This window comes from Sphingomonas sp. (assembly GCF_036402235.1).
GTDB lineage: Bacteria > Pseudomonadota > Alphaproteobacteria > Sphingomonadales > Sphingomonadaceae > Sphingomonas.
Genome location: NZ_DASWTG010000060.1, coordinates 1 through 57,671, shown reverse-complemented (window position 1 = coordinate 57,671; position 57,671 = coordinate 1). Strand labels below are relative to the sequence as shown.

Sequence of the window (57,671 nt, the reverse complement as noted above, 5' to 3'; positions counted from 1 at the left end):
GTCGAAGCCATCTGAGCGGTGGGCAGCCAGATTCCGGTGGCTCTCAGGCGCGCCTCGGTCCCGGTGGTGATGTCGATCCGTATCGCGCCGAGCAGTCTGCCGTCAGTGGGCAGCGGCTCGCCGAGCTGAGTCGCGTCCCACCCGAATTCCAGTATCTGCCGCAGCCATGGGAGTTCGGCGACGCCGGTATAAGTGCGGATTCCATTCGCCAGCGCGAACTCCACCAGCGCGGTCACGAGCCGGTTGCGCACCTCGCGGCGGCGCGGCGCGGCAAGGCTGCGGTCAAGGCAGAATCGGGTGATCTCGTACGTGGCCGGGCCGCGCGGAACAGGACCTGCGCACAGTTCGGGGAACAGGTGGTCGAGAAGGTGCGGGCGTGTCGTTGGAAGAAGACGCGCAGAGCCCAAATGGGCATGGCTGCTGTCGGCCAGGATTAGGTAGCGGGCGTGCTCATTGTCCAGGTGATCGAGCTCGAAGCGGCCGTCGAGCACCGGCACGTCCCAGCCGAGCAGATCGACGAACACCTCCTTGCGAGCTGCGAACATGTTCCGCATCGCGGCGTCGCACGCCGCTTGCTTGGTCGTATCGATCAGGGAGATCATCGTTCCTCATCCCATCTGGTTGAGGGACGAGCATCCGCAGTCCGCCGTCAGCGCGATATACCAAGAAATGGGGGTAGCGGCGGGGTCCCTAGTGGATGAAGATGTCCGAGAAGCAGATAGTGCCGTCGAACAATGCCATCACCGCCAGGTGCGCGCGCTTCTGCACGCCATAGCGTTCGCGTGCATGCTTGAGATGCTGGATCACAGTCTCATGGCTGACGCCGAGGATGCGCGATATCTCCCAGTCGGTCTTGCCGCGTGCCGCCCAAAGCACGCAATCGCGCTGCCGATCGGTCATCGGCATTGTCGGCTGTGGTGCGCGCCGCGGCTGGGCAATGCGCCTGGCGGCCTCAAAGGCGAGTCCGCCTACCAGCTGCGCGACCAGCATGTGCTCGTGCGGAAGCGGTCCGTCGTCGGCGACGGCAAAAGAACAGGACCCGTTATACTCACCGGGAACATGGGCGGGGACAGTGAATCCATCGCCGATCCCGAAACGCCGGGCCTGGCGCAGGACTTCCTGGTCGCCGTGGGTGAGCTGAATCATCTGCGGCACGTTGGACCAGGTGAAGCCGATATTGGCGACATGGCTGGCGCGATGAATCGGGTCGAAGCGGCCCAACGCTCTTTCGTCGAACCACTCTTCCCAGTGTCCCGGATAGTTGTGAAGGCGGATACCAAGATCGGGGGCAGTGGCGAAATCGACATGGTGGGTTAGCGCGAAATAGCGGAAGCCCATGGCTTCTGCGCTTTCAGAGAGGGCATCGAAGAGGTCGGGCAGCGCGACCGCGCTCTGCACTATTGTTTCAAAGGTTTCCGCCAGCATCAGCCTTGCCATGGTGACCACCATCACTTGCAAGGGTGGCCCAACACACCACATGCCCGGTTCGTCTAAACCACGCGTCCGCTCAACTTCTCAAGGCGGCGGCTTTGTGAAGCTTTGTATTTGCTTCTATAATTCGGGCGCGTTGTCAATAGCTGCTATTGATAGGCAGTATCGGAGTCGGGGCTCCGTCCCGGTACGCTGCTTGCGCCCCTTGCTTTGTCCGAAATTTGTAGGCATTTTTCGGACATGGCTGATCCACCTTCCTTGCGCGCTCAGATCGAGGACCGAACTGCGGCCGCTCCCCGCGGAGCGGTCTGGACGCCGGCTGATTTCCTCGATCTCGGCTCGCGCGATGCCGTCGACAAGGCGTTGCAGCGTCTGGTTGCGGACGACCTGCTGCGCCGGATCGACCGCGGCCTTTACGATAAGCCGACCCGAAATGCCCTAACGAAGAAGCCCAACCCTGCCGACCCCCGCCAGGTGATCGACGCTGTCGCCCGACGCGACCAGATTCGCGTGTTGGTCGATGGCATGACCGCGGCGAACGACCTCGGCCTTACCAATGCCGTGCCCTCCAGGATCGTCGTCCACACCGATGCGCGGCTGAAGGCGATCGAACTCGGGAATATGAGCATCACCTTCAAGCCGACGGCGGCAAGCAAGCTCTATTGGGCAGGCCGGCCAGCGATGCGGCTGGTCCAGGCGCTCCACTGGCTCCGCGACACGCTCGGCGATCCCGACGATCGCGCGACCCTGCACGCGCGCATCGCTGCCCTGCTGCGCACCGGACCGAACGCCGCAACGCTTCGCGCCGATCTTGCCGACGGCATCGCGACGTTGCCTACCTGGATGCAAGACCTGCTGCGCCCGATGCTCGCCGAGGATCCGGTATGAACCCGAACTACGATCTGGTCCTCGCGTCCGACGACGAGACGCAGGCCGGCCTCTTCACCACCACGGCCCAGCGCCTCGGCACGACACCCCAGAACGTCGAGAAGGACTTCTGGGTCTGCTGGACGCTCGATGCGCTCTTCAACGGCCTGCCGCCGGGCCCGCGCCTCCTGTTCAAAGGCGGCACCTCGCTGTCCAAGGGGTTCGGCCTGATCCGGCGCTTTTCCGAGGACATCGACGTCACCGTCTTCCGCGACGATCTCGGCGAAGGCTATTCCGTCGAACAGCTGCAAGCCATGTCCGGCAAGAAGCGCCAGACGGCGCTCGACGCGATCCGTGCTGCCTGCGAGGCGCATATCAGCGGCCCCCTGCTCGAGCAGCTGTCGCAGGTCGCCACCGAGGCCTCGCAGCGCGACGGGATCAAGGCGGGGCGCCTCCGCGTCGAACTCGACAAGGAGGATAGCCAGACCCTGCTACTTAGCTATCCGACCGCGACCGGACGCGATGCTTATGTCGACAAGCGGGTGAGGATCGAATCAGGGGCCAAGTCTGCCCTCGACCCCAATTCCGTGCGCACCGTCACGCCCTATCTCGCCGAGGACGTGCCCGATGCCGACCTCACCGTCCCCAACGTTACCATTGTCGATGCCGACCGGACCTTCTGGGACAAGGTGGTGATCCTGCACGGGCTCAGGCGCTGGTTTGAGATCAGGGGTGTCCTAAAGGGAGGTGGTCACCGCATCTCGCGCCATTATTACGATCTGCACCAGCTCATGCTGTCCGAGACCGGCAAGCACGCGCTCGCGAACCCTGCACTCGGTACCGACTGCGTGGCGCATGCGCGGATGTTCTTCAATCGGCCGGATTTCGATCTCGCCTCCGCCCAGCCCCCGAGCTTCGTGCTGGTGCCGGAGGGCGACATGTACGGCGATCTGCGCCGCGACTATGCGGCAATGTCCGGCATGATATTCGGAGACGCGCCGCGCTTCGATGATGTGATCGAGAGCATCGCCGAGCTGCAATCGATCGTGAACGCGCGGTAGCGATCAAGAGGCTTCGCCTTGGGCTCGCGCGCTGCGAGGCCGACCGATTTCCTAAGTCTCGATCGTGACGACAACCAGATCCACAAGATCTTCGGCACGATCCGAGGTTACGTGCTCCCGGAAGATGCGAAAGCCATCTCCGTCGCGCTGGCGAAGCTTGCGGACCAGTGCTTGGAAGGACTCGAGGTCGCTGTCCTTTTCGCTCGCCGGGCTGAAGGAGGCGCTCCCCTCCGCTCGCTGAACAATGAAGTTGCCGCCGCTTTCAACGAGTTCATCGATATAGGACATTCCCCCTCCTTGCCGCCGATATTTGAATGCGTCCAGCACTCCACTGGCCACTTGATTAGCGAGAGACACGGTAGGGATCGGTCGATCAGGGTCGCTGCAATATGTTGATCGACACTTCGAATTCGTCGGGCTCGGCGTCCGGCGCCTCGCACGGGGTCATCGCGGCGGAGGCGTCGAACACGAGTTGGTCCTCGCGCCCGCTCGCAACCGGCCAAACCGCCACGACAGCGGATCGGATGCGCGCATTCGAATTCTCGAAGATATTCGTGAAATAGCTTGTGGCTGCGTCCTCCGGCGACGCGCAACCCGCGACGATTGATGGCTCCGTACCGGTGTACCCATCGAGGATGTCCGCAAAATAGTCCTTGTGCGTCCCCACCACCGCAAGGTTCCTCTGGCCCATCAGCTTCCCTCCGCTCCCATCGACCTTGCGCAGCCGACCTGTGCACGATGCTACGCCTTCGGGAGCGCCGCAACCGTGCCCGATCAGTCCAGAATGGACCAAAATTACGGTGATTACCCCGTGCTTACTTCTACCGAAAACGGGCTCACAGATTCAGGGTTTTGCCAATACTTCTTAGTTACTTACGTCAGATAAGCACTTAATGTGTGGTACTTCCGCTACCTGCGCGTCTAGGCGGCCCGCACCGCCCGCGCGATCTGCGTGACGTGACGCAGGTCGGCCCCGCAGCACGCGCCGAACACGTTGAGCCAGGGCAGGCGGGCGCGAAGCTGCGCGTAGAGCCGACCCAGCTCGTGCGGATCGCCGGCATCTAGCATCTCGGCCTCGTCGAGCTCGGCATGGCTGCGGCGCGAGGCGTTGGCGCGGATGCCGCGGATGCGGCGCGCCCAGTCCGCCTCGGCCAGCACACCCGCAAAATGGTCGGGATGCGCGCAATTGATCATGAAATAGGCGGCCCCTGCCCCGGTCTGCGCATCGACTTCGCGGATCGCGTCGGCCAGCGGCTGGCTGTTGGGAAGCCGTCCGTCGGTCTCGACGGTGAAGGAAATGACGACGGGCAGGTCGAGCATTGACGCGGCGCGAACCAGGCCGGCGGCCTCGGTCGCCTGATTGAAGGTAAGGCCGGTCACCATGTCGATCTCGCTCGCCGCGAGCCAGCCGAGCTGCTCGGCGTAATAGGCCGCGGAATCCTCGGCGCTGATCGTGCGTTCGGGGCGATAGGCGTCGCCGCACGGACCGATCACGCCGTTGAGGACGATCGGCCCGGCTCCCTCGAAACGAGCACGCAGACCGGCGGCGAGCGCCACGGCATCCTCGTTCGCCGCACGCAACTGAGCGCTGTCCTCGCCCAGATCGGCCGACCAGTGGCGGTGCGCCTTCCATGTCACCGTATCGAGGACGAACCCGGCGCCGGTGTCGCGGGCGAGATTCAGGAAGCCGGTGAAGTAGCGCTCCAACGCCGCCCTGCCATCGGCCTCGGGCAACAGCGTGTGCGCGGCGAACTCGCGGATCTCGATGCCGTGGTTGAAGATCAGATCGGTCTCCAGGCCCGCATCGGTCAGGAACAGACCGCCGTCGAGCTGCGGCAATGCGTGTCGGTATCGTGCCATTGGAACCCTCCCGCCGCGCCTCTCTCTACACGATTGCGCGGCAGGATGCGCGGCCCCTCTTCGAGGCCCGCTCATGGCATGCCCGATCATACCCTCCAAGGCTCGCCCAGGCTTATTCTTATTGATAAGACAATAAATACAATTCATATTAGAAGGCGTCGGCGGAATGCGAACTGGTTTCGGAGGGACGAATGCGGCCACACCACGAATCCGGTGCGAACGCGCCCCATGCCCGCCGCCCTGGCACGGCACTCGCATTGCTCGCGATTCTCGCCGCACCCGCCGCCGCGCAAGCGCCGGCATCCGGCGCGACGCCGCAGGCGACCTTCCGCAATCCCATCCTGGAATCCGGCCCCGATCCGTGGGTGATCGCGCATGACGGCATCTATTATTACACGCATACGCTGGGGACCCGGATCGCGCTGTGGCGGACCACGGACGTCACCGACCTCGCCCATGCCGAGCAGCGCATCGTCTGGACCCCGCCCAAGACCGGCGCCAACGCGCATTCGATCTGGGCGCCCGAGCTGCACCGCATCGGCGGCAAATGGTACATCTATTATTCGGCGACCGCGGCGGGCTTCAAGGATGATGCCCATCGCGCGGTCTTCGTGCTGGAGAACGGCGCGGCCAATCCGCTCGAGGGCGAGTGGATCGACCGCGGCCGCATCAACACCGCGCGCGCCGGGATCGACGGCACCGTCTTCGAGCAGGGCGGGACATGGTATTTCGCCTACTCCCCCTATATCGGCGCGGTGAGCGGGCTGGCGATCGCACGCATGGCCAATCCGTGGACGCTGATCGGCGGCGAGACGGTGATCGCACGCCCCGACAAGCCGTGGGAGGACCGCGGCGGGCGCCGGATCCTGGAAGGCCCGCAGTTCCTCAAGGGGCCGGCGGGCGACCTGTTCATGACCTATTCGGCCGGCGCCTGCTGGTCGGACGATTATGCGCTGGGGCTGCTCACGGCGAAGCGCGGCGGCGACCTGCTCGACGCTTCGACCTGGACCAAGCATCCCGAGCCGGTGCTCAGGAGCGGCAATGGCATCTATGCGACGGGCCATAACGGCTTCTTCACCTCGCCCGACGGACGCGAGCAGTGGATCGTCTATCACGCCAATCCCGCGGCCGGCATGGGCTGTACTGCCAAGCGCGCGCCGCACATGCAGAGGATCGAATGGAGCGCCGCGGGCACGCCGCGCTTCGGCCCGCCCGCGGCGCCGGCAACCCGGCTGAGGAAGCCATCGGGGACCCGAGGCAGCGCTGCGCGCTGACACGCAGGCCAAAGCTGTAGCGACTTAGAAGCTGGGCGGGGGTTTCTAAAAGATAAATCTGATAAATTACTTTCCCCTTGGCACGGGATGCGTTAGTTCAGTCCGGGAGCGCGCATTTCGCGGCGCTCGCACCGGAGAGGATCGATGCAGGCAACGGCCGGATCGCTGCACGACGCCGCATCGCCGCCCCCGGACCGGAATCGGGTTCAACCAGGGATCAGGACGATTTGCGCATGAAACATCTGCTGCTGCTTGCCGGCGCCGCTCTCGCCGGCCTTGCCGCGCTTCCCGCCGAGGCGCGCGACATGTGGACCAAGGAACAGGCCAATGGCTGGTATGCCAAGCAGCCCTGGATGGTCGGCGCCAACTACAACAACCGCAGCGCGATCAACCAGTTCGAGATGTGGCAGGCCGACACCTTCAACCCGAAGGAGATCGACCAGGAGCTCGGCTGGGCGGCCGGCATGGGCATGAACGTGATGCGCGTCTATCTCCACAACATGCTGTGGGAGGAGGACGCCGCGGGCCTCAAGCAGCGGATGGAGACGTTCCTGCAGATCGCGGACAAGCACAAGATCCGCATCATGTTCGTGCTGTTCGACAGCTGCTGGGATCCGAACCCGGTGTCGGGGCCGCAGCGCCCGCCGATCCCCGGCGTCCACAATTCGGGCTGGATGCAGGCGCCGGGCGCCGCGCGGCTCGCCGACAGGAGCCAGTACGACAAGCTCGAAGCCTATGTGAAGGACGTGGTCAGCCACTTCGCCAACGATAAGCGCATCGTCGTGTGGGACGTGTGGAACGAACCCAATAACGAAGGCGGCGGTGGCGGCGTGTACAAGCCGACGCCGCAGAAGAAGCAGCTGGTTGCGAGCCTGCTCGGGCAGGTGTTCGACTGGGCGCGCAGCGCCAACCCGACCCAGCCGCTCACCAGCGGGCTGTGGATCGGCGAGCATTGGGACCAGAACGACAAGCTCGACGCCGTCGAGAAGATCCAAGTCGCCCAGTCGGACGTGATGAGCTTCCACGACTATAGCTGGCCCGAGACGTTCGAGCGCCGTGCGAAACAGGTGCTGAGCTATGGCCGCCCGGTCTTCGCCACCGAATATATGGCGCGCGGCAACGGATCGACCTTCGACGGGTCGCTGCCGATCGGCAAGAAGTACAAGATCGCGATGATCAACTGGGGCTTCGTCGACGGCAAGTCGCAGACGCGGCTGCCATGGGACAGCTGGAAGAAGCCCTATACCCTCGAGGAACCGACCATCTGGTTCCACGAAGTGCTGCGCGCCGACGGCACGCCCTATCGCCAGGCCGAAGTCGACCTAATCAAGAAGCTGACGACCGAGGCCAACGGCCCGCGCCGTTGATCTACAAGCCGCCGCGGTGCCCCGGCGCCGCGGCAGCCGACCACCCGGGAGACGCCATGCGCCCCTCATCCCAAGCGTCGTTCACCCGGTGCTGCGCCGTTTCACGGCAGAAGCTGGCCGAACGGGCGGCTGTGGGCGAAGAAGCAGAGAGGCGCGAGCAGCTCCGCTTCGAGCGCATCTGCGCCCGCGAACTGCTCGGCGAGACCGACTAGAGTCGGATCAGTTGCGCTGAATCACGCTCTAGAACTCAAACGCCTCGACCACCCGGCGATCGGCAACGAGGAAGGCGTCCGCGACGAGCTGGATCGGCCGCAGATCGACGTCGGATTCGCCATTGCGGACCAGCCGCGCGAAATCGCGATAGAGCCGCGGATACTCCTGATCCGATCCGCTCAGCACCGTCCCGTCGGGCAGCTCCAGCCAGCCGCCGCCCTGCGTGAGGCGCAGCATCCCGGCATCGGTGTCGACCTCGATATGCCAGGTCTGCTCGCCGGTCTGGAGGAAATCGAACTTCGCGTCGACCTGCGCGGCGCCGCTGCGGAAGGTCACCGCGGCGGCGATCGGGCAGGCGCGGTTGGAGGGAACATCCATCGTCGCGGAAAGCACCGTGAGCGGCTGCGGGAGCATGCGGGTCGCGATCGACAGCGCGTTGATGCCGGGGTCGAACACGCCGAAGCCGCCCGCCGCCAGGATCCAGTCCTGCCCCGGATGCCATTGGCGGATATTCTCCATCCAGCGGATGCGCACCGCATCGATCCGCCGGTCTACCAGCCAGTCGCGCGCGGCATCGACTTCGGCCGCCTCGCGCGAGTGCCAGGTCGCGAACAGCGTCACCCCGGCCTCGCGCGCGGCCTGCGCCAGCGCCTCGGCTTCGGAAACGGTGGCGGCTGGCGGCTTTTCGAGCATCACATGCCGGCCCGCCGCGATCGCAGCCATCGCCTGTTCGAACCGCCCGTCGGGCGGGGTGCAGAGCGATACCGCGCTGATGTCCGGGCGCGCCGAGACCAGCTCCGCGATCGTGCCATAGCCATCGATGCCATCGACCCGGCCGTGCCGGCTCGCCGTCGCGGCAAGCTCGAAATCCTGGGATGCGGCCAGCGCCGGCAGATGCTGATCGCGCGCGATCTTCCCGATTCCGACCAGTCCCAGCTTGATCCTGTCCACGCCCTACCCCTTTTATACGATATATATGCTTCCTATCCGCGAAAATGCCTTCTATCAATGTGGAAACGACGCCCGGTGTGGCGGGAATTCGGAGTGACTATGGGCCGCCAGGGGGATCACGAGACAACGCCGGCAAATCGCAGCCTGCGGTCACGCGCCTGGTTCGACAACCCGGACAATCCGGATATGACAGCGTTGTACATCGAGCGTTACCTGAACTTCGGGATCAGCCTGGAAGAGCTTCAGTCGGGCCGGCCGATCATCGGCATCGCGCAGACAGGAAGCGATCTGGTGCCGTGCAACCGCCACCATCTGGAGCTGGCGAAGCGCGTGCGCGAGGGGATTCGCGACGCCGGCGGCATCGCGCTCGAATTCCCCACGCATCCGATCCAGGAGACCGGCAAGCGTCCGACCGCGGGGCTCGACCGCAACCTTTCCTATCTGAGCCTGGTCGAATCGATCTACGGCTATCCAATGGACGGCGTCGTCCTCACCATCGGCTGCGACAAGACCACCCCCGCCTGCCTGATGGCGGCGGCGACGGTGAACATCCCGGCGATCGCGCTGTCGGTCGGCCCGATGCTCAACGGCTGGTTCAAGGGCGAGCGCACCGGTTCCGGCACGATCGTGTGGAAGGCGCGCGCGATGCTCGCGGCGGGCGAGATCGACTATAAGGGATTCATTGAGCTGGTCGCCTCCTCCGCCCCTTCGACCGGCTGGTGCAACACGATGGGCACGGCGACGACGATGAACTCGCTGTGCGAGGCGCTGGGCATGTCTCTGCCGGGTTCCGCGGCGATCCCCGCACCCTATCGCGACCGTCAGGAGAATGCGTATCTGACCGGGCTGCAGATCGTCGAGATGGTCAAGGCCGACCGCAAGCCTTCCGACATCCTGACGCGCACTGCCTTCCTCAACGCGATCCGCGTCAACTCCGCGATCGGCGGATCGACCAACGCGCCGATCCATCTCAATGCGATCGCGCGCCATATCGGCGTCGAGCTGACGCTGGCCGACTGGGAGGAACATGGCGCGGACGTGCCGCTGATCGTCAATCTCCAGCCCGCCGGTAGCTATCTCGGCGAGGATTTCTATCGCGCCGGCGGCGTCCCCGCGGTGATGGGGCAGCTCCTCCGCGCCGGGCTGATCGAGGGTGATGCGCTCACCGCCAACGGTGCGACGGTCGCAGACAATATCAGTGCCGCGGATACGCTCGACAGCGACGTGATCCGCACACTTGATGCGCCGCTCAAGCCCGCCGCGGGCCTCACCGTGCTGTCGGGCAATCTGTTCGACAATGCGGTGATGAAATTGAGCGTGATCTCGGACGATTTCCGCGCGCGCTACCTCTCCAATCCCGACGACCCCGAGGCTTTCGAGGGGACGGCGATCGTGTTCGACGGGCCCGAGGACTATCATCACCGCATCGACGATCCAGCGCTCGGCGCGGACGAGCATTCGATCCTCATCATGCGCGGTGCCGGGCCGGTCGGCTATCCGGGCGGCGCGGAGGTCGTCAACATGCGCCCGCCCGCGGCGTTGATCCAGGCGGGCATCCACGCTCTGCCCTGCATCGGCGACGGGCGCCAGTCGGGCACCAGCGGATCCCCCTCGATCCTCAATGCCGCGCCCGAAGCGGCGGTGGGCGGCGGCCTCGCGCTCGCCCAGACGGGCGATCGCATCCGCATCGACCTCAGGCGGCGCAGCGCCGACCTGCTGGTCCCGGCGGAGGAGCTGGAGCGCCGCCGCGTGGCGCTGGGCCAGGCCCGCGACTATGTGCCGCAATCGCAGACGCCGTGGCAGGAGATCCATCGCGACCTGGTCGGCCAGTTCGACACCGGCGCCGTGCTGGAGAACGCCGTCAAATATCAGCGCATCGCCCAGACGCGCGGGCTGCCGCGTGACAGCCACTGATGGCGCTGCTGAGGGTGATCGAGCGCGACCGGCGCGACGTGCTGGGCGAAGGCCCGCTGTGGTCGGCGCGCGACGATGCGGTCTATTGGACGGACATTCTCGGTCACCGCATCAACCGGCTGTCGCTCGCCGGCGGCGCGGTCGAGAGTTGGCGAATGCCCGGCTATACCGGCTGGGTGATCGAGCGCGAGAGCGGCGGGTTCGTCGCCGGGATCGGACGTGAGGTCGCCGTGCTCGATCCGGACGGCACGATCATCGACCGGATCGCGCGGATCGAGCCCGACCGCGCCGGCAACCGCGTCAACGACGCCAAGGCCGATGCCGCCGGCCGGGTCTGGATGGGCACCATGCCCATCACTGCCGACAAACCCACGGGCGGCTTCTACCGCCTCGATCCCGAGGGCGCCGTGACGCTCGTCGACCACGGCTATAGCATCGCCAACGGTCCGGCGATCGGCGCCGACGGCCAGACCATCCTTCACACCGACAGCGGTCTCGGCATCATCTATCGCTTTCAGCTCGATGCTGCGGGAAATCCGGGCGAGCGAACCGAGTTCATCCGCTTCGAGCCGCACTGGGGCAAGCCCGACGGCATGACCTTCGACGCCGAGGGCGGGCTGTGGGTGGCGTGCTGGGGCGGCGGGTGTGTGATGCGCTTCACGCCCGAGGGCGAGCGCGACCGCATCATCGAGCTGCCCGCCAGCCAGATCAGCAGCTGCACCTTTGCAGGGCCGAACCTCGACCGGATGTTCGTGACCTCGGCGGCGGTGGATGTGGACGAGCCGCTCGGCGGCGCGTTATTCGAGGTCGACCCGGGCTGCCGCGGCCTGCCGACCCACCGGTATCGCGGTTAGGGAAGGATGAGAGAGATGCTGAAACACGTTGCAATCCTGGCCGTGGCAGTTTCCGCCTGCGCGCTCGCAGGCGCCGCCGAGGCCGCCACCGCCAAGCGCTCGAGCTTTGGCCGGATGCCCGACGGGCGCGATGTCGCCGCGGTGACGCTGAGCAACGGCCGCGGCGTCTCGGCCACCGTCATCGCCTATGGCGCATCGATCCAGTCGCTAGTGATGCCCGACCGTTCCGGCAAAAAGGCCGATATCGCGCTCGGCCACGAGAGCATGGACGGCTATCTCAAATTCCCCAACTTCATCGGCGCCACGGTCGGCCGCTTCGCCAACCGCATCGACGGCGGCCGCTTCACGCTGAACGGCCGGGCGTATCAGACGCCGCTCAACGACGGCACCAATTCGCTGCACGGCGGCACGGCAGGCTTCGACAAGGTGCTGTGGGACGTGGTGTCAATGAAGAATGGTCCCACCGCTTCGGTGACGCTGCGCTATGTCAGCCCTGACGGCGATCAGGGCTATCCCGGCACGCTCACCGTCGATGCCACCTATTCGCTCGACGAGGCCAACCGGCTGACGATCGAATATACCGCGACCACCGACAAGGAGACGATCGTCAACATCTCCAACCACGCCTATTGGAACCTCTCGGGCGAGGGTTCGTCCAACGGCGCGATGGGGCACATCGTCCATATCCCCGCCAAGACCTATACGCCGGTCGACGAGACGCTGATCCCGACTGGCGAGCTTCGCCCCGTCGCCGGCACCGTGTTCGACTTCAACACGCCGCGTGCGATCGGCGATCGCGTCCGCGACGCGCGCGATACGCAGATCGCCTATGGCCGCGGCTATGACCATAACTGGGTGATCGGCAGCAAGGTGACCGCGGACCAGCATCTGATGGCGCGCGTCTCCGATCCGGCATCGGGTCGCAGCTACGAGCTGTGGTCGAATCAGCCGGGCCTGCAATTCTATTCGGGCAATTTCCTCAACGGCACCTTCTCGGGCAAGGCGAAGAAGCTCTATCGCGGCGGCGACGCGATCGTGATGGAGCCGCAGATCTTCCCGGATGCGATCAACCAGAAGGGCTTCCCCGAGGCGCGCCTCAAGCCCGGCCAGACCTATCGCAACGTGATGTCGTATCGCTTCAGCACCGGCGCGCGGCGCTGAGGCAAAAGGGGCAAGGCGCTCAGCCGGGCGCCTTGCCGGTCTCGGCTTCGTCGATCAGATCGAGTACGTCACCGATAAGCGCGCGCATCGCGATGCGCGCGGCGTCGGGATCGCGGGCGAGGATCGCGTCGCGCACCGCGGCATGGTCGGCGACGCTGGCGCTGCGGCCCTTGATCCGGTTGGTGAAGCGGATCGACGTGCGCAGCGCGGTCGACACGACATCGCGGAACTGCGCATAGAACGGGTTCCCCGACCCCCGCAGGATCGCGACATGGAACGCGATATCCGCCTCCAGCGTATCGTCCATCCCCTGCTCGGCCGCCTTCATCCGGTCGAGCCCGTCCTTGATCCGCTGAAGATCGCCTTCTCCCGCAAAGCGCGCCGCGAGCGCCGCTGCCTCGGGCTCGATCGCCACGCGCAGCTGGTTGAACTGCTTGAGCAGCTCGACCGAGAATTGCCGCTCGAGCAGCCAGCGCAGCACATCGGTGTCGAACAGGTTCCACGACGCCGTCGGCTGCACCACCGTCCCCTGGCGCGGGCGTGCGCTGAGCAAGCCCTTGGCGGTGAGCATCTTGACCGCCTCGCGCGTCACCGAGCGGCTGACCCCGTGCTGCTTGGCGAGCTCCGCCTCGGTCGGAAAGGATTCCTGCTCGAAACGCCCGGTGACGATCGCCCGGCCGAGATTGTCGAGAAGGCCATAGGTCAGGTTGCGCCCCAGTTCAGGCCGCCCTTCATCGCGCGCCAGCGTTGATAGCCCGGTAGCCAAAAGAACCCGCCTTCCCCCTGTGTCGTCCGCCATTGAACGCCATGTGCTATGTTAAGCGGAACGATGCGCTAGACAAGACCAATTAATCAGATAAATGTACCACAGCGCCGCAGCACCGGGCCGCGCGCGCAGGAGGGGAACACGCGGTGACGAGCCTGTCGCAAATCGATCTGATCGTCGTGATCGTCTATGCCATCGGCATCTTCGGGCTTGCCCAGTGGGTCAGCCGCGAGAAGGCGGGTCATACCAAGGACACGTCCGACTATTTCCTCGCCTCCAAGGCGCTGCCCTGGTGGGCGATCGGCGCGTCGCTGATCGCGGCCAACATCTCGGCCGAGCAGATCGTCGGCATGTCGGGCTCGGGCTATGCGATCGGCCTTGCCATCGCCTCCTATGAGTGGATGGCCGCGCTCACGCTGCTGATCGTCGGCAAATGGTTCCTGCCGATCTTCCTCAAGAACGAAATCTACACCATGCCCCAGTTCCTGGAGCAACGGTTCGGGCCGACGATCCGCACCGTGATGGCGGTGTTCTGGCTGGCGCTCTACATCTTCGTCAACCTGACCTCGATCCTGTGGCTCGGCTCGATCGCGGTGACTCAGGTCGCCGGGGTCAATCAGGATGTCGCGCTGTTCGGACTCGGCGCCTTCGCGCTGGTCTATCAGTTGCGCGGGGGTCTCAAGGCCGTGGCGCTGACCGATATCGTCCAGGTCACGCTGCTGGTGCTCGGCGGCCTCGTCATCTCCTACCTCACGCTTAGCAAGATCGGCGGCGATGCGGGCGTGCTCGGCGGCTTCTCGCGCCTCACCACCGAATTGCCCGAGAAGTTCGACATGATCCTCTCGCCCGACAATCCCTTCTACAAGGACCTTCCGGGCCTCAGCGTGCTGATCGGCGGCATGTGGATCGCCAACCTCTCCTACTGGGGCTTCAACCAGTATATCATCCAGCGCGCGCTTGCCGCGAAGAGCCTGGGCGAGGCGCAGAAGGGTGTGGTGTTCGCCGCCTTCCTAAAGCTGCTGATGCCGGTGATCATCGTGCTGCCGGGCATCGCCGCAGTGATCCTTGCGCCCGACCTCGCCAAGCCCGACCAGGCTTATCCCACGATGATGGGGCTGCTGCCGGTCGGCCTGCTCGGCCTGGTGTTCGCAGCGCTGGTGGCGGCGATCATCGCCTCCACCGCGTCCAAGATCAATTCGATCGCGACGATCTTCACGCTCGATCTCTACGCCAAGGCGAAGCGCGTGCAGAACCGCGCGCAAGACGCCGGCGCCAATGCCGAGCTCACCACGGCGCACGAGAAGCAGCTGGTGCTGGTCGGCCGCATCACCGCAGTGGTGGCGACGCTGCTCGCGATCCTCACCGCGCGCCCGCTGCTCGGCAGCCTCGACCAGGCGTTCCAGTATATCCAGGAATTCTCGGGCTTCGTGACGCCGGGCATCACCGTCATCTTCCTGCTTGGCCTGTTCTGGCCGCGCGCGACCGAAATGGGCGCGCTGACCGGGGCGGTGGCGTCGGTCGTGCTGAGCTTCCTGTTCTGGTTCCCCGCCGACTGGGGCGGAATCGCCGCGCTCAACGCGGTGCCGTTCATGAACCGGATGGCAATGGTGTTCCTCATCAGCCTCGCGCTCGCGGTGGTCGTCTCGCTCGCCCGTCCGGCTCCCGCCCACAGCAATCGCATCACCATGCAGGGCGTGTCGTTCGGCACCAGCACCAGCTTCAACATCGCCGGCGTCGTGATCATCGCGATCCTGATCGCGCTGTACGCGACATGGTGGTGAGGCAAGGCGAGCCGTTCCTCGCGGTCGACTGGGGCACCACCAACCGCCGAGTCTACCGGATCGAGGGCGGCGCGGTGGTGCGCACCGAGCGCGACGATCGCGGTGTGACGGCGGTTCAGGATTTCGCCGGCGAAGCGGCCGCGATCCGCGAGCGCTTCGGCGACCTGCCGATGCTGCTTGCGGGGATGGTCGGATCGAATATCGGGTGGCAGCCGGCGCCCTATGTGCCGGCGCCAGCCGGAGTCGGTGAGCTTGCCGCAAGCCTGCTGCACCTCGACGAGCGCACCGCGATCGTGCCGGGCGTCTCGACGCTGGCCGATGGTCGCCCCGATGTGATGCGCGGCGAGGAGGTGCAGCTGCTCGGCGCGGTCGCGTCGGGACTGACGCCGGCCGACGCGCTGCTCGTCCAGCCGGGCACGCACTGCAAATGGGCACAGATGCGTGACGGCCGCATCGCCGGCTTCACCACCGCGATGACCGGCGAGCTGTTCGCGCTGCTGCGAGCCCACGGCCTGCTCGCCGCGCAACTCCAGGGCGCGGTGACGGCCAACGCCGCATTCCGCGAGGGCGTCGAGGCGGCGAAGCGCCGTGACCTTGCCGCGTCGCTGTTCGGGATCCGCGCGGCCAAGATGCTGGGCACGCGCGACGACGCCGATGCCGCCGCCTATGCCAGCGGGCTGCTGATCGGCAGCGACGTCGCCGTCCGGCTCGACGAGATGCCGGATGCCGAAGTGCTCATCCTCTCCGGCCCCGAGCTCGGCAATCTCTACATCACCGCGATCGAGGCCCATGGCCGATCGGCCGCCCTGATCGACAGCCACGCCGCCTTTGTGGCCGGCATCCTCGCAATCGGAGACGCAATCCCATGAGCCACGCCGCCTTCGACGCCGCCTTTGCCCGATGCCCGCTGATCGCGATCCTGCGCGGGGTGAGGCCCGATGAGGTGGAGGCGATCGGCGAGGCGCTGGTCGATGCGGGCTTCACGCTGATCGAGGTGCCGCTGAACTCCCCCGACCCGCTCGACAGCATCGCCCGGCTGGCAAAGCGGGTCGGCGACCGCGCGATTGTGGGCGCGGGCACCGTATTGCGCGAGGCGGATGTCGCCGCGGTCGCGGATGCGGGCGGCACGCTGATCATCTCCCCCAACGCCAATCCCGCCGTCATCGCGGCGAGCGCGACGCGCGGCCTCGTCTCGCTGCCCGGCATCGCCACGCCGACCGAGGCGTTCGCCGCGCTGGATGCCGGCGCGACGGCGCTGAAGCTGTTCCCCGCCGAAGCCGCCTCCCCTGCGGTGCTCAAGGCGATGCGCGCGGTGCTGCCCCCTGCGATCCGCGTGCTCCCCGTCGGCGGCATCGCGCCCGACACGATGCAGCCCTGGCGCGATGCCGGGGCACCGGGCTTCGGGCTTGGCTCGGCGCTCTACAAGCCGGGCTTCACAGCAGCGGAAGTCGGCGAACGCGCCGCGGCGTTCATCCGCGCGCTGGGCTGAGCCTCAGTCCAGCCACAGCAAGGGCTGGCGGACCGGGAAATTGCGGATCACCTCGCCGATCGCCGGATCGGGGTCAAGGCCGCTCCAGATGCGCAGCCAGTCGGGACGGGCCAGTGCGCGGGCGCCGAACAGCAATGCCGGGTGGCGCACCGGGAAGCCTTCGAAATATTCGATGTCCCTGGCGAACGGCCATTTGCCCTTGTCGGCGATGTACGGCGCCATGAACGCGATTCCCTGCCCGATCGAGCGGCCGTCGCTCGTGCGCCAACCGATCAGCTCGCCCTTCCCCTCCGACAACAGCCATGCCGATGCGGCGAGCACGTCGAGGTTGAACAAGGAATAGGCATAAGGCTTGGTCCGCGCGAGCTCGAGCGGCTGGCGCCCGTCCGGCGCGATCTGGGCCGGAATGATGACCGTCTTCAGCCGTTCGCGCGCCGCTGCGAGCACATCGACGCGGTTGACGACCGATGCGAACGCCGCAGCCTGCAACAGCCAGCAGGTGCCATGATTGTTGGCCTGATCACGCTCCTCGATCCCGAAGGACGAAGTCGTGAGCCAGTCGAGGTAGCGCGCGAACCAGCGCTCCACCGCTGCGCGGATCGCGGCATAGCCGGGCGCGTTGCGCCGCGCGAACAGGCTGACGGCGCGCGCGACCTCGACGATCTGGAGCGTGTCGATCACGCCGATCGCGCGGCCGGTGTTGACCCTGATAATCGCCTGCGCGTGCTGAAGATTGGGGTTCATCCGCGTCGGCGGGTCGATGAACCAGGCGCGCAGGTGCCGGATCGCGGCGGCGGCATAGCGCGCCTCGCCGGTCAGGTCCCACGCCGTGGCCAGTGCGGGCACGACGCGCCCGAAGCGGATCAGCGCATCGCGATGCCCCTCAAACTTCTCGGGGTTCGAGCGACCGTCGCGGCGCACATAGGGTCCGCCGGGGTTGGCGGGATCAGGCCACCAGTAATCGCCCTCCGAATAATAGTCGTGGCGCCCGGCGGGACTGCGCGGCGCGGGAATCGCTGCGATGGTGCGCGGCTGCTCGGCAAGCAGCGCGCCCGCCTGCACTGCGACGCGGCGACGCTCGATCGCGCGCAGGTCGAAGGCGGGCGCGCGTGCCGCAGCCGCAGGAAGCGCCAACAGCGGCGCAGCGAGCAGAGCGCGGCGCGAGATCATGGTGCGGGCCGGTATCGCAGCACCATCTCCCCGGCCGCAAGCCGCGGATAGGCGCCCGGACCCCAGGCGGCATCGGCGCGGGTCAGCAACGCGTCGAGCGCCTCAGTCGGCCATTTCATTTCCTTGTACGGCCAATCGCCTTGCCGCCCGCGATAGGCGGCGACATAGGCGGTCGCCTTGCGCAGGGATCGGCCCTGCATGCCGGCGGCATAGAGATCGCTCCCCAGGCATGCCGCACTGTCCGCGACATGATAGGCAGCGTCGAGCGCGTAGATCGAATAGTGGAAACTGCGCGTGCGGGTCAGCTCGTGCGGAAGCGCACCGGAGGGATCGATCTGACGTTCGATGCGCACCCTGGGGAATGCCGCAACCGTGCGCCGCGCGATATCGTCGCGGCGCGCGAACAAGGCGAAGCGCGCGATCTGGGCATCGTACCAGATGCCGTGATTGTTGCGCGCGGCCGCCTCGGCCTTGCCGTTGGGGCTGGTGCGCATCCAGTCGACATAGCGCGAGAACCAGGCCTCCAGCGCCTTGATCTCGTCCGCCGAAAGCGCGCCCGAAGGCCCGATCAGCCCGACCGCATCGATCACCGCGATGAGGCCGCTGGTGTCGAGCACGCCCTCTGCCCGGCCGTTCTCGCGCCCCGGCACCGCCTGGGCATAGTTCATGTTGGGGTTCATCCCCGTGGCGGGATCGAGGAACCACGCCCGCACCAGGGCTGCCGCCTTCTCGGCGTAGTTGCGGTCGCCGCTGTAGTAATAAGCCAGCCCGAGCGTGTCGGTATCGCTGATCATGCGACCGAGCGCGCCGCGATCGAAGCGGTTGGTCTCGCGCTCCGGATTCACCTGCCCGTCGCGGCGGACATAGGGTCCCCTGGGGTTGGCGGGATCGGGCCACCAATAGGGCGCGAGGCTCACATAGTCGCGGCGATCGCCCGACAGCGGGATGGTGCGCTTGTCGAGTACCGAGCGGGGCTTGCGCGCGAGTGCCTGATCCGCCCGGGCGAGCAGGGCGCGATAAGCCGGTGCGATGGCAGGATCGCTCGCCAGCGACGCCTTGATCGACTCGAGCTCGGCGGGGCGCAGCGTGAAGGTGCGGCGGCCGCCGAACGACGCGGCGTAACCCTCGCTTCCCTGACAGACCGCAGCCTGCCCGGCGGAAGACAAAGCCGCCGCCGCGGATGCGAAATCCACGGCGGCGGTGACGGCGAAGACCGAGAGAGGGATGGTCCAGCCTAGGTTCGGGGCAATCACAGGCGCACCCGGAATCCGGCAAAATACTGGGTTCCGCTGTTGGAGACTTCAGTGATGCTGTCGAAGCCGCCCTTGTACATCACGTCGGGCGTGCCGGTGACGTTGAGCGCCTGGAGCTTGAGCTGGACGTTCTTCGTCAGGTCATATTGCGCCGACAGGTTGAGATAGGTGCCGTCGCGGATCTCGCGGTTGGTGCCGCCGTTCGGCTTGTAATAGTCCGAACGGTAGCGGAGGTTGGCGCGCAGCGAGAGGCCCCATTTCTCGAACCACACCGATCCGCTCGCCGTCCATTTGGACAGGCCGATCAGGTTCGCCGGATCGATATAGGCGGCGATCGGCGACGTATCGGGATATTGGAAATTCGCGAAGGCGCGGTTGACCGACCCCTGGATGCCGAAGCCGTCGAGCGGATCGGGCAGCCAGGTCAGCACATGGCTGAACGTCGCCTCGACGCCGTAGAGGTGGCGGGTCTCGGTATCGTTGGATGGCGCGACGGGGCTGATCGTGAAGGTCTGCGTCGTCGGCGTGCCCCCGTCGCGGATCGTGGTGACGGTGATGTCGGTGGGCTTCGGCTCGGAGCGGCCGATCACGGTGCCGGTGACCCATTTGTAATAGCCGGCGACCGACAGCATCGTGTCCTTCGAGGCATAGAGCTCGAGACTGGCATCGGCGTTCCACGAACGCAGCGGCTTCAGGTCCGGATTGCCGGTGGTCGCGTTGAAGATGATGTTGTCGATGCCACTCGCCGCGACCGTCGGGGTCAGGCTGATCCCCGCGCCGAAGCTCTCGATGCCCGACCGCGCGATCGCGCGATAGGCGGCAAGCCGGAGCTTGAGCTGCTGCGACAGATCGAACGCGATGTTCGCGCTGGGCAACAGATAGTCATAGCTGCCTCTGGCGGAAAGCACGGAAAGCGGCTGGGTCGGGTCCACCGCGATATCATAGGTGTCGTTGCCCGAGTTGATCGTCAGACGATAGCCCTGGCGATAGCCGACCGAGCTGATGTCGGTCTTCACCCAGCGCAGGCCGACATTGCCGCTGAACGGCACCGCACCGGAATCCGAGCGAAAATTCGCCATCGCATAGGCCGCCCAGATCTTCTCGCGGACGTCGATGTCGCTGGGGTCGCGGCCGTCGACGGGATAGGGAAGCGCGTCGTCGCTGCCGGTGAAGGTGCGGAACAGGCAGTCATTGTCGAACGTCGCCCAGCGCGTGACGTTGGTGCCCATGCCCTGCATGTAGGAGCTGGTGGTGAACGGCACGCGACACTGCTGGTTGGCCTGCGTGATCAGGGCGGCGACCTGAGCAGCGCTGCCGGGAATGGTGTTGAGGTCGGTATTGCGCGCATTGTCGTTGGTGCGGTGGTGGTTCGAGTAGCGGCCGCCGAACTTCACCGCGTTGATGAACCCGTCGAACTCACGGGCGATGTCGAGCCTGCCTGCCCAGATCACATCCTCACGATCGGTGACGAAGCGGTTGCGCGCATAGACCGCGGTGTTGCCAAGGGCGAGGAAGTTGGCGTGGTTGGTGATGTCGAAACTGCCGAAATCGACCGTCGGCACGACATCGTCGCCGTTGTAGGTCAGCGTATAGGGCACGCGCGTGGTCGAGCGCATGCGGGTCTGCTTCTGCGTCTCGGTGCGGTGGCTGCGCGAATAGGAGCCGTCGAACGCGATGTTCCAGCGTTCGGGCGACCAGATCAGGCTAATGCCGCCGCCCAGATACTCCTCGTTACGCTGGCGCTTCTCGAGCTGGTTCTCGAGATTCGAGTTGCCGCGGTAGCTCATCAGCGCGCCACGCGAATAGCCATTGCTGCCGTTGCCGATCACCAGCGGCTGGACGCCGCGAAGGCCTTCGGTGATCTGCAGGACGTTGCGATCCTCCAGGCTGGCGCGGTTCGAATATTGCCCGTCGAGCGCGACCTCGAAATCGGGATGCGGCCGCCACTGGACCGCACCGATGATGCCGTCGCGCACCTCCGACGTCTTCTGCGTGCGGAAGCTGCGCGAGCTGTTGGCGAAATAGACGTCGCCACGCGTCTCCCCGACCAGCACCGGCGTCGCGTTGGCCGAGGGCGGGATCGAGCGCGGCCCGGTCGCGACGGTGCAGTTGGCGCCCGCGCCGGCCGCGACCAGCGCCGCGGCCGAGCCGGTCGTCAACGACGGATTGTTGGCGATCGTGTTGCACGCCTGGAAGGTCGAGTTGGTGTTGTAATAGTCTTCGGGCGTGGTCGTGTCCTGGCGCTGATAGCCGATCGTGACCCCGACATCGCCAAGCCCCGTCGAATAGACGTCAGTGTAGGAAATGTTCGCGCGATAGCCGAGGCCGTCATGCTGATATACATCGTCGTCCTTGGGCTGGAAATCGCCGCGCAACTCGAACTGGATGCGCCGTTTGCCATAGTCGAGCGGCTTCATCGACTTGAGCTCGATCACGCCGCCGACCCCGCCTTCCAGGAAATCGGCGCGTTGCGACTTGTAGACCAGCACGCCGTTGACCAGCTCCGAAGGGAATTGCTGGAACGCGACCGAGCGGTCGGGACCTGCCGTCGAGACCTCACGCCCGTTGAAGGTCGAGAAGCTGAGCGTCGGGCCAAGGCCGCGAACGGACAGCTCGTTGGCATTGCCCTTGAAGCGATCGGCCGACACGCCGGTGATCCGTTCCAGCGTGTCGCCGACGCTGTTGTCGGGGGTCGCGCCGATCTCGTCGCTGACCAGACCGTCGACCACGACGTCGGCGCTGCGCTTGAACTCGATCGAGGTGCGCTGAGTCGCGCGCGCGCCGGTGACGATGATCTCTTCCTCACCCGCGGCGCCGGATGCAGGCGAAGCGGCTGGCGGCGGCGCATCCTGCGCGAACGCCGGCGCCATTGCCGCGAGCGCCGCCGAAGCGAGCAGGGAACCGCGAACCATCATCGATCGAGACTTCATCCTAATCCTCCCAAGACCCGGCTTGATACCGGTGTCATAGAAATGTGTCCTACAACTTCGCCCGGGAGAGTCAACCCGCCAAGATCATTGGTTGTAAGACAAATCCCATGTTAGCGCTATGGCACCGCTTTGCGCGATGGGGGCAGATCGCGTGCACCGCACGACACTCGCAAATGCGCCGATCGGCGCACGATATTCGGGCTTTTCGGCTTTTTCGACGGTGCAACCATCATAGCCGCGCGTGGCGAAACTGCGGACAGCACCGGTTCCGAACGCCACTTTCCCCGCCTTCGCCGAGGGTGCGCCCGAGAAACTCGCAAATTCGAGATCGATCTTCGCCGCACGCATGCCGGGGGCGAGGCGCAGCCGGTCGCTGCGGGTGATCTGGCCGGGCGCGAGCGTATAGCGCGTCTCGATGCTCGCGCGCGGGTCGCGCCGCGCATCGTTCTCGCCCATCAGGTCGAGCGCTTCCTGACGCCAGCGTACCTCGGTCACCGCGCCGCGCCGGGTGACGCGCACGTCCTTGAAGAAGGCGAGGGGCATCAGCACCGCGCCGTCCGCCAGCGTGATGCGCGGAACGAGGTACGGATAGGTGGCGTCGGCTGACCCCGAAAGCATGCCGGGCGAAAACGGCACCGGGAAATAGGGGTTGTGCATATGCTGCCCCTCCGCCCCGTTGATGATCGGAAGGCCGATCAGCCTGCCCCGATCCCGCACCGTCACCAGCGCACGGTCATGCTCGCCGCGCGCGAACCAGGTGACGGTCGAGCGCGGCAGCGTCTCGAGCCATTTGACGTAGCCGCGATCAGGCGCCTGTCCGGCATAGCCGAGCCGGTTCCAGATCGCGTTGGTGTAGATATGCTGGCGCGCCAGGCTCAGATTCTCGCCGAAGATGCGATGGATGCCGCGATAGGCATCGGTGCGCCGCCCCTGCCCCCACAAGTCGACTGATCCGGTCTTCGGATCGACCCAGAAGTCCATATAGCGCGCGCTGATCCGGCTGGAAAAGGCATAAGCCATGCGCTCCTCCTGCGGCGTCAGAACCTTGAGCAATGCCGCGGCGGTCAGCACCTCGACGAACGCAGTCTCGCCATAGGCGCCGATGCTGCGGCCATATTCGAAGCCTTCCCCCGTCAGGTTGAAGCGCGGGAGCAGCAGATCGACCGACTTGCGCAGCCAGCCCCTGACCTCGGCCGAGGGGGTCATGCCGGTCTCGATCAGGCGATGCGCGATCTCGCCGATCAGCAGGACCGAATAGCGGTCGAACCGGCCCTTGCCCTCAGTCTCGTCGGCAAAGCCATATTCGCCCGAATATCTGCGGTAGTGATCGAGCGTGCGCGCGAGCAACTGGCCGGCACCCGACGCCTCCTCCCATCCCATCAGGTGGCGGAGCCGGGCGATCGAGAAGGCGACACCATAATAGTTGTTGGGCAGATCGATCAGCGTGAGATCGGGGCGGACGAAGCGGCGCCAGTCGAGCTGCTGCTTGAGCCGCGCCAGCGTCGCCGGGCGCAGCGCGCGGTCGAGCAGGCCGCGTTCGTTGAGATCGTGCAGCGCCGAGACATAATAATAGATGCCCCAGCTGTCGTTGGGATCAGCGAGCGTCAGATCGGCAATGTCGGCAAAGTCGCGCAGCCGCTGGGCGAGCCGCGGATCGTTCGGGTCGAGCGCGGTGATGCGATAGGCCATCGCCGCGGCGATCTTGCCGGGCAGGAACTTGTCGCCGCTCTCGAACACCGCGACACCGCCAAGGCGCATGCCGCGCTTCTCGCGCAGCAACTGCTCGAGCAGCGTCTCGACCTGTGGCATCAGCCGGGTGCGGACGGTCTGGTCCATCGGCGCGACGTCTGCGGCATAGACCGGGCCGTGCGGCTTGCCTGCCCGGCGATCGGCGGGAGCCGCATTGCCCGCAAGCAATGCCGCGGCAAGGGGTACGCAAACCAGCCTTCGCATCAGCGCTTCGCCTTGCGCGCCAGATCGTACATCGCGGTGCCGGCAAGCACGAACGCGCCGGCGCCATAGAATTGCGTCTCGCTGGCGGAGACACTGTCGGGCCGGTCGCCGACCTGCTGCACCCAGCCGAGCATGCCGTCGGGCTGCACCGCGCGGACCACTGCGTTCCAGCCCCTGATCGCCGCGGGCTGATAGGCGCCGCGATCGAGCAGCCCGGCATCGACGCCCCAGGCAAAGGCATAGGTGAAGAAGGCGGTGCCGCTGGTTTCGGGCGGGGTGCCGGGATCGTCATCGAGCAGCGAGGCCGGCCAGTAGCCGTCGGCCTTTTGCAGCGTCAGCAGCCGCGCCGACATGTCGCGGAACAGCTTCTCGTAATAGGGCCGCCTGGGATCCTTGCGGTCCATCACCTGCAGCATCCGGACGAGGCCGCCCATCACCCAGCCATTGCCGCGGCTCCAGAACTGCTTGCGCCCCTTGGCGTCGCGCACGTCGAAGAAGCGGCTGTCGCGGAAGTACAACCCCTCCCGCGCATCGTAGAGATAGTCGGTGGTCGCCTTGAACTCCGCGTGCGCGAAATCGGCATAGTGCCGGTTGCCGGTGACCTTTGAAAGCTGAAGCAGCGTGGGTGGCGCCATGAACAATGCATCACACCAGCACCAGCGATCTGTGCAGTCCGAGCTGTTGCGGCCGGGCGCGACGGGAATGAATTCAAGGCTGCCCGTCCGGCGATTGGCGAGGACATTGTCGAAATAGGCGATGGCCGGCGCCAGCGCCGTCTTGCCCGCACCGTTGCGCGCCGCCCAGATCCACGCCTGCGCGATCAGCTGGTCGTCGGCGTGGAAGGGCTTGTCGCCGAGCTTCCAGCCCAGCTCGCTGCCGAGATCGAGCAGCGGCTTACCGTAGCGGCGGTCGCGCTGAGCAAGATCGGTCAGCGCGATCCAGAATGCCGCCTGTTGCCAGTCGCGCGGGTTGCGCACGCTGGGCCGCGCTGCGGGCATCATCGCCCAGTTGGTGCGGTTGGCGAGCTGCCAGTTGGCGACGCGGCGGGTCTCGGCGAGGATTGCCGCGGGCTGCGGCATTACCGGCTGCACGTCGGCGAGGGCGGCGGGCGCCGCTGCAAAGGCGAGCAGGATCAAAGACATGATGTCGCGCCCGCGCTTAAAGGGATAAATCCAGCTCTGCCCACTCCCGCCTCCCACTCTATTTGTCGTACTATTTTGCTTGACACCGGTGACAAACTCTTTCCTTTTCTCGCGATTCTGTCAATAAGGTTGTCACACAACTCTCCGTCAAGACAAAAGGGGATTGAATGCCGAAGATCGTGTCAGCCCGGGTGATCGTGGCCTGCCCCGGCCGCAATTTCGTGACGTTGAAGCTCGAGTGCGACGACGGCACGACGGGCATCGGCGATGCGACGCTCAACGGGCGCGAGCTGGCAGTGGCGAGCTATCTCTCGGAGCATGTCGCCCCCTGCCTGATCGGGCGGGACGCGCATCGCATCGAGGATATCTGGCAGTATCTGTACAAGGGTGCCTATTGGCGCCGCGGCCCTGTGACGATGACTGCGATCGCTGCGGTCGACATGGCGCTGTGGGACATCAAGGGCAAGCTCGCGGGACTGCCGGTCTACCAGCTGCTCGGTGGTGCCTCCCGCGAAGGATGCATGGTCTATGGCCATGCCAATGGTAGCTCGATCGAGGATACGATCCAGGCTGCGCTCGACTATCAGGCACAGGGTTACAAGGCGATCCGACTGCAATGCGGCGTGCCGGGCATGGCATCAACCTATGGCGTGTCGAAGGACAAATATTTCTACGAGCCGGCCGACGCGGCGCTGCCGACCGAGAATGTCTGGTCGACGTCCAAATACCTGCGCGTGGTGCCCGAGCTGTTCAAGGCGGCGCGCGAGGCGCTGGGCTGGGACGTGCACCTGCTGCACGACATCCACCACCGCCTGACCCCGATCGAGGCCGGGCGGTTGGGCAAGGACCTGGAGCCCTACCGCCCCTTCTGGCTCGAGGACGCCACCCCGGCGGAAGATCAGGAGTCGTTCCGCCTGATCCGCCAGCATACCACCACACCGCTCGCGGTAGGCGAGATCTTCAGCTCGGTATGGGACTGCAAGGCGCTAATCGAGAACCGGCTGATCGACTATATCCGCGCGACCGTACTGCATGCGGGCGGCATCACGCATCTGCGCCAGATCGCGGGGCTGGCCGATCTATACCAGGTGCGCACGGGCTGCCATGGCGCGACCGACCTGTCGCCGGTGACGATGGCCGCAGCGCTGCACCTTGGCCTCGCCATCCCGAATTTCGGCATCCAGGAATATATGCGGCACACGCCCGAGACCGATGCCGTGTTCCCGCATGGCTATCGCTTCGCCGAGGGCATGCTGCACCCCGGCGACGCGCCGGGCCTGGGCGTCGAGATCGACGAGGCGCTCGCGCAGACCTTCCCCTATGACCGCGCCTACCTGCCGGTGAACCGGCTCGAGGACGGGACGATGTGGAGCTGGTAATGCGGCCGGCGCCTCTCCTTCTCGCACTCGCCGCGAGCGCCGCGTCTGCGCAGGATCACACGCCGCTGCGTCCCGCGACCGACGCGGAGAAGCAGGCGCGCGCCGCGGTGACGATCGCCGACTATCGTTATGGCGACCTCTTGTGGGAGAATGACCGGATCGCTTTCCGCATCTACAGCCGCGCGCTGGAAGGGGCCGAGCCGCCCTCGTCCTCGGGCGTCGATGCCTGGGGCAAGCGCGTGCGTTGGCCGTACATGGACCGGCAGCTGCGCACAGGGGACCAGCATGCCGATCATGGCGAAGGGCTGGACTTCTACAATGTCGGCACCGGGCGCGGCGTCGGCGGCCTGGGCATCTGGCACGACAACAAGTTATGGACGTCGCGCAACTATGTCCGGCCGCGGATCGCGCAGTCCGGGCCGCAGGTGGCGGACTTTACCGTCGATTATGAGGCGTGGCCGGTCGATGTAGCGCGCACCGTTTCCGAGACGCGCCGGTTTGTCCTGCCCGCGGGCACCCATTTCACGCGGATGGTATCGACGCTCGACTCGAACCGGGCGGGCGAGCTGATCGTCGGCATCGGCATCTCCAAGCGCCCGATCGCCGGTGCGCCGCTCGGCAAGATCGTCAAGGACGAAGTGCGCGCGCGGATGAGCTGGTGGGGTCCGACCGACCCGGCCAAGGGCACGATGGCAGCCGCGGTGATGGTCGATCCGCGCGCCTTTGCCGGCTTTGCCGAGGATGCCGACAATTATCTGATCCTCGTGCGCGCCACGCCGGGCAGGCCGTTCGTCTATCACGCCGGCGCGGCCTGGGATCGCGGCCCGGATTTCGCCACGCGCGAGGCGTGGCAAGCCCATGTCGATGGACAGCGGCCCAATTTCGCACCCTAGCCAACGCCGCGCTGGCAATGGTAACGCTCGCATCATGGCGACCAAGGCAGCGTCGCTGGCCGATGATCTGGTCCAGCGATTCGAACAACAGATCGAGCGGGGGGAGATGCCCCCGGGATCGCGCTTCCCGACCGAGAAGGCGATCACCGAGACCTTCGGGGTCAGCCGGACGGTGGTGCGCGAAGCCTATTCGCGGCTCGCCGCGCGCGGGCTGCTGATCTCGCGGCGCGGATCGGGCGCCTATGTTGCGGAAGGCGCGCAATATCGCGCCTTTCAGGTGACCCCCGAAGAGGTCAGCGAGATCGATGACGTGCTGCGCCTGCTCGAGATGCGCATGGGGTTCGAGATGGAGATGGCCGCACTCGCGGCCGAGCGCCGTACCGAGGCCGATCTGGCCGAGATCCGCAAGGCGCTGGCGGCTATGGATTCGAGCACCGATGTCGACAGATCGGTCTCCGCCGATGCCGCCTTCCACGCCGCGATCGCGCGTGCGACCGGCAATGATTACTTCCTGCGCTTCACCGAGTTCCTCGGCGTGCGGCTGGTGCCGTCGCGCAAGCTCTATCTGCAAGGGAGCGAGCCGCGGAAGCATCAGCGCTACGCGCGCATCATCAACCGCGACCATGAGGCGATCTATGCCGCGATCGAAGCCGGCGACGCCAATGCCGCGCGGCGCGCGGCGCGCCAGCACATGGTGAAATCGGTCAAGCGCTACGAGAAGCTGAAGGCCGAAGGGGCGACGAGCTAATTCTCGTCCGTGCGCGGCGGCACCCAGCCATGCCCGCGCATCCAGGCGAGGAACAGCCGCGGCCATGCAGTGGTGTCCGTCCCGCGCTTGCCCAGGCCGAAGCTGTGCCCGCCCTTCTCAAACAGATGCAGCTCGACCGGGCGCCTCGCCGCCAGCATCGCGGCATGAAGGCGCAGGCTGTGCTCGGGCGCGGCGATCGGATCGTCCGCGGCATGGGCAAGGAAGATCGGCGGGGTCGCCGCGCTCACATGGGCTTCGATCGAGAAGGCGTCGCGGAAATCGGGCAGCCCCTTCAGCTGGCGGAAGGTGCGCGTGGTGTCGATCGGCGCGCGCATCGACACGACCGGATAGATCAGCGCGGCAAAGTCCGGCACCGCGCTCACCTGATCGACCGCATCGGCCGCAGGATAGAAACTGTCCGCGCCACGCGTCGCCAACGCGCCAGCAAGATGCCCGCCGGCCGAAAAGCCGAGCACGCCGATCCGCTTGGGGTCGATCCCCAGCTTCGCGGCGTTTGCCCGTAACATGCGCATCGCTCGCGCGCCGTCCTGGAACGGCGCATCGGCATTCCAGCCGTCACCGGGCAGGCGGTAGTAGAGGACGAAGGTGGTGACGCCGCGCTCGGCGAGCCACTGCGCAGCCGGCATCGCCGCGCTGCCGATCTGGATGCGGAAATAGCCGCCCCCGCCGATCACCAGCACCGCCGCGCCATTGGGGTTCTTCGGCCGCACCACGACCATGCGCGGCACGGTGACGTTGGAGACCGACCCGGTCGCCGATCCCCCGCTGCCGACCTTCTCCGGCCCGGGGGGCTTGCCGCCGCCCGGCATCGCGCCGGACCAGAGGTTGATCACCTCCCCGCCCTGTGCCGCAGCCGGAACCGCGACGATGAGCAGGAGCATAGCGGCGAGCCAGCGCATCATTTCCCTCAGAACTTCTTGCCGATCGAGGCGTAGATGTAGCGGCCATAGGGCACGTAGAGCGAGCCGAGATAGCCGTCGGCGGTGATCGGCGGCCGGGTGTCGAAGATGTTGCGCGCGCCGATGCGGAAGCGCGTGTCGGCGAGCGGCCCCTTGCGGATACGGTACTGGCCGTAGAGGTTGAAGAATGCCTTGCCCTCGACCGGATAGGGATTGCCCTGCGCGTCGAGGAAGTTGGTGTCGTAGACCTTGCCGATATAGTTGCCGAACGCGCCGATCTGAAAGCCCTTGTGGCTCCAGGTGAGCGATCCGGTGACACGCCATTTGGGCCGGCCGCGCTCCTCGAGCAGGTCGCTGGCGTCGGTGAGCGGGGTCGCCGGATCGATCGCGCCGGCTTCGCGCGCATCGAACAGCGCCTGCACTGCCGGCGGCGTGTCGCGCGAGAATTTGGTGAGCCTCGCGGCGTTGATCGCGACGTCGAACCGGCCGATGCCGGTGCGGACATTGTAGAGCACGGCAAGGTCGATGCCCTGCACGGTCTGCGGCAGCAGGTTGGTGAACTGATCGTTGATCCGCGTCACCGCACCGACCGGGGCGAGGCCGCTGCCCTGGAAGAAGGCGACGTCGTCGGCATTGGGCGCGGCGCGGACCACGTTCGGGTTGCTCGATCCCTGCAGCCGCAGGAGATAGTCGAGCACCAGCGCGTTGCGCGGGCCGAACTGGCCGACGATGCCGGTCTGCTGGATCGACCAGAAATCGGCGGTGAGCGTCAGCCGGCCATATTCGGAGGGGATGAACCTGGGCTCGATCACCGTGCCGACGGTCCAGTTGGTGCTTTCCTCAGGCTTGAGGTCGGGATTGCCGCTGATGAAGATCGAATAGCTGCTGCTGCGTGCGCACTGGCCCATGTTGGGGATCGGGTTGACCGGGCGCCGCAGATCGACCGCGCAGCGATAATAATCCTCGTTCGAGCCGAGGCGCGAATAGGCGACGGTCTTGGTCTGCTCGAGGTTCGGGGCGCGGAAGCCCTGCGACCACGAGCCGCGCAGGCGCAGGCCGTCGACGATGTCCCATGCGCCCGCGATCTTGGGCTTGGCGACCGATCCGAAGTCCGAATAGTTCTCGAACCGTCCGGCGAGCTGCAGGTCGAGCCGGTGGATCAGCGGAATGTTCATCTCGGGCGAGACGACCGGCACGGCGAGTTCGGCGAAGGCCGAAAACACGCTGCGGCGGCCGCGCGTCGATGGCGTCGGGCTGACCGCGGCAACGTTGGAGAGGTTGGTCTCGCCGGTCACTATGTCGGTGAAGGTGATCGTGCCGTTGAGGCGCGGGTCGCGGATATCCTCCTGCGTCTCGCGCCGCCCCTCGATGCCGATGGCAATGCCGAGCCCGCCGGCGGGCAGATCAAACAGGCTGGCGTTCGAGAGCTTGAAGTCGCCGAGCAGCAGGCTGGTCTTGGACTTGCGGACGAGGTTGAAGCTGAATGAGTCGATCGTCGCCTGGCTCGCGGGCGAGCAGTCGCCGACCGACGGCGTCGCCGAGCAGCCGCCGCTGAACGGGTTGTAGGCGTCGGGGGTGGATAGCGCGAGGTTGCGCTGGAGCGCCGTCATGTCGATCGCGTTCGAGCTGTCGCGCGCCTGCGCCTCCGAATAGAGGACGGCGGTGTCGTAGTCGAAGCTGCCGAGCTTGCCGCGCGCGCCGAGCAGGAAGCGCGACTGCCAGTTCTCGACATCCACCACCTGGTTGCCGGCATCGACGAAGCGGTAGGTGGTGAGACGTACCGGCAGGCCGGCGGCGGGCACGTTGGTGAGGCCGGGGATGCGGTTGGGGTTGGCCTGACCGTTGGCGAAGGTGACCGGGCCGAACGGGTTCCAATAGTTGCTCGCGGGGATGACGATGGCGTTCAAGTTGATCGTCGGCGGCTGGATGCGCTGCGTGTCGGCGAGGTAATAGCCGAGCTCGGTATAGAGCTCGACCACGTCGCTCAGCTCGTATCGCCCGGTGAAGAAGGCGTTGTAGCGGTTGAACGAGGGCGTGACGGTGGTGCCGGGGCGCGTGTCGAACCGCTCGCTACGCAGCGTCGTGCCGGTGGCACGGGTGCCGGTGCCGAAGCAGACGTTCGAGTTGACCGTGAACGCGCAGCCCGGATTGGCGCTCGACTGGGTGTGGAACGCCCCGGCGGACGAGGTCATCGCCTGGTTGCCCGGGCTCCGCCGGATCGTGCCGGGCCCGCCGACCACGGCGAGGTTTGCCCATGGGCTCTGCGTGGCGCGGCCGTCCGCCGTCAGGTTGCCGGCATAGGCAGGATCGTCCTCGAAATAGGACATGAGATTGTCGGTCGCGGTATAGGGCTGATCCTCGGCGAGCTGCGCGGTGCGGCGCACATAGTTGAAGAACAGCGAGAAACTGCCGCGGCCCTCGTCGAAGCTGTGGCCGACCAGCGCGGTGCCTTCGAACTCCTTGCGGTGCGTGCCCTCGGCAAAGCCATAGCGGAAATTGACCTCGACGCCGTCATAGTCGCTGCGCGTGACGGTGTTGACGACGCCCGCCACCGCGTCCGAGCCGTAGATCGCCGAGGCGCCGTCGCGCAGGATCTCCAGCCGCTCGAGCCCCGCGACGGGCAGCGAGTTGGAGTTGTAGCCGAGCACCGGCACGTTGCCGTCGCCGGCCTGGCTGGTCGGGTGCGAAACGAGACGGCGCCCGTTGAGCAGCACCAACGTGTTGCCGACGCCGAGGTTGCGCAAGTTGATCGAGTTGACGTCGCCGCGCGCCGCGTTGCTGGTCTGCGGGTTGTTCGCCTCGTTGAAGGTGACGTCGCCCGCCTGTGGGATCGAGCGGATCAGGTCGTCGCCCGAGAGCGCGCCGGTCGCGTCGATCTGGTTGCGGTCGACCACCGACACCGGCAGCGCGGTGGTGATGTCCTTGCCCTTGATCTGGGTGCCAACCACGACGACCTCGGCCGGCGCCGGCTCCTCCGCGGCGGGATCAGCCGCCGGCACGTCCTGCGCATATGCAGGCAGCGCGATCGCCAGCGCGATCAGCGCGGTGCCGGTGCCCAGCGTACAGAGCCTGTTGCGGTCGGTCATGCTCTTCTCTCCCTTGCTGGAAGGCGGGTCGTTCGCCCGCTCTTCCTTGTCCTGATTCAATCCGAATCGGTCTCGACCGCGGGGCGCACCGGTCCTTCGGGGACGGGGCCTGCGAGCGCCCGGGCCAGCGCCTCGCGATCGAGCGCATTATCCCAGCGCGCGACGACGACCGTCGCGACGGCGTTGCCGATGAAGTTGGTGAGGCTGCGGCATTCGGACATGAAGCGGTCGATGCCGAGGATCAGCGCCATGCCCGCGACCGGCACGTCGGGCACGATCGAGAGCGTCGCGGCGAGCGTGATGAAGCCAGCGCCGGTGACGCCGGCAGCGCCCTTGGACGAGATCATCGCGATCGCGAGCAGCGCGATCTGGTCGCCGAGCGTGAGGTGGACGTTGCACGCCTGCGCGATGAACAGCGCGGCCAGCGTCATGTAGATGTTGGTGCCGTCGAGGTTGAACGAATAGCCGGTCGGCACGACCAGGCCGACGACCGACTTCTGGCAGCCCGCGCGCTCCATCTTGTCCATCAGGCTGGGCAGCGCGCTCTCGGACGAGGAGGTGCCGAGCACCAGCAGCAGCTCGGCCTTGAGGTAGCGGATCAGCTTGAAGATCGAGAAGCCGGCGAGCCTGGCGGCGATGCCGAGCACCACCACGACGAAGATCGCCGAGGTCAGATAGAAGGTCGCGACCAGCCCGGCGAGATTGGCGAGCGATTCGATGCCGTACTTGCCGATGGTGAAGGCCATCGCGCCGAACGCGCCGACCGGCGCCGCGCGCATCAGGATGCCAACCAGCTTGAACACCACCAGCCCGGTCTTTTCGAGCAGGTCGCGCACCGGCGCGGCAGGCGCACCCACCATCGACAGCGCGATGCCGAATAGGATCGACACCAGCAGCACCTGGAGCAGCGAATCCCCAGTGAGCGCCGAGACCAAGGTGGTCGGGATGATCGCCATCAGGAACGTGACGATCGAGCTGTCGTGTGCTTTGGCGACATAGTCTTTGACCGCGCCGGTATCGAGGCTGGCGGGATCGACGTTCATCCCCGCGCCCGGTTGAATCGTGTTGGCGACGATCAGCCCGACGATCAGCGCAAGGGTCGAGAAGAACAGGAAATAGGCGAAGGCCTTGCCCGCGACGCGGCCGACGGACTTGAGCTCGGTCATCCCGGCGATGCCGGTGACCAGCGTCAGGAAGATCACCGGGGCGATGATCATCTTGACCAGCTTGATGAAGGCGTCGCCGAGCGGCTTCAATGACTCGCCCGCGACCGGCCAGAAGAAGCCGATGCCGACGCCGAGCGCGATCGCGATCAGCACCTGGACATAGAGCTGCCCAAGCCAGTGACCGCGCCCCTGCGGCTGCGTCGAATATTCGAGTGCGATCGCCATTCTATCCTCCCGTCGCGCCTTGCCGGCGTCGATTCTGGGCCGCGTGCGGCGGCGGTGCCGTTATCCTTCCGTCACCGCACAAACCCAAGAATCGAGCCAAACAATTGATTTACATGACTTTACCAGCGAACGTCGCTGCCGAACCTGTGCGAAAATGCGCACATGCAAATCCAAGAATGTGTGATATTCCGCACAAATGAAAGGCGTGACTCGATCGACGCGGAGTCTCGTGCTGCTGGCCGCGGCGGGCGCGGTGCTGCTCGCCCTGGTCGCCGTCCTCGCCTTCCGCGTCGCGCAGCAACAGGCCGTGTCCGCCACCGACCGCGCCGCCGCGCAGCTGGCGCGCGACAACGCCGGCCTGTTCGCCAGCGAGCTGCAGAAATTCCGGCTGCTGCCGCTGGTGCTCGCCGAATATCCCGATGTGCGAGCGATGCTGGAGACGCGCGACGCCGCTTTGGTCGAGCGAATCAATGCCCGGCTCGCATTGATGGCGCAGCGCACCGATGCCGCGGCGATCTATGTGCTAACTGCGCGGGGCCGCGCGATCGCCGCGAGCAACTATCGCCTCCCCGCCAGCTTCGTAGGGCAGGATTATGGCTTCCGCCCCTATTTCCAGGGCGCGATCCGCGACGGCGATGCCGAGCTTTTCGCGCTCGGCACGGTGAGCGGCCGCCCCGGCCTCTATCTCGCGCGGCGGATCGGCGACGCGGCGCGCCCGCTCGGCGTGATCGTGGTCAAGATCGAGTTCGAAGGCATGCAGGCCGCCTGGGCACACCAGCAGGGCGAGACCCTGGTCACCGACACGCATGGCGTGGTGATCGTCACCAGCGAGCCCGGCTGGCGCTTCGGCACGGTCGGCCGGCTCGGCGCGCGCGACCGCGCCGCGATCCGCGCAACGCGTCAATATGGCAGCCTACCGTTGGCTCCGCTGCCGCTGGCGATCGACGGCGCCGCCGCGCGCATGGGCGGTGAGACGCCCGGAAGCCGCCTTGCCACGACCGGGCTGCCGCTCGCCGGGGCGCAGATGCGCGTGCTCTACCCGCTCGATCCGGCGATGCGCAGCGCCAATGCCAATGCCCGACTGGCGTCGCTCGGCGCGCTGATCGTGATCGCCGGCGCTCTGCTGCTGCTGTGGCGCGCGCGCGAGCGCCGCCTGCTCCAGATCGCGGCGCAGCGCGCGCTGGAAGGACAGGTGGCCGAGCGCACCGCTGAGCTGCGCGACGCCAATGCCCAGCTCGTCGCCGAAAGCGCCGAGCGCGCGCGCGCCGACCAGCGCTACCGCGCCGCGCGCGAGGAGCTGGCGCAGGCCAACCGGCTCGGCTCGCTCGGGCAGATCACTGCGGGCGTGGCGCACGAGATCAACCAGCCGGTCGCCGCGATCCGCAGCTTCGCCGAAAACGCCCAGGGATTTCTCGCCCGCGGCGATGGCGACAAGGCGGAGGAGAATCTCGGGCGCATCGTCGATCTCACCCAGCGCATCGGCGCGATCACGGCCGAACTGCGCAACTTCGCTCGGCGGCGCACGCCGGAGACCGGACCGGTCGATGTCAATGCCGCGATCGAATCGACCCTGCTGCTGATCGGCGACCGGGTGCGCGCGCAGGGCGTGTTGCTCGAGCGCACGGGTCCTTTGAGGCTGCACGTCACAGCCGATCGCGTGCGGCTGGAGCAGATCCTGATCAACCTGATCCAGAACGCGCTCGACGCGCTCGCCGGACAGGAAAAACCTGTCATCCGTATCACCACCACCTGCACCGAAGCGCGGATCGCGCTCACCGTGGCCGACAACGGACCCGGCGTCGCGCCCGAGCTTGCCGATCAGCTGTTCATGCCCTTCGTCACCGGCCGCGCCGAGGGTCTCGGCCTCGGCCTGCCGATCGCGCGAAACATCGCGCGCGATTTCGGGGGCGAGCTGAGCCTCGCCGAATCTCCGCTCGGCGGCGCCGCATTCCGCCTTGAGCTGCCCGAGGCGGCGCATGGCTGAGCCCGCGATCCTCTTCGTCGATGACGACGACACGCTGCGCGAAGCGAATGTCCAGACGCTGGAGCTGGCAGGCCTCGTCGTCCAGCCCTTTGCCAGCGCGCAGGCGGCGCTCGGCGCGATCAACCCCGGCTTCGCCGGCGCAGTGATCACCGACATCCGCATGCCGGGGATGGATGGCCTCCAGTTCTTCGAGCGCATCCGCGCCATCGATCCCGAGATTCCGGTCATCCTCATCACTGGCCATGGCGATGTGGCGATGGCGGTGCGCGCGCTGCAGGAAGGCGCGTTCGACTTCCTCGCCAAGCCCTTTGCCGCCGGGCACCTCGCCGCCTCGGCGGGCAAGGCGCTGGCGGCCCGCGCGCTGGTGCTCGACAACCGCCGTCTGCGCGCCGACGCGGCAGCGCGCAGCGAAAGCCCGCTGATCGGCGACAGCCCGGCGATGGTTCGCCTGCGCGAGACAATCGCGCAGGTCGCGCGCGCCGATATCGACGTGCTGATCGAGGGTGAGACCGGGACCGGCAAGGAGCTGGTCGCGGCGATGCTCCACCGCGGATCGCCGCGCAGCGCCCGCCCCTTCGTCGCGGTCAACTGCGCGGCGCTGCCCGAGGCGCATGCCGAGATCGAGCTGCTCGGCCATGCCGCGGATGCCGTGCCGGGCGCCCGCTTCGCGCGCACCGGACGGATCGAGGCGTCGGACAAGGGTTCGCTGTTTCTCGACGATATCGACGGCATGCCGCTTGGCGTTCAGTCGCGTCTGCTGCGCGTGATCGAGGAGCGCGAGGTGCTGCCGATCGGCGAGGCGCGGCCGATCCCGCTCGACCTGCGCGTGATCGCATCGGTCAAACCGGGGCTGGAGGCGCTGATCGATGCCGGGCAATTCCGCCGCGACCTGTTCTTCCGCCTGAACGTCGTCCGGCTGTCACTTCCCCCGCTGCGGGAGCGCCGCGCCGATATCGCACCGCTATTTGCGTCGTTCGTGCGCGAAGCGTCCGAGCAGACCGGGCAGGGCGGGTTCCGCATGAGCGATGCGGTGCGCCGCCACCTGATCGAGCATGACTGGCCCGGCAATGTTCGCGAGTTGCGCAACTTCGCGTTCAGCGCGGTGCTCGACCTTGCCGGACCGGCGGGAATGGCGGCGGCGGAACGGGGGCTGGCCGAGCGGGTGCGCGCCTATGAGGAGATGCTGGTGCGCGAGGCGCTTCAGGCGGCGGGCGGCAGCGTCACCCGCGCGGTCGCACTGCTTCGGGTGCCGCGCAAGACGCTCTACGACAAGATGCAGCGTGCCGGGATCACGCCGGGCGACTATCGCGCGAAACGGCCGCGGCGCTAGCGCCCGCCGCGGATCGTCCCCGCGACATAGCTGGTCATCATCGCGTCGCGCGCGGGCGATGGCGGGCCGAGCACGCCGCGCGCGTGGGGCGGCAGATGCGCGGCGGCGTCGTGCGCGCCTTCGCCGAACACATAGTGATCGAACCATGCGCGCCACGCCTGCCGCTCGGCGTCGGGTAGGTCGCGGATCGAATGCAGTGCGAGCATCAGTGCAGCGAACGGATAGCGATCCGCCGGCTGGCCGAACCAGTAGTTGACCAGCACATTCAGATCGCCGGTGGCGCGGACATGATGCCACCACATCGGCGGGATGTAGATCGCGTCGCCGGACTCGAGTTCGACCGTCTGGGCGTGCCGCTGCGCCTCGGCATAGCGAGGGAAGCGCTCGAGATCGGGATGGTCGGGATCGACCATGCTGGTCGGCTGCCCGGCGACGGTGCGCTCGACCGGGCCGACATAGAGGTTGGCGATCTGCCCGGGCGGGAACAGGATGAAGCGCCGCCAGCCCGCCACTACCACCGCGATGTTCGCAGCCATGTCGTAATGCGGCGCAATGCGGCTGGCATTGCCGACCCAGATGCGCGGATCGACGCCCTGCGTGTCGATGGCGAGCGGGTTCTCCGCCGCGAAGCGCGCGACGCTCTCCCGCGTCGGCGTCGATCCGGCATAGAGGCTCGGCGCATGCATTTGCCCGCGCAGCGCGAGCAACCGGTCGAGCAGGCCGCGCATCGGCATCCTCTCGGTCTCGAAATTGAGGCCGCGAAGCGCCTCGTCGTAGAAATAGCGGCCCTCGATCTGCGGCGGCGCGACCATCACGGTCAGCGGCCGGCCGGTGTCGCGCGCCGAGAGATAGGCGGCGATCCCCTCGTCGCCTTCGCGCGCTGCCCGCACCGCGGGCCATCTCGCGGCGAGCCCGCGGATCGCAACCGGCCGGTCCGCCGCCGCGATGGCGGCGGCGACACTCGCGCGATCCTCGCCTTCGATCTCCTCCATGCGCGCCCTCAGCGCGCCGGTTCGACCCGTACCGTGCGGCTGGCGCGCTTGCCGTCGGCCGAGCGGCTGCGGACATCGACCGCGCCCGTCACCGCCACCGGCCCGGCGTAGCGTGTCCAGCTGCCGCCGTCAGTGCGGTATTCGATCGCGGTTCCGGGGAAAGCGCTGTTCGCCTCGAGCTTGCCGCCCGCGATGCGCGCGCCCGGTGGGGCGACGCGATAGGCGATGCCGGCGCGGTCGAGCATCGGGAACTGCGCTGCGACACGCCCGGCGAAATCCTTCCACCCGGCACTGAGCTTCGCCTGATCGACGCGCGCATCCTGCCACTGATAGCTCACCCCCGGCTGATAGGCCGGGGTCCAGGGCGCAGGGCTCCAGGCGCGTTCGGCCAGCGCGAGCAGGCGCGGGAACAGCATGTACTCGACATTGGCGTCGGTGCGGATCGTCTCGCTCCACAATTGCGCCTGCAGCCCCGCGATGCCGCGATCGGCGTCGCGCACCGGCTTATCCTCGATCGGCTTTTCCTGTGCCAGGATGTTGCGGATCGTCGCGGCATTGGCGGGGAGGTTGTCGGGCATGAAACCGAACACCTGATAGGGATCGACCCCGCGCGATGCCCAGTCATAGCCGCCTTCGTCCGGGTGCGGGGCATAGGGCATGTCGAAATAGCCGAGATCGGGGATCGACAGGACGACATGCCAGCCGCGGTTCATCTGGTCGTGCGCCTCGCGGACTGCGCCGCCGTGGAGCACGCCCCAGATGTTGGTCTGGACCTCCTTGGGCATCTTCGCCGGATCGGTATGGCCCATGCCGTCGCTCCACCCGCCGGTGCGGATGCCCTTGGCGGCGACGTTCGCGGTGACCTTCTCGATGAAGCGCGAGGTCAACTTGGTCGCGTCGCCGCCATTCGCGGCGATCATCGCGGCGCAGGCCGGCGACTTGGCCCAGGCGCCCGCGGTCTCGTCCGCGCCGAGGTGGAAGGTCTTGAGCGGCACGCCGGCCTGGCGGTGCATCGCCGCCAGCGCGTCGACCACCGTGTCCATGAAGCGGTAGGTCGATGGCAGGCAGACGTTGAGCGTGTTGTCGTCGTAATGCTGGATGCTGCGATACTGCGTCTGGTCCGCCGGATCGATCAGGCGATAGGCTTCGGCCTCGGCCCGCTTGCCAGCGGCGGCGAGGCGGCGGTAGCGCGCCTCCATCGCGGTGACTGCGGCGCGCGAATGGCCCGGCGTGTCGATCGACGGGATCACCTCGATCCCGCGCGCCGCTGCCGCCTTGACGATCGTCACATAATCGGCGGTGGTGAGATAGCCGTTGACCGCGCTCGTCCCGTCGGGCCCGGCGCCAAGCTGGGGCAGCAGGCAAATATTCTCCTCGGGATCGTGGCAGCGCTTGCTTCCAATCTGCGCGAGCTCGGGCAGCGCCGGGATCTCGATGCGCCAGCCTTCGTCCTCGGCCAAGTGGAGGTGCAGCTTGTTGAGCTTGTACGCGGCCATCGCCTCGACCAGCTTCAGGATTTCGTCGCGGCTGTGGAAATTGCGCCCGACATCGAGATGAAGCCCACGGAACGGATAGCGCGGCGCATCCTCGACATGCAGCGGCTTCATCGAACCGCCTTCAAACCATGCCTGTTGAGCGAGCGAGCGCAGCGCGTGGCTCGCCCCGGTCGAATCGCGCGCGGTGACGGTAATGCCAGCCGGCTTGACGTCGAGCACATAGCCCTCCCCCGCGAGCTTCGCTGCGGGATCGACGCGCACCGACAGCGGGAGCCTGCCGCCCTCGTTCGCGCCCGCCGCTGCCAGCACGGCGAGCGCGGGCGCTATTGCATCGCGCTCGACTCCCGCGAGCGCCACCGCGATGCCGCCGCGCAGGTCCACCGCACCGCTTCCCTGCACTGCCTTCATCGGTTTGGGCAGGATTACTACGCCCGATGCCGCGGGCGCTTCACGCCCCGCCTGCAGCGTGAAAGCACGCTCCGCAGTCAGCCAGCGGGTCCTGTCGGCGCCGCCCTTGGTCGCGAGCTTCGTCTCGTCGGTCATCGGCGCGACGAAGGGCAGGATCTCGAGACCGGTCTCGGGATCGATCTTCGCCCGCGTCGCTGCGATCGTCCGCGCCTTGAGGCCGCCGAGGGCGAGATAGGCGTTGGGCATCGGGAACGCCTTGGAGAAGAACTTGCCCGTGCCCCACAGCTTGACGACATGGGTCGCGCCGGGCCTGAGCACCGCGCCGGGCTTGAGCGTCAGCCGTTGCAGATCGCCGTTGATCAGCTGATGATCGAACAGGTCGCTCTCGATCATCGGGAGCTGCGTGGGGAAGCTGAAATAGAGCGACAGCCCCTTTTGCGGCAGCCCCGCGGGCAGCGCCTGGGGAAGCGTCAGCGTGATCGTCGACAGGAAGCAGCCCTGCTGGCCCGCCGGGCATTGCGGCTGGTTGTCGATCACCGCGAAGCGGTAGCCGAGCGTATCTGCCAGCGTGTTCAGCGCCACCTGCGCGGGCGTTTCCGGGCGGGCGGCAGCGGGCGCCGCGACCAACATGGCGGCGATCATCGCCCAGCCCGAACTCTGCATCATTCCCTCCCGCTCGACAATTTGTATTCAATTTGTCATGCCCGCCGCAACGGGTCAACGCTCTTTCGCAAGCGAAGGTTTTGGAAGGAGGAACAGGGAAATGAAGCCGATCACGCCGATCTTGTGGCTGTGCGCTCTGATAATTGGTTTCATATTAGTACTACCATCCGCCCACGCCTCCCTGCGCAAGCCGGTGATCGTCGGCTATCTCGCTGCTTTCAGGGGACTCGAGCTATCGATCGAGCGCACCGATTTGCCGAGCTTCACCCATTTCAACCTGGCCTTCGCCAATCCCGATGCCGCGGGCGCCTTCGTCCGCGACGGCAGCATGACCTGCATGGCCGGCGCCTTCGGTGCGCCGCTGAAGGCCGCCCCCCTGCGCGCGACCGTGGCCAAGCTGCAGGCGGGCGGCGCAAAGGTGCTGGTCTCGGTCGGCGGCGGCGTCATCCCTGGCTGCTCGGGCGACTGGAAGGCATTGCTCGCGCCGGACAAGCGTGCCGCAACCGCCGCGGCGCTCATCGCGCTGGCCGACCAGCTCGGTCTCGACGGCGTCGACATCGACCTTGAGGGCGAACTGCTCACCGCAATCGACCGGGCCGGCAATTACGTGCCGTTCGTCGAGGCACTGTCGGTGGCACTCAAGACGCGCGGCATGCTGCTGACCTGCGCCACCGCCTCCTATGAAGGCGGGATGATCCCGGTCGCGTCGATCCCTTATTTCGACCTGGTCAACGTCATGTCCTATGATGCGATCGGGCCGAGCTGGGGACCGTCCGGCGCGGAGCATTCGCCTTATGCGATGGCACAGCGCGATCTCGACCTGTGGCTCGCGCGCGGGGTCGTGCCGGAGCGGCTGGTGCTTGGCGTCCCCTTCTACGGCTATGGCTTCGGCGGCGAGAGACCAAATTGGTCCTATCGCGACCTCGCCACCGCCCATCCCGAGGCGACAAAGGGCGACGCGATCGGCAACGCGTGCGCCGGATGCCGCTACATCACTCACAACAGCCCGGCGACGATCGAGGCCAAGGCGCGGCTGGCAAAGCTCAAGGCAGGCGGAGTGATGGTGTGGGAGCTGTCGCAGGATACGCCCGACCATGCGCTCACCCGCGCCATCCATCGCGGACTTTCGGTTGGGGATGCGCGCGCTAACGATTGACGCTGCGATACCAATGCAACACATGGTGGCATCGCACTGGTATTATCGCCGGGTGCAGCCGTGAAGGTGGAGCATCAAGCTTTGTCGCTGATCGAACGTACAGGTCCGCTCCAGAAGGAAGACCCGACCCCGCTCTACCTCCAGCTGCAGAAGATCCTGCGCGACGCGATCGAGGCAAAGATCGTCAAGGCCGAGGAGGCGATTCCCACCGAGCGCGACCTGGCCGAAGAGTTCGACGTGTCCCGCATCACGGTGCGCAAGGCGATCGACGGGCTGGTCGCCGACGGCATCGTCGCCCGGCGGCGCGGGGCCGGCACCTTCGTCACGCGGCCGCGGGTCGAGAAGAGCTTCTCCAAGCTCACCTCCTTCTCGCAGGACATGGTGTCGCGCGGGCGGCGGCCGCACAGCAAATGGGTGAGCAAGACCGCCGGCGCGGTGACGCCGGAGGAAGCGCTTTCGCTGGGCCTTTCGCCCGGCTCCCTGGTCTATCGCTTCCACCGCATCCGCTATGCCGACGATACGTCGATGGCGCTCGAATATGCGACGATCCCGGCCTATTGCCTCCCCTCGGTCGAGACCGTCGGCGCCTCGCTCTACGAAGCGCTGGAAGCGGCGGGGCACCTGCCGGTGCGCGCGCTTCAGCGGCTGCGCGCGGTCGCCTTCACCGAGGAGCAGGCCGAAGTGCTGGGCGTCGAGCCGGGCGCGCCAGGACTGTTCATCGAGCGGCGCGGCTTCCTGCACGACGGGCGCACCGCGGAGTTCACGCAGAGCTACTATCGCGGCGATGCCTATGACGTCGTCGCCGAACTAAACGGATAAGCGCCGCAGGAATTCGATATGTGGCGGCAGCTCGGCGAGCTGCTCCGCCACGCGCGCCTTGAGCGCCGCGAGGCGTGCGGCGAGTTCAGCGGCGGGCAGGCCGTCCGCCACCGGGTGCCAGCTCACCGGCCACATGCCCTGTCCGGTCAGCACGCAATACCAGTTGGTCGGGCCGAACAGGTCGCCCGGCTCGAACAGGATATTGCCGGTGGCACGGAACGCCTCAATCCGTTCGGTGAGGCTATCGGGCATTCCTGCGGCAGCGACATCGCGCCAGAATGGCGTGTCGTCACGGCCCGCGAGCGCATAATGCGCGATCACGAAATCACGGATCGTTTCATATTCATGCAGCGCGTCGCGGTTGAAGCGCGCGACCACATTGGAATCGATCCCGTCGCGCGGGAGCAACGCGAGCAGGCGGATCACCGTCGTCTGGATGAGGTGGATCGAGGTCGATTCGAGCGGCTCGAGAAAGCCGCCTGCCAATCCGATCGCGACGCAGTTGCGATTCCAGATCTTCCGCCGGTGCCCTGCGGTGAAGCGCAGCCGGTTGGGTTCAGCGAGCGCCGCGCCGGGCAAGCGTCCGGTGAGCAGCCGCGCCGCCTCGTCGTGGTCGAGATGCGCGCTTGAATAGACATAACCGTTGCCGTCGCGATGCTGGAGCGGAATGCGCCATTGCCAGCCCGCTTCACGCGCAGTCGAGCGGGTGAAGGGGGCCGGATCATCATCGGACGCCGCAGGCATCGCCACCGCGCTGTCGCACGGCAGCCAGTGGTTCCAGCTTTCATAGCCGGTCTCGAGCGCACCCTCGATCAGCAGCCCGCGGAAACCCGAGCAATCGACGAATAGGTCGCCCTCGATGCTGCGCCCGTCGTCGAGAATCAGCGCTTCAATATAGCCATCCTCGGGATCGAGCCGGACATGAGCGACCTTGCCCTCGATCCGGACGACGCCCGATGCCTCGGCGCGGCCGCGCAGGAAGCGGGCGTAGAGCGAGGCGTCGAAATGGACGGCATGGTTGACCAGCCCAGTCCGTGTCGCCGGTGCGAACCGGCCGACGCGGGCGGCCATCGTCTCAAGATTATACTCGGCGTGATCGCGATCCCCGCCTGCCGCGACATGGCGCAGCCAGAAATGATGGAAATGGATCCCCGACATCTCGGCGCCGAAATAGCCGAACGGGTGGAAATAGCGGTTGCCCGCGCCGCCCCAGCCGTCGAACTGGATGCCGAGCTTGATCGAGCCGCTGGTCTCGCGGAGAAACTCGCCAGGCTCGATCTGCAGATAGCGGTTGAAGTCGAGGATCGGCGGCACCGTCGCCTCGCCGACGCCGACCGTGCCGATTGCCTCGGATTCGACCAGCGTGAGGCTGTGGCTCTGCCCCGCCAGTGCGCGGCCGAGCGCAGCGGCGGTCATCCATCCCGCGCTGCCGCCGCCGACGATGACGATGCGGCGGACCGGCCGTGCGCTCAACGCCCGCTGCTCCGGATGCGCGCCAGTGCCTGCGCGTGCGTCTCCATGCCGCGCACCTCCACCGCGATCGCATGGAGCTGGCGCTGGAACTCGGCCATCAGCGCCTGATCCTGGACGAGCGACGCCTGCGGGTCGAAGCTGCGCGGCACCACTCCGTGTCCTGCCATGCACAAGGCCCAGCCATCCTCGACATGCGCTTCGTGATTGAAATGCGCGAACATGCCGCGCGCGGCGAAAAGGTCGATCTTTCCCGCTAGCTCGGCCGAGACCGTCACGGTGCGAGCCGCATCCCAAAAGGGTTCGCCGCTCCGCGCGTTGAGGCGGAAATGCTGCGCGGTGAAATCGCCAACGCGCGCGCGAGATCCGCTCAGCTCGTCATTGTAGATATCGGCCTCCGGCATCGCATCGCGATCGACCGGCCAGAGCAGAACGAGCTGTGCGACGGCGAGCTGGAGCAGCAGCAATTCCGCTCCGTCGAGCAACGGCGCGGCGCCTGCCGCGCGACCGATCGCGACGCAGTTTGCGACCCAGGGCCGTGACCGCACCATCGCCGAAACCGCTTCGGTCTCGCCGGCCTCGACCGGGCGCCCGGCAAGCTGCCCGAGCATCGCACGTGCATCGCCATCGGACAGGTACCGGCTGTCATAGGCAAGCTCAACCGCAAGCCGGCTGCCCAGCGGGATCAGCGTCGCCCAGCCGGCCGGGTGCGCCGTCACCCTGCTGTAAGGCGGCACAGGTTCGAGTGGCGCGGCCGAGCCCCGGATCAACCGGTCGCAACCGGCTGCTCCCGCCATCCCACCCTGTGGATCGAGCCGCGTGATCAGTTCCCCGTCGGCGTCGACGAACAAATCCGCTCCGATATTCTCGCCGCCGGCAAGCTCGATCCGGTCGATCCTGCCATCGCCGGCATGCGGGTGTGCGCCCGTGCCGGACAGGATCGTCACCCCTGTGCTTCTACACGCCCCGCGCAGCAGCGCCGCATAGCCCGCCGCATCGAGGTGCCAGCCATGCTTTACCGCCTGCCGCGTCGCCGGATCGCGCGCCTCGCCGATCCGTCCTTCCTTGGCGGCGGCTGCGGCGAGGCTGAAGTCTTCGAGCGCCACCCGCAGCCCGGCTTGCCGCGCGCGTGTCCAATGCTGAACGAAGGGCAGCGATGCGAACACCGTCCCAGCATCGCCATAGGCATGGAGGAAAGCCCCTTCCCCGCCCGACCAGCCCGCGAACTGCTGGCCCATGTTGAGCGTGGCCGACGCGTCGCCAATCAGTGTCGCATCCTGGATGCTGAGCAACCGGTGAAACGATGCCAGGTCGGGCAGGCCGACCAACGCGGCGTGGGGCGGAGGCGCCTCACCGGTGTCGATCCATGTCACCTGCGCCCCCAGCCGTCCGAACGCGCGCGCAATGGCGAGCGCGGCCATCGGCGCGGCGATCCCGCCGCCATAGACTGCGACCCGCTCGACCGGGGCCTTCACGGCGCGGGTGCCGGGCAATGGCGTGCGACGAACTCGGCGTGCGTCGGCGCCGAGGCAGCCCCGCGTGCGATCGTCGTGGCAAGCGCGTTGAGCCGTTGTTCGAGCAGATCGGCGGGCAGCGCGTCGGCGAGGCGGTCGGCGGCTTGCGGCTCGATTCCCTGCCCCACGAACACCGCCTGCCAGCTCGGCGGGCCGAACAGGCCGTCGCGATAGGCCTGGACATGGCCGCGGTGGCGGAAGCGCTCGATCTTGGCCGCGAGCGTATAGGGCACGTCCATCGCCGCCACATGCGCCCACAAGGGCGCGTCGGCCTCGTTGGCGAGATAATGGAGGATCAGGAAGTCGCGGATGCGGTCATATTCGACGTCCATCACCCGGTTGAACTCGGCGGGCAGCGCGGGGTCGACGCCCTCCTTCCCGGGCAACAGCGTCAGCATGTGCATGATCGCCATCTGGACGAGGTAGATACTGGTCGATTCGAGCGGCTCGAGGAACCCGCCCGCCAGCCCCATGCCGATGCAGTTGCGCGACCAGGCCAGCTTTCGCTTGCCCGCCTTGAAGCGCAGCACGCGCGGCTCGGCCAGTGCTTCGCCATCGAGATTGGCGAGCAGGGTCGCCGCTGCCTCGTCGTCAGAGATATGTGCGCTCGCATAGACATAGCCGTTGCCGGTGCGGTGCTGGAGCGGGATGCGCCATTGCCAGCCCGCCGCGCGCCGCGTCGAGCGGGTATAGGGCGTGAAGTCCTCCGATCGCGCACACGGCACCGCCTGCGCACTGTCGCACGGCAGCCAGTGCGACCAGTCTTCGAGCTCGACGCCCAAGGTCGAGCCGAGCAGCAGCGAGCGGAAGCCCGAGCAGTCGACGAAGAAGTCGCCCGCGACGCGCGCGCCCGAGGCCAGCCTCACCGCGGCGACCGCGCCGCTCTCCCCGTCGCGCTCGATCTCGACGATACGCCCCTCGACCCGCTCGACCCCGCGCACCTCGGCCCAGCGGCGCAAATAGCGCGCGTAGAGAAAGGCATCGAGGTGATAGGCATAGGCGAACGCGTTGCGGACATCGTTCGGATCGCCATTGGGCAGCATGAAGCGGTTCTGCCACGCGGTGACGATCGGGAAGCAATAGTCGTCGAGGCGCGCCGCAAACCCCGCGCGCCGCGCCCGGATCCAGTAGCTGAAGAAATCCGCCTCCCCGATCGGGCGGCCGAAGGTGCCGAACGGATGAATGTAACGCTGACCGTCGCGTCCCCAGTTCACGAATTCGATGCCGAGCTTGAAGCTCGCCTGGGTCGCTTTCATGAACTCGACCTCGTCGAGGCCGAGAAAGTCGTTGAAGTCCTTCATCTGCGGCAGCGTCGCCTCGCCGACGCCGACGGTACCGATCTCCTCGGATTCGACCAGCCGCACGAGCACGCCCGCGGGAACGAGCCTGACCGCACATGCCGCGGCGCACATCCAGCCGGCGGTCCCCCCGCCGATGATCACCAGTTCGAGCGGTCCCGCCATCGGTATGAACCTTACCGCGCAAGGAGGCCGGCGCCAGTCCTCCCGAACCGGCGCCGGCGCTCAGGTCAGAAGGTCAGCCGCGCGCCGATCTGGAAGCGGCGGTCGTTCTTGAACCAGGCATTGTCCTTGAGCAGCCCGGTCGAATCCACCTGCTGCTTGAGCACGGTATCGGTCCCGAGCAGGTTGGTGCCTTCGACGATGAACTCGATCGTGTTGGTCGCGCGGAACCGCACCGACGCGTCGAGATAGCCGGTCGCTTCCTGCCAGATCGGCAAGCCGACGCAGCAGTCGATCGCCGTCACCAGGAACTTCGAGCGCCAGTTATAGGCGACGCGCGCCGATAGCTTGCCCTTCTCGTACATGCCGACGATGTTGAAGCTGTGCTCGGAGACGCCCTCCAACGCATTGGCCTTCACTGCCGAGGTGTTGAACTGGATGCCGCCGCCCGCAATGCCCCCCGCGGTCTCGTTGGTCAGCGCAACGGTCTCGATCCCGTCATTCTTCACATAGGTGTAGTTGGCCTGGATCCCGAACCCGTCGAACGGCGCGGGCAGGAAGTCGAAGAAGGTCTGGAACGACGCTTCGCCGCCATAGATGGCGGCACCATCCCCGTTCATCGGGCCGGTGACCCGAACCGTCTCGGTCACGCCGTTGTTGGCGACCGTGAGGTCATACGACCCCGCCTGGATATAATCGTAGAACTGCTTGTAGAAGCCGGTCAGCGTCAGCGAGCCGTTGGGCGAGAAATAATATTCGAGCGTCAGGTCGAACTGATCCGCCGTGATCGGCTTGAGCCGGGGATTGCCCATCTGACCGGTATATTCCCAGTCATAGGCGATCGCCCGCCCCGCCGCATCGCGCGTCACCCGGGGATTGTTGAAATCGTTCACGTCCGGCGAGAGCCGGCTGACCGTCAGGAAGTTGCGCAGCAGGCCGAAGTCCGGCCGCGACATCGCCCGCGAATAGGCGAAGCGCGACACCAGCTTGTCGGTCAGGTCGAACTTGATGTTGAAGCTCGGCAGCGCATGGAAATGGTTGACGTTGGACGTGCCGGCCACCGTCGCGCCGTTGTTGAACGCGATCTCGCCCGCGCCGATGACGCAGCCCGAGGTCGCCGTGGGCCGCCCGGTGCTCGGGTCGGTTCCGTAATCGCAGACCTGCTCGCTCGCCGTGAACGGATTGGCGAAGGTCGCTGCGCCAACCGTCGCATTCTTGGTCCACACCAGGCGCACGCCGACATTGCCCGACACCCTGACATCGCCGATCGTCAGGCCATCGCCGCCGAACTTGGCCATGGCATAGGCAGCGACCGTGCGCTCGCTGACCTTGTGGACTTCGCTCGGCAGATAGCAGCCATAGTCGTGGGCGATCGTCTCGCCGGCGCGATATCCCTGACGCGAGCAGACCGGATAATAGTCGCCCACCCCGATCGACGGACGGCCCAGCGCCTTGGCGAGGTCCCCGCGATTCTCGAGCTTGTCCATGTTGAAGAACACGAACGAGTGGTGGTTCATCTGATTGCCGGCGAAGAACCCGCTGCCGAAATTGTGGATCTGGTTGCTGTTCGCGCCATAGATCGGCTTGTCCACGTTGAAATAGGGCGCCTGGGTATACGTCCAGTTGTTGGAGATGTTGGCCCAGTTATACGCGCCCCAGCGCACCGTCTGGTCGCGATCGGCATAGCGCGCGCCGACCTTGATCGCCTCGAGCCAGCCCGAATCCACCTCATATTCGAGGTCGGCGCGCAGCGCGACCTCCTGGCCGTTGCTGTCCTCGGTGTGATCGGTGATCGAGTAATAATGATAGTTGTTGGCGTTGACTAAGCCGCCCGGCGACAGGTTGATGTTGTCGGCGACCGTCGGCGTGAACTGGAGCCGCGGATATTTGCCGGTCAGATCGACAAAGGTGTTCGCATAGCTGCGCGCGGTGACCGACGCGTTGTAGTTGCTGACGCTCGAATCGAGATACTGACCGTCCAGCGTCAGGCGCAACCGCTCGGCGATGTCCCAGCGGAACTTGAGGCCGAAGTCCTGCGTGATCTGCTTGTTGCGCAGCGCATTGGCCTGGGTATCGAGCTGCGGGGCGCGTTGCGGGTTGGTGCAGCCTTCCCAGGCATAGCAGCGGTTGAAGAAGGCCTGGCCGGCCTGGTTGAGGCCGAGGCCGCGATTCTCGTCGCCCTCACCGACATAGGGGCGCGGCGCCGACCACCAGCCGCTGAGGAAATCGCCGTCGCTGTCGAACTTGAACGGCCCCGTTCCCTGCAGCGGCCCGATCTGCTCGGCATTGGTGTACATGAAATCGCTCGGCCGACCGTAGAGATCGCCGTAGAAAGCGCTCGAAAAGACCGCGAACTCGCGCCAGCTATTGTCGTATTGCGACCGATTGTACTGGCCGATCAGCTCCATCGATTCGTCTTTGGACTGCCACTGGAACGCCGCCGAAACGCCGTAGCGCTTCCGGTCATATTCGTTCTCGCGCAGGTAGATGCCGCTGGGGATATACTGCTTCCCCGGGCCGAACACGTTGTCGAAGATGCCCATGCGCTCGAACTGCACGCCGTGGCTGGACGTGATCGCGTGCGAATAGGCGCCGTTGATCATCAGGCCGATCTCGCCGATCCCGGTATCCCAGCGATCGGAGATGATCCCCGAAACCTCGGGCGTCGATTTCTTCGAGATATCGCCATAGGTGTTCTTGACCGAGATCGAGATCAGCCGCCCCTTGCTGTCGAACGGCAGGCGCGTGCGCAAATTGACCGTGCCGGCGATGCCGCCCTCGATCAGGTCGGCGGTCTGGTTCTTGTAGGTATCGATCCCGCCGAGCAGTTCGGGCGAGATGTCCTGCCAGCTCAGCCCGCGCGAGGAGTTGGCGCTGAACGTGTCGCGGCCGTTGAATTCCGAGCGCACCTGGTTGAGGCCGCGGATGATGACGCCCGAGGGCTCGGCCGAGAAGTGCGCGGTGTCGTCGGTGCCGGCAAAGCGGTTGACGGTGATGCCGGGCACGCGCTGGAGTGCCTCGGCCACCGACTTGTCGGGGAAGGAACCGATATCCTCGGCGGTGATCGAATCGACCACCGTGTCGGCGTTGCGCTTGCGGTTCTGCGCCGATTCGAGATTGCGGCGGGCGCCGGTGATGACGACGTCCTCGTCCCCGGCCTCCTGCGCCGCGGCCGCCTGGATGGCTGCGTCCTGCGCCGATGCCGGCGCCGCGAGCGCACTGGCAAGCGCGGCGATGCAGATCCCGTGGAACAAATTGTAGCGCGCCCCCGCCGCCGTGACCGTCGATCCGATCATTCCCCGATTTCCTTCCCTCTGACCCCCGGGACCGTTCGATCGGCCCTTTTATGAGACCAATTGCGTAATTGGACTATTACCAATAGACTACAAATAGAGCGGTCTGTCCATTGCAAATTTATGGCGGCGTAACGAAATTACGTCGAAGCACTGGATGGCAGAATGGGGGAGATGCCATGCGTCTGATTTCGCTTGATGTGTTGCGCGGCCTGACGGTGGCGGGAATGATCCTCGTCAACTCGGCGGCGGGGATGAAATATGGGGCGCAAGCGGATGTCGCGCCGATCCTGCTGCACAAGTCGTGGGAGGGGCTGACGCTCGCGGATCTGGTGTTCCCGGCGTTCCTGACGATGGTGGGGATCGCCATCCCCTTCTCGTTGCGCCGGCGCGGCGCGGGCGTTGTGCCGGCCGGCCCGATCCTCGGCCGCACGGCGCGGCTGATCCTGCTCGGCTTCATCCTCTCCAACCTCTACTGGTTCGCCGATTTCGGCGACCGCGACTGGCGGCTGTTCGGCGTGCTGCAGCGGATCGGGCTGGTCTATGGCGCATGCGCGCTGCTGTTCCTCTATGCGGGGCCGCGCGTGCGGCTGGCGCTGATCGCGGTGCTGCTGATCGGGTACTGGCCGCTCACGCTCGCGCCTGCGCTCGACGGGCTGCCCAACGACATCTGGCAGCGCGGGCATAATTTCGTCGCGTCGGTCGATCGCGTGCTGCTCGGCAACCATCTCTATGTGAAGGGGCCGGAAGGCTATGATCCCGAAGGCATTCTCGGCACGCTGCCGGCGATCGCGCAGGGCCTGATCGGCATCGCGATCGGCGAGCTGCTGCTGAAGCGCGAAGGGCAGCGCACGCGCCAGCTGCTGATCGCGGGCGCAGCGATGCTGGCCGCCGGGATCGCGTGGAGCTTCGCCTTCCCGATCGTCAAGGATATCTGGTCGAGCCCGTTCGTGCTGGTGACGGCGGGCCTTACCGTGCTGACGCTGGCGGCCCTCCACCAGGTGATCGACCGCGAGGGGCGTGTGCCGGGCCTCGCCGCCACGGCGATGCTGGCGTTCGGCGCCAACGCCATCGCTGCCTATACGCTGCATCAGGTCACCTCGGGGGTGGTCACCTGGGACCTGCTGCTGATCCCCTTCCACGCGACCCGCGCGACGATCGGGGATCCGCTCGCCTCGCTGCTGCCGGTGCTGATCTATCTTGTGCTAATCTGGGGAGCGATGGAGTGGCTGCGGCGCAAGGGCTGGATCATCAAGATCTAATGTCCCGAACATACCTCTTGATGAGACCAATATAACCTATATAGTACCAACTTGAGCGGCTGGACCAGCCGGGACCTTTGGAGAGATGCGGGAATGGTGCCGAACGCGGCCGGGGCGAGTACGGGGACGTTGATGGAGCGTGAGGCAGCCGAGGCCGGCGCCGCGGTGTCGCGGATGCTGACGGCGAATCGCGACGCCATCGCGCAGGTCGCAGCAAGGCTGCGCGCATCGCCGCCGGCGGTGGTCGTCACCTGCGCGCGCGGATCGTCGGACCATGCCGCGACCTATGCCAAATATCTGATCGAGACGCTGACCGGTGTGCCGACCGCGTCCGCGGCGCTTTCGGTCGCCTCGCTCTATGATGCGCCGGTGGTGCCGGGGAACCGCCTGTGCCTCGCCGTCTCGCAATCGGGCAAGAGCCCCGACCTGCTCGCAACGGTCGAGCATCAGCGCAAGGCCGGGGCGTTCGTCGTCGCGATGGTCAATGCCGAGGATGCGCCGCTCGCCGCGCTGGCGGACGTGGTGATCCCGCTGAAGGCCGGCCCGGAGCGATCGGTCGCGGCGACCAAATCCTATATCTGCTCGCTCGCCGCCATCGCCGCGCTAGTCGCCGCATGGGCCGAGGACGCCGCGCTGGCCGAGGGCGTCGATGCCCTGCCCGCGCAGCTCGAGCGCGCATTCGCACTGGACTGGTCGGCCGCTGTCACCGCGCTGGCCGATGCGCCCGGCCTGTTCGTGCTGGGCCGCGGCTATGGTTATGGCGTCGCGCAGGAAGCCGCGCTCAAGTTCAAGGAAACCTGCGCGCTCCATGCCGAGAGCTTCAGCGCTGCCGAGGTGCGGCACGGGCCGATGGCGATCGTGGACGAGGCGTTCCACGTCCTCGCCTTCGCCAGCAGCGACCGGGCGGGGGCCAGCGTGCGCGAGACCGCAGCCGAGTTCCGCAGCCGCGGCGCGGAGGTGCTGATCGCAGACCCCGCTGCGCCGGAGGCCGGCCTTCCCGCAATCGCCGCGCATCCGGCGATCGAGCCGATCCTGCTGATCCAGAGCTTCTACAAGATGGCGAACGCGCTGGCCCTTGCGCGCGGCTGCGATCCCGATTCGCCGCCGCATCTCAACAAGGTTACGGAAACGCTATGAGGATTCGACTGGAGAACGGCCGGATCGTCACGCCGCAGCGGGTGCTCGACGGCGCGGATGTGACCATCGCGGACGGGATGATCGCCGCGCTCGCGCCCGCGGGCCAGGGCGGCGGCGAGCACGCGATCGACCTCGAGGGCGGCTGGCTGCTGCCCGGCTTCATCGACACCCAGGTCAATGGCGGCGGCGGGGTGCTGTTCAACGACCAGGTCGATGTCGATGCGATCTCCGCGATCGGGGCGGCGCATGCGCGCTTCGGCACGACGGCGTTCCTCCCGACCCTGATCAGCGATACGCCGGAGCAGATCGCGGCGGCGCTGGCTGCGGTCGACGCGGCGATCGAGCAGGGCGTGCCGGGCGTGGTCGGCATCCATGTCGAGGGGCCATTCATCAACGAGGTGAAGCGCGGCATTCACGAGGCGCGGCGCATCCGCCGGCTCGACGCCGATACGCTGGCGCTGCTCACCGCGCCGCGCCGCGGCCGGGTGACGCTGACGCTGGCGCCCGAGCTGTGCGACGCGGACGATATCCGGACGCTGGTGAGGTACGGTGTGATCGTCAGCGCCGGGCACACCAACGCGACCTATGACGAGGCGCAGCGCGCGATTCGGGCGGGGCTGACCGGCTTCACCCATCTGTTCAACGCGATGTCGCCGCTGCACCACCGCAATCCTGGCGCCGTCGGGGCAGCGTTCGATTCCGATGCGTGGTGCGGGATGATCGTCGACGACGCGCACCTCCACCCGGCGGTGGTCCGCCTGGCGGTTCGCGCCAAGGGGACCGGGCGGCTGATGCTCGTCACCGACGCGATGCCCAGCGTCGGCACCGACGCCAGCGAGTTCATGCTCCAGGGCAAGCGGATCATGGTCCGCGACGGCGTCTGCCTGTTCGAGGACGGCACGCTGGCGGGTACCCATCTCGACATGGCTTCGGCGCTGCGCAACACGGTCGAGGTGACCGGCCTCAATGTAGCTGAGGCAGCGGTGATGGCTAGCGGCACACCCGCGCGCTTCCTCTCGCTCGACGCGCACGGCGCGATCGCCGCCGGGATGCGGGCCGACTGGGTGTGGCTCGACGCGCAGTTGCAGCCGCGTGGTACATGGATCGGCGGCGAACCGCTGACGCAAGAAACAGAATTCGCCCGCGCGGCGCAATAACAGAGCCGGGGGAAGGATGGCATTGATTATCACGTCGCCGCTGCGAGGTTGGGCGGCGCAGCTCGACAGCGTTCCGGATCCGGTCTTCGCGCAGCGGATGATGGGCGACGGAGTCGCGATCCAGCCGCTGGGCGACACGGTCTGCGCACCCTTTGACGGCGAGGTGGTGACGCTGCACGAATCGGGTCACGCGGTCTCGCTGCGCAGTGCCGAGGGCGCGGAAGTGCTGATTCATATCGGCCTCGACACCGTCGCGCTGAAAGGGCGCGGCTTCACCCCGCTCGTCGCCGCGGGCGCGACCGTCGCGCGCGGCGATCCGCTGATCCGGTTCGACATGGATGCGGTGGCGCTCGGCGCGACCAGCCTGATCACGCCGGTGATCGTCACCAATGCCGAGGCGTTCACGATCACCCGCCGGGTCACCGGCCGCGCGGTCGGCGCGCATGAGGAGCTGATGGCGCTCGCCCCGGCGCGAACCGAAGCGCGCCGCTGGTCCGACGACGGCACGGTGATCGAGGAGCGGGTGAAGCTCGTCCTGCCGCATGGCATCCATGCCCGCCCCGCCGCGCGGCTGGGCGAATGCGCGCGCCAGTTCGAGGCTGAGGTCCACCTGCTTCACGGCGACAAGCGCGGGGATGCGCGGAGCACTGTGGCGCTGCTCGCGCTGGGCACGCGGCTGGGCGACGAGCTGGTGGTGCAGGCACGCGGCAGCGACGCCGAGGCAGCGCTGACCGCGATCGTCGCGCTGCTCGGGTCCGACATGGGCGAAGGCGCACCTGCTGCGACGCCGGTCGCTACCGCAGTGCCCACCGCGCCGGCGCTCGGCCCGGGACAGATCGGCGGCGTGATCGCTTCGCCTGGTCTGGCGATGGGCCCCGCCGCGCGGCTGCGCCAGACCGCGATCGCGGTGGAACGCGAGGGCAAAGGTGCCGATGTCGAACGCGCGGCGCTCGACGCTGCGCGGAGCGCGGTTCGCACCCGGATCGGCGCACGGGCGGAAAGCGCGGGCGGCAGCGTCGCTTCGGTGATGGGCGCGCATCTCGCGCTGCTCGACGATCCCGAGCTGGCAGCGGGCGCCGAAGCCCGCATCGCCGCGGGCAGCAGCGCGGGCTTTGCCTGGCGCGGTGCGATCCACGATCAGATCGCCGCGCTCAAGGCGACCGGCAATGCGCATTTGATCGAGCGCACCGACGACCTCGTCGATATCGAGCGGCAGGTGCTGGGCGTGCTGATCGGCGCGCCGGCCGAAGCCGATGCGGTTCCGGCCGGCGCGATCCTGGTCGCCGAAGACCTGCTGCCCTCGCAGCTCGTGACCATTGCCGCCAGCAAGCCGGCGGGCATCTGCCTGGCGCGCGGTGGACCGACCTCGCACGTCGCGATCCTGTGCGCCGGAATGGGCCTGCCCGCGCTGGTCGCCATGGGCGGCGCGCTCGATACGATCGGCGACGGCACGATGCTGCTGCTCGACGCCGAAGCCGGCCATGTCACGCCCGACCCGTCGCAGGCCGATACCGAAGCCTTTGCGGTGCGGCTCGCCAGGCGCGACGCGCGACGCGAAGCCGCGCACGCCACGGCAGGCGATGCCTGTCATACCGCAGACGGCGTGCGGATCGAGCTGTTCGCCAATCTCGGCACCGTCGAGGATGCGAAGGCCGCCGCCGCGCAGGGCGCCGAGGGATCGGGGCTGGTGCGCAGCGAATTCCTGTTCCTCGATCGCGACGACGCACCGTCGGAGGATGAACAGCATGCCGCCTATCAGGGCATCGCCGAAGCGTTGCCGGGCAAGCCGGTCATCATCCGCCTGCTCGATATCGGCGGCGACAAGCCCGCCGCATACGTCCCGTTCGGCGCCGAGGAGAACCCGGCGCTCGGCCTGCGCGGCATCCGCGTCGGGCTGGCGCATCGCGACCTGCTCGAAACCCAGATCCGCGCGATCCTGCGCGTCCAGCCCATGGGCCAGTGCCGCATCATGCTGCCGATGGTGGCGAGCGTGAGCGAGGTGCGTGCGGTGCGTGAGCTGGTCGACCGGCTGCGCGGCGAAATGGGGATCGAGTCCACCGTGGAAGTCGGCGTGATGGTCGAGACCCCGGCCGCCGCGATCACCGCCGACCTGCTCGCCGCCGAAGCGGATTTCCTGTCGATCGGCACCAACGACCTGACGCAATATGTGCTGGCGATGGACCGCGGCAATCCGGCAGTCGCTTCGGGCATTGATGCGATGCATCCCGCGGTGCTGCGGATGATCGCCGAAACCTGCCGCCGCGCTATCACTGGGGGCCGCTGGGTCGGCGTGTGCGGCGGCCTCGCCTCCGACCCGGCGGCGGTGCCGATCCTGGTCGGGCTCGGCGTGACCGAGCTTTCGACCGTTCCCGGCTTCGTCGCCGAAGCCAAGGCCATCGTGCGCGGCCTGACGCTGGCGGATGCCCGGGCCCATGCCGAACGGGCGCTGCAATGCAGCTCCGCTGCCGAAGTCCGCGCGCTGGCCCGCGCGTTCGAGGAGAAGACCGCATGAGAAAGATCCTCGAAACGCTTCAACCGCTCGGCCGCGCGCTGATGCTTCCGATTGCGGTGCTGCCGATCGCCGGCCTGTTGCTGCGCATCGGCCAGCCCGATCTGCTCGACATCGCCTTCGTCTCCGCCGCTGGTACGGCGATCTTCGGCAATCTCGGCATCCTGTTCGCGATCGGCGTGGCGGTGGGCTTCGCGCGCGACGGCAACGGCGCCGCGGCGCTGGCGGGCGTCACCTGCTATCTCGTCGCGACTACCGGCGCACAGACGTTCCTGATCGCGCCGCCGGAGGTCGTCGCCGGCCTTCCCGACGCCGCCGCCAAGGTTGCCGCGCAGGCATGGGCGACGGGGCAGGTCGACCGGCTCGAAGTGCCGATCGGCATCATTTCCGGCCTGATCGGCGGCAAGTTCTACAACCGGTTCGCGACCATCGCGCTTCCCGAATATCTCGCCTTTTTCGGCGGCCGTCGCTTCGTGCCGATCGCGGCCGGCATCGCCGGGCTGCTGTTCGCCGGCGTGATCGGCTATGGCTATGCGCACATCAGCTCGGCGCTGGATGCGGCGAGCCACGCGGTGGTCGAATCCGGCGGCGCGGGCATGTTCGTCTATGGCGTGCTCAACCGGCTGCTCCTCGTCACCGGCCTCCACCATTTGCTCAACAACGTCGCCTGGTTCCTGGTCGGCGACTTCAACGGCGCGACCGGCGACCTCGGGCGCTTCTTCGCGGGCGACCCCGATGCGGGCGCGTTCATGTCGGGCTTCTTCCCGGTGATGATGTTCGGCCTGCCGGCCGCGTGTCTGGCGATGTACCGCTCGGCGCCGGTCGAGAAGCGGAACGCCGTCGCCGGCCTGCTGTTCTCGATGGCGCTGACTTCTTTCCTCACCGGCGTGACCGAGCCGATCGAGTTCTCGTTCATGTTCCTCGCGCCGGTGCTCTACGCAATCCACGCCGTGCTGACCGGCGTGGCGATGGCGTTCATGGATGCGATCGACGTGCGGCTCGGCTTCGGCTTCTCGGCCGGCCTGTTCGACTACGTGCTGAACTTCAGCAAGGCCACCAAGCCGTTGTTGCTGTTGCCGATCGGCCTGGTGTACTTCGCGTTGTACTACGGCCTGTTCCGGTTCTTCATCGCACGTTTCAATCTCGCGACGCCGGGTCGTGAGATCG

43 protein-coding genes (1 of these 43 running past the window's edge) are annotated in these 57,671 nt (G+C 66.9%); 22 read left to right on the top strand and 21 right to left on the bottom strand.

The annotated features are described in order from the left end of the window. Both VGD28_RS12925 and VGD28_RS12920 read right to left on the bottom strand, forming a co-directional pair. Positions 1-602, bottom strand: the 5' portion of a protein-coding gene (locus tag VGD28_RS12925) for an acyl-homoserine-lactone synthase (protein ID WP_331028754.1). 25 nt of this gene lie to the left of the window's left edge; 602 of the gene's 627 nt are visible here — the first part of the coding sequence; the start codon lies at positions 600-602; its stop codon lies beyond the left edge, outside the window. An 88-nt stretch (positions 603-690) separates the two neighbouring features. Continuing rightward, positions 691-1,449 (bottom strand): LuxR family transcriptional regulator, encoded by a 759-nt coding sequence (locus VGD28_RS12920; RefSeq protein ID WP_331028783.1) that lies wholly within the window; start codon positions 1,447-1,449, stop codon positions 691-693. 222 nt (positions 1,450-1,671) lie between these two features. On the opposite strand from VGD28_RS12920, the gene VGD28_RS12915 reads away from it, so the two are divergent. Next, positions 1,672-2,319 carry a DUF6088 family protein gene (locus VGD28_RS12915; protein WP_331028753.1) on the top strand — a complete coding sequence of 216 codons (648 nt, stop codon included), beginning with the start codon at positions 1,672-1,674 and terminating at the stop codon, positions 2,317-2,319. Then, positions 2,316-3,359: a nucleotidyl transferase AbiEii/AbiGii toxin family protein gene (locus VGD28_RS12910; RefSeq protein WP_331028752.1), complete on the top strand. Its 1,044-nt coding sequence runs from the start codon at positions 2,316-2,318 to the stop codon at positions 3,357-3,359. The genes VGD28_RS12915 and VGD28_RS12910 overlap by 4 nt, the downstream gene beginning before the upstream one ends. A gap of 51 nt (positions 3,360-3,410) precedes the next feature. Here VGD28_RS12910 and VGD28_RS12905 read toward each other — a convergent pair whose 3' ends face one another. The 3 genes from VGD28_RS12905 to VGD28_RS12895 all read right to left on the bottom strand — a co-directional run bounded on the left by VGD28_RS12905 (position 3,411) and on the right by VGD28_RS12895 (position 5,219). After that, positions 3,411-3,647 (bottom strand): hypothetical protein, encoded by a 237-nt coding sequence (locus VGD28_RS12905; protein WP_331028751.1) that lies wholly within the window; start codon positions 3,645-3,647, stop codon positions 3,411-3,413. Positions 3,648-3,732: 85 nt separating this feature from the next. Beyond that, entirely contained in the window at positions 3,733-4,050 is a 318-nt protein-coding gene (locus tag VGD28_RS12900) for a hypothetical protein (protein ID WP_331028750.1), read from the bottom strand. Positions 4,051-4,280: 230 nt separating this feature from the next. Beyond that, positions 4,281-5,219 carry a homocysteine S-methyltransferase family protein gene (locus VGD28_RS12895; protein ID WP_331028749.1) on the bottom strand — a complete coding sequence of 313 codons (939 nt, stop codon included), beginning with the start codon at positions 5,217-5,219 and terminating at the stop codon, positions 4,281-4,283. Positions 5,220-5,410: 191 nt separating this feature from the next. Between VGD28_RS12895 and VGD28_RS12890 the strand changes: the two genes are divergently transcribed. Together VGD28_RS12890 and VGD28_RS12885 are read left to right on the top strand one after the other, a co-directional pair. Beyond that, positions 5,411-6,493 carry a glycoside hydrolase family 43 protein gene (locus VGD28_RS12890; RefSeq protein WP_331028748.1) on the top strand — a complete coding sequence of 361 codons (1,083 nt, stop codon included), beginning with the start codon at positions 5,411-5,413 and terminating at the stop codon, positions 6,491-6,493. Between the two features lie 233 nt (positions 6,494-6,726). Then, positions 6,727-7,860: an endo-1,4-beta-xylanase gene (locus VGD28_RS12885; RefSeq protein WP_331028747.1), complete on the top strand. Its 1,134-nt coding sequence runs from the start codon at positions 6,727-6,729 to the stop codon at positions 7,858-7,860. Positions 7,861-8,100: 240 nt separating this feature from the next. Here VGD28_RS12885 and VGD28_RS12880 read toward each other — a convergent pair whose 3' ends face one another. Beyond that, positions 8,101-9,024 (bottom strand): Gfo/Idh/MocA family oxidoreductase, encoded by a 924-nt coding sequence (locus tag VGD28_RS12880; protein WP_331028746.1) that lies wholly within the window; start codon positions 9,022-9,024, stop codon positions 8,101-8,103. Positions 9,025-9,123: 99 nt separating this feature from the next. Here VGD28_RS12880 and VGD28_RS12875 point away from each other — a divergent pair, with 99 nt between their 5' ends. The 3 genes from VGD28_RS12875 to VGD28_RS12865 are packed head-to-tail and all read left to right on the top strand — an operon-like array spanning position 9,124 to position 12,953. Then, complete coding sequence (locus VGD28_RS12875) at positions 9,124-10,938, top strand: IlvD/Edd family dehydratase (protein WP_331028782.1); 1,815 nt, start codon at positions 9,124-9,126, stop codon at positions 10,936-10,938. Continuing rightward, positions 10,938-11,792 (top strand): SMP-30/gluconolactonase/LRE family protein, encoded by an 855-nt coding sequence (locus tag VGD28_RS12870; protein WP_331028745.1) that lies wholly within the window; start codon positions 10,938-10,940, stop codon positions 11,790-11,792. Before VGD28_RS12875 ends, VGD28_RS12870 begins: the two co-directional genes overlap by 1 nt. 15 nt (positions 11,793-11,807) lie before the next feature. Then, the gene (locus tag VGD28_RS12865; RefSeq protein WP_331028744.1) at positions 11,808-12,953 is read left to right on the top strand and encodes an aldose epimerase family protein; all 1,146 of its coding nucleotides are present in this window, start codon (positions 11,808-11,810) and stop codon (positions 12,951-12,953) included. 19 nt (positions 12,954-12,972) lie between these two features. On the opposite strand, the gene VGD28_RS12860 is transcribed toward VGD28_RS12865, so the two are convergent. Continuing rightward, positions 12,973-13,719: a FadR/GntR family transcriptional regulator gene (locus tag VGD28_RS12860; protein WP_331028743.1), complete on the bottom strand. Its 747-nt coding sequence runs from the start codon at positions 13,717-13,719 to the stop codon at positions 12,973-12,975. Positions 13,720-13,865: 146 nt separating this feature from the next. On the opposite strand from VGD28_RS12860, the gene VGD28_RS12855 reads away from it, so the two are divergent. The 3 genes from VGD28_RS12855 to VGD28_RS12845 are packed head-to-tail and all read left to right on the top strand — an operon-like array spanning position 13,866 to position 16,989. After that, a complete protein-coding gene (locus tag VGD28_RS12855) occupies positions 13,866-15,500 on the top strand; it encodes a sodium/sugar symporter (RefSeq protein WP_331028742.1) in 1,635 nt (544 codons plus the stop codon). Beyond that, positions 15,491-16,369: a 2-dehydro-3-deoxygalactonokinase gene (locus tag VGD28_RS12850; protein WP_331028741.1), complete on the top strand. Its 879-nt coding sequence runs from the start codon at positions 15,491-15,493 to the stop codon at positions 16,367-16,369. The genes VGD28_RS12855 and VGD28_RS12850 overlap by 10 nt, the downstream gene beginning before the upstream one ends. Continuing rightward, positions 16,366-16,989 (top strand): 2-dehydro-3-deoxy-6-phosphogalactonate aldolase, encoded by a 624-nt coding sequence (locus VGD28_RS12845; RefSeq protein WP_331028740.1) that lies wholly within the window; start codon positions 16,366-16,368, stop codon positions 16,987-16,989. The genes VGD28_RS12850 and VGD28_RS12845 overlap by 4 nt, the downstream gene beginning before the upstream one ends. Positions 16,990-16,992: 3 nt before the next feature. Here VGD28_RS12845 and VGD28_RS12840 read toward each other — a convergent pair whose 3' ends face one another. From VGD28_RS12840 to VGD28_RS12820, 5 genes are all read right to left on the bottom strand, one after another. Then, positions 16,993-18,159, bottom strand: a complete 1,167-nt coding sequence (locus tag VGD28_RS12840) for an alginate lyase family protein (protein WP_331028739.1) — start codon at positions 18,157-18,159, stop codon at positions 16,993-16,995. Further along, the gene (locus tag VGD28_RS12835; protein WP_331028738.1) at positions 18,156-19,352 is read right to left on the bottom strand and encodes an alginate lyase family protein; all 1,197 of its coding nucleotides are present in this window, start codon (positions 19,350-19,352) and stop codon (positions 18,156-18,158) included. The genes VGD28_RS12840 and VGD28_RS12835 overlap by 4 nt, the downstream gene beginning before the upstream one ends. 56 nt (positions 19,353-19,408) lie before the next feature. Then, positions 19,409-22,324 carry a TonB-dependent receptor gene (locus tag VGD28_RS12830; protein WP_331028737.1) on the bottom strand — a complete coding sequence of 972 codons (2,916 nt, stop codon included), beginning with the start codon at positions 22,322-22,324 and terminating at the stop codon, positions 19,409-19,411. A 102-nt stretch (positions 22,325-22,426) separates the two neighbouring features. Beyond that, entirely contained in the window at positions 22,427-24,295 is a 1,869-nt protein-coding gene (locus tag VGD28_RS12825) for a hypothetical protein (protein WP_331028736.1), read from the bottom strand. Further along, a complete protein-coding gene (locus tag VGD28_RS12820; protein ID WP_331028735.1) occupies positions 24,295-25,437 on the bottom strand; it encodes a glycoside hydrolase family 88/105 protein in 1,143 nt (380 codons plus the stop codon). The genes VGD28_RS12825 and VGD28_RS12820 overlap by 1 nt, the downstream gene beginning before the upstream one ends. Positions 25,438-25,604: 167 nt before the next feature. Here VGD28_RS12820 and manD point away from each other — a divergent pair, with 167 nt between their 5' ends. The 3 genes from manD to VGD28_RS12805 are packed head-to-tail and all read left to right on the top strand — an operon-like array spanning position 25,605 to position 28,457. After that, on the top strand, positions 25,605-26,816 hold the full coding sequence (gene manD, locus VGD28_RS12815; RefSeq protein ID WP_331028734.1) for a D-mannonate dehydratase ManD: 1,212 nt from the start codon (positions 25,605-25,607) through the stop codon (positions 26,814-26,816). Beyond that, a complete protein-coding gene (locus tag VGD28_RS12810; RefSeq protein ID WP_331028733.1) occupies positions 26,816-27,709 on the top strand; it encodes a DUF4861 family protein in 894 nt (297 codons plus the stop codon). Before manD ends, VGD28_RS12810 begins: the two co-directional genes overlap by 1 nt. Before the next feature lie 34 nt (positions 27,710-27,743). After that, a complete protein-coding gene (locus VGD28_RS12805) occupies positions 27,744-28,457 on the top strand; it encodes a FadR/GntR family transcriptional regulator (RefSeq protein WP_331028732.1) in 714 nt (237 codons plus the stop codon). On the opposite strand, the gene VGD28_RS12800 is transcribed toward VGD28_RS12805, so the two are convergent. Genes VGD28_RS12800 through VGD28_RS12790 form a run of 3 tightly spaced genes read right to left on the bottom strand, consistent with a single transcriptional unit; the run spans position 28,454 to position 33,854 of the window. Continuing rightward, on the bottom strand, positions 28,454-29,380 hold the full coding sequence (locus tag VGD28_RS12800; protein WP_331028731.1) for an alpha/beta hydrolase: 927 nt from the start codon (positions 29,378-29,380) through the stop codon (positions 28,454-28,456). The two genes, VGD28_RS12805 and VGD28_RS12800, sit on opposite strands and share 4 nt — an antisense overlap. 5 nt (positions 29,381-29,385) lie before the next feature. Further along, positions 29,386-32,463, bottom strand: a complete 3,078-nt coding sequence (locus tag VGD28_RS12795) for a TonB-dependent receptor domain-containing protein (protein WP_331028730.1) — start codon at positions 32,461-32,463, stop codon at positions 29,386-29,388. Positions 32,464-32,519: 56 nt separating this feature from the next. Then, on the bottom strand, positions 32,520-33,854 hold the full coding sequence (locus VGD28_RS12790) for a dicarboxylate/amino acid:cation symporter (RefSeq protein WP_331028729.1): 1,335 nt from the start codon (positions 33,852-33,854) through the stop codon (positions 32,520-32,522). A gap of 196 nt (positions 33,855-34,050) precedes the next feature. Here VGD28_RS12790 and VGD28_RS12785 point away from each other — a divergent pair, with 196 nt between their 5' ends. Together VGD28_RS12785 and VGD28_RS12780 are read left to right on the top strand one after the other, a co-directional pair. Further along, positions 34,051-35,838, top strand: a complete 1,788-nt coding sequence (locus tag VGD28_RS12785; protein ID WP_331028728.1) for a sensor histidine kinase — start codon at positions 34,051-34,053, stop codon at positions 35,836-35,838. Next, positions 35,831-37,168 (top strand): sigma-54 dependent transcriptional regulator, encoded by a 1,338-nt coding sequence (locus VGD28_RS12780; protein ID WP_331028727.1) that lies wholly within the window; start codon positions 35,831-35,833, stop codon positions 37,166-37,168. The genes VGD28_RS12785 and VGD28_RS12780 overlap by 8 nt, the downstream gene beginning before the upstream one ends. Here VGD28_RS12780 and VGD28_RS12775 read toward each other — a convergent pair. Both VGD28_RS12775 and VGD28_RS12770 read right to left on the bottom strand, forming a co-directional pair. Continuing rightward, positions 37,165-38,160, bottom strand: coding sequence for a cupin-like domain-containing protein (locus tag VGD28_RS12775; protein ID WP_331028726.1), 996 nt, complete (start codon positions 38,158-38,160; stop codon positions 37,165-37,167). The two genes, VGD28_RS12780 and VGD28_RS12775, sit on opposite strands and share 4 nt — an antisense overlap. A gap of 8 nt (positions 38,161-38,168) precedes the next feature. Continuing rightward, complete coding sequence (locus VGD28_RS12770) at positions 38,169-40,730, bottom strand: family 20 glycosylhydrolase (protein ID WP_331028725.1); 2,562 nt, start codon at positions 40,728-40,730, stop codon at positions 38,169-38,171. A 97-nt stretch (positions 40,731-40,827) separates the two neighbouring features. On the opposite strand from VGD28_RS12770, the gene VGD28_RS12765 reads away from it, so the two are divergent. Both VGD28_RS12765 and VGD28_RS12760 read left to right on the top strand, forming a co-directional pair. Beyond that, positions 40,828-41,883 carry a glycosyl hydrolase family 18 protein gene (locus VGD28_RS12765; protein WP_331028724.1) on the top strand — a complete coding sequence of 352 codons (1,056 nt, stop codon included), beginning with the start codon at positions 40,828-40,830 and terminating at the stop codon, positions 41,881-41,883. 66 nt (positions 41,884-41,949) lie between these two features. Then, complete coding sequence (locus VGD28_RS12760; protein ID WP_414714499.1) at positions 41,950-42,702, top strand: GntR family transcriptional regulator; 753 nt, start codon at positions 41,950-41,952, stop codon at positions 42,700-42,702. Here VGD28_RS12760 and VGD28_RS12755 read toward each other — a convergent pair. The 4 genes from VGD28_RS12755 to VGD28_RS12740 form a co-directional block, all read right to left on the bottom strand. Further along, positions 42,691-44,175, bottom strand: a complete 1,485-nt coding sequence (locus tag VGD28_RS12755; protein WP_331028723.1) for a tryptophan halogenase family protein — start codon at positions 44,173-44,175, stop codon at positions 42,691-42,693. The two genes, VGD28_RS12760 and VGD28_RS12755, sit on opposite strands and share 12 nt — an antisense overlap. Continuing rightward, entirely contained in the window at positions 44,172-45,647 is a 1,476-nt protein-coding gene (locus VGD28_RS12750) for a tryptophan 7-halogenase (protein ID WP_331028722.1), read from the bottom strand. Before VGD28_RS12750 ends, VGD28_RS12755 begins: the two co-directional genes overlap by 4 nt. Continuing rightward, complete coding sequence (locus VGD28_RS12745; RefSeq protein WP_331028721.1) at positions 45,644-47,149, bottom strand: tryptophan halogenase family protein; 1,506 nt, start codon at positions 47,147-47,149, stop codon at positions 45,644-45,646. Before VGD28_RS12745 ends, VGD28_RS12750 begins: the two co-directional genes overlap by 4 nt. Positions 47,150-47,214: 65 nt before the next feature. Continuing rightward, positions 47,215-50,442 carry a TonB-dependent receptor gene (locus VGD28_RS12740; protein WP_331028720.1) on the bottom strand — a complete coding sequence of 1,076 codons (3,228 nt, stop codon included), beginning with the start codon at positions 50,440-50,442 and terminating at the stop codon, positions 47,215-47,217. A 176-nt stretch (positions 50,443-50,618) separates the two neighbouring features. Between VGD28_RS12740 and VGD28_RS12735 the strand changes: the two genes are divergently transcribed. From VGD28_RS12735 to VGD28_RS12715, 5 genes are all read left to right on the top strand, one after another. Next, positions 50,619-51,701, top strand: coding sequence for an acyltransferase family protein (locus tag VGD28_RS12735; protein WP_331028719.1), 1,083 nt, complete (start codon positions 50,619-50,621; stop codon positions 51,699-51,701). 132 nt (positions 51,702-51,833) lie between these two features. Then, a complete protein-coding gene (locus VGD28_RS12730; RefSeq protein WP_331028718.1) occupies positions 51,834-52,838 on the top strand; it encodes an SIS domain-containing protein in 1,005 nt (334 codons plus the stop codon). Further along, on the top strand, positions 52,835-53,995 hold the full coding sequence (gene nagA / locus VGD28_RS12725; protein WP_331028717.1) for an N-acetylglucosamine-6-phosphate deacetylase: 1,161 nt from the start codon (positions 52,835-52,837) through the stop codon (positions 53,993-53,995). Before VGD28_RS12730 ends, nagA begins: the two co-directional genes overlap by 4 nt. 16 nt (positions 53,996-54,011) lie before the next feature. Continuing rightward, positions 54,012-56,507: a phosphoenolpyruvate--protein phosphotransferase gene (ptsP, locus tag VGD28_RS12720; RefSeq protein ID WP_331028716.1), complete on the top strand. Its 2,496-nt coding sequence runs from the start codon at positions 54,012-54,014 to the stop codon at positions 56,505-56,507. Beyond that, positions 56,504-57,671 (top strand): PTS transporter subunit EIIC (locus tag VGD28_RS12715; protein ID WP_331028715.1); only part of this gene is annotated, 1,168 nt, incomplete at its 3' end. The genes ptsP and VGD28_RS12715, both read left to right, overlap by 4 nt.

What these genes read in the sequence shown, in the direction of transcription:
- manD (WP_331028734.1), top strand. Translation starts at nt 25,605, where the DNA reads ATGCCGAAGATCGTGTCAGCCCGGGTGATCGTGGCCTGCCCCGGCCGC.
- VGD28_RS12810 (WP_331028733.1), top strand. Translation starts at nt 26,816, where the DNA reads ATGCGGCCGGCGCCTCTCCTTCTCGCACTCGCCGCGAGCGCCGCGTCT.
- VGD28_RS12840 (WP_331028739.1), bottom strand. Translation starts at nt 18,159, where the DNA reads ATGATCTCGCGCCGCGCTCTGCTCGCTGCGCCGCTGTTGGCGCTTCCT.
- VGD28_RS12765 (WP_331028724.1), top strand. Translation starts at nt 40,828, where the DNA reads ATGAAGCCGATCACGCCGATCTTGTGGCTGTGCGCTCTGATAATTGGT.
- VGD28_RS12850 (WP_331028741.1), top strand. Translation starts at nt 15,491, where the DNA reads ATGGTGGTGAGGCAAGGCGAGCCGTTCCTCGCGGTCGACTGGGGCACC.
- VGD28_RS12915 (WP_331028753.1), top strand. Translation starts at nt 1,672, where the DNA reads ATGGCTGATCCACCTTCCTTGCGCGCTCAGATCGAGGACCGAACTGCG.
- VGD28_RS12775 (WP_331028726.1), bottom strand. Translation starts at nt 38,160, where the DNA reads ATGGAGGAGATCGAAGGCGAGGATCGCGCGAGTGTCGCCGCCGCCATC.
- VGD28_RS12820 (WP_331028735.1), bottom strand. Translation starts at nt 25,437, where the DNA reads ATGTCTTTGATCCTGCTCGCCTTTGCAGCGGCGCCCGCCGCCCTCGCC.
- VGD28_RS12900 (WP_331028750.1), bottom strand. Translation starts at nt 4,050, where the DNA reads ATGGGCCAGAGGAACCTTGCGGTGGTGGGGACGCACAAGGACTATTTT.
- VGD28_RS12830 (WP_331028737.1), bottom strand. Translation starts at nt 22,324, where the DNA reads ATGGTTCGCGGTTCCCTGCTCGCTTCGGCGGCGCTCGCGGCAATGGCG.
- VGD28_RS12780 (WP_331028727.1), top strand. Translation starts at nt 35,831, where the DNA reads ATGGCTGAGCCCGCGATCCTCTTCGTCGATGACGACGACACGCTGCGC.
- VGD28_RS12890 (WP_331028748.1), top strand. Translation starts at nt 5,411, where the DNA reads ATGCGGCCACACCACGAATCCGGTGCGAACGCGCCCCATGCCCGCCGC.
- VGD28_RS12845 (WP_331028740.1), top strand. Translation starts at nt 16,366, where the DNA reads ATGAGCCACGCCGCCTTCGACGCCGCCTTTGCCCGATGCCCGCTGATC.
- VGD28_RS12770 (WP_331028725.1), bottom strand. Translation starts at nt 40,730, where the DNA reads ATGATGCAGAGTTCGGGCTGGGCGATGATCGCCGCCATGTTGGTCGCG.
- VGD28_RS12875 (WP_331028782.1), top strand. Translation starts at nt 9,124, where the DNA reads ATGGGCCGCCAGGGGGATCACGAGACAACGCCGGCAAATCGCAGCCTG.
- VGD28_RS12730 (WP_331028718.1), top strand. Translation starts at nt 51,834, where the DNA reads ATGGAGCGTGAGGCAGCCGAGGCCGGCGCCGCGGTGTCGCGGATGCTG.
- VGD28_RS12865 (WP_331028744.1), top strand. Translation starts at nt 11,808, where the DNA reads ATGCTGAAACACGTTGCAATCCTGGCCGTGGCAGTTTCCGCCTGCGCG.
- VGD28_RS12920 (WP_331028783.1), bottom strand. Translation starts at nt 1,449, where the DNA reads ATGGTGGTCACCATGGCAAGGCTGATGCTGGCGGAAACCTTTGAAACA.
- VGD28_RS12885 (WP_331028747.1), top strand. Translation starts at nt 6,727, where the DNA reads ATGAAACATCTGCTGCTGCTTGCCGGCGCCGCTCTCGCCGGCCTTGCC.
- VGD28_RS12745 (WP_331028721.1), bottom strand. Translation starts at nt 47,149, where the DNA reads ATGGCGGGACCGCTCGAACTGGTGATCATCGGCGGGGGGACCGCCGGC.
- VGD28_RS12905 (WP_331028751.1), bottom strand. Translation starts at nt 3,647, where the DNA reads ATGTCCTATATCGATGAACTCGTTGAAAGCGGCGGCAACTTCATTGTT.
- VGD28_RS12735 (WP_331028719.1), top strand. Translation starts at nt 50,619, where the DNA reads ATGCGTCTGATTTCGCTTGATGTGTTGCGCGGCCTGACGGTGGCGGGA.
- VGD28_RS12870 (WP_331028745.1), top strand. Translation starts at nt 10,938, where the DNA reads ATGGCGCTGCTGAGGGTGATCGAGCGCGACCGGCGCGACGTGCTGGGC.
- ptsP (WP_331028716.1), top strand. Translation starts at nt 54,012, where the DNA reads ATGGCATTGATTATCACGTCGCCGCTGCGAGGTTGGGCGGCGCAGCTC.
- VGD28_RS12740 (WP_331028720.1), bottom strand. Translation starts at nt 50,442, where the DNA reads ATGATCGGATCGACGGTCACGGCGGCGGGGGCGCGCTACAATTTGTTC.
- VGD28_RS12800 (WP_331028731.1), bottom strand. Translation starts at nt 29,380, where the DNA reads ATGATGCGCTGGCTCGCCGCTATGCTCCTGCTCATCGTCGCGGTTCCG.
- VGD28_RS12785 (WP_331028728.1), top strand. Translation starts at nt 34,051, where the DNA reads ATGAAAGGCGTGACTCGATCGACGCGGAGTCTCGTGCTGCTGGCCGCG.
- VGD28_RS12805 (WP_331028732.1), top strand. Translation starts at nt 27,744, where the DNA reads ATGGCGACCAAGGCAGCGTCGCTGGCCGATGATCTGGTCCAGCGATTC.
- VGD28_RS12790 (WP_331028729.1), bottom strand. Translation starts at nt 33,854, where the DNA reads ATGGCGATCGCACTCGAATATTCGACGCAGCCGCAGGGGCGCGGTCAC.
- VGD28_RS12825 (WP_331028736.1), bottom strand. Translation starts at nt 24,295, where the DNA reads ATGCGAAGGCTGGTTTGCGTACCCCTTGCCGCGGCATTGCTTGCGGGC.
- VGD28_RS12895 (WP_331028749.1), bottom strand. Translation starts at nt 5,219, where the DNA reads ATGGCACGATACCGACACGCATTGCCGCAGCTCGACGGCGGTCTGTTC.
- VGD28_RS12795 (WP_331028730.1), bottom strand. Translation starts at nt 32,463, where the DNA reads ATGACCGACCGCAACAGGCTCTGTACGCTGGGCACCGGCACCGCGCTG.
- nagA (WP_331028717.1), top strand. Translation starts at nt 52,835, where the DNA reads ATGAGGATTCGACTGGAGAACGGCCGGATCGTCACGCCGCAGCGGGTG.
- VGD28_RS12910 (WP_331028752.1), top strand. Translation starts at nt 2,316, where the DNA reads ATGAACCCGAACTACGATCTGGTCCTCGCGTCCGACGACGAGACGCAG.